General features: G+C 53.5%; 54 protein-coding genes and 1 pseudogene (1 of these 55 running past the window's edge). 29 read left to right on the top strand and 26 right to left on the bottom strand.

Features of this window, described 5'->3' with window-relative positions:
* Nucleotides 1-946, top strand: partial view of a putative glycoside hydrolase gene (locus tag Q4D85_RS08620; protein WP_303199717.1) — the 3' portion only. 50 nt of this gene lie to the left of the window's left edge; 946 of the gene's 996 nt are visible here — the last part of the coding sequence; its start codon lies off the left edge, out of view; its stop codon occupies nucleotides 944-946.
* A 205-nt stretch (nucleotides 947-1,151) separates the two neighbouring features.
* On the opposite strand, the gene Q4D85_RS08615 is transcribed toward Q4D85_RS08620, so the two are convergent.
* Nucleotides 1,152-2,141 (bottom strand): hypothetical protein, encoded by a 990-nt coding sequence (locus Q4D85_RS08615; RefSeq protein ID WP_303199715.1) that lies wholly within the window; start codon nucleotides 2,139-2,141, stop codon nucleotides 1,152-1,154.
* A 304-nt stretch (nucleotides 2,142-2,445) separates the two neighbouring features.
* Between Q4D85_RS08615 and Q4D85_RS08610 the strand changes: the two genes are divergently transcribed.
* Nucleotides 2,446-3,372, top strand: a complete 927-nt coding sequence (locus Q4D85_RS08610; RefSeq protein ID WP_303199713.1) for a rhodanese-related sulfurtransferase — start codon at nucleotides 2,446-2,448, stop codon at nucleotides 3,370-3,372.
* Between the two features lie 32 nt (nucleotides 3,373-3,404).
* Here Q4D85_RS08610 and Q4D85_RS08605 read toward each other — a convergent pair whose 3' ends face one another.
* A complete protein-coding gene (locus Q4D85_RS08605; RefSeq protein WP_303199710.1) occupies nucleotides 3,405-3,722 on the bottom strand; it encodes a hypothetical protein in 318 nt (105 codons plus the stop codon).
* Nucleotides 3,723-3,803: 81 nt separating this feature from the next.
* Between Q4D85_RS08605 and Q4D85_RS08600 the strand changes: the two genes are divergently transcribed.
* Nucleotides 3,804-4,181, top strand: coding sequence for a hypothetical protein (locus Q4D85_RS08600; RefSeq protein ID WP_303199708.1), 378 nt, complete (start codon nucleotides 3,804-3,806; stop codon nucleotides 4,179-4,181).
* A 65-nt stretch (nucleotides 4,182-4,246) separates the two neighbouring features.
* Here Q4D85_RS08600 and Q4D85_RS08595 read toward each other — a convergent pair whose 3' ends face one another.
* From Q4D85_RS08595 to Q4D85_RS08555, 9 genes are all read right to left on the bottom strand, one after another.
* Nucleotides 4,247-5,671, bottom strand: a complete 1,425-nt coding sequence (locus Q4D85_RS08595) for an MFS transporter (RefSeq protein ID WP_303199706.1) — start codon at nucleotides 5,669-5,671, stop codon at nucleotides 4,247-4,249.
* A 236-nt stretch (nucleotides 5,672-5,907) separates the two neighbouring features.
* Entirely contained in the window at nucleotides 5,908-6,324 is a 417-nt protein-coding gene (locus Q4D85_RS08590; protein ID WP_303199704.1) for a PaaI family thioesterase, read from the bottom strand.
* Nucleotides 6,321-6,641 (bottom strand): hypothetical protein, encoded by a 321-nt coding sequence (locus tag Q4D85_RS08585; RefSeq protein WP_303199703.1) that lies wholly within the window; start codon nucleotides 6,639-6,641, stop codon nucleotides 6,321-6,323. The genes Q4D85_RS08590 and Q4D85_RS08585 overlap by 4 nt, the downstream gene beginning before the upstream one ends.
* On the bottom strand, nucleotides 6,641-8,242 hold the full coding sequence (locus tag Q4D85_RS08580; protein ID WP_303199701.1) for a long-chain fatty acid--CoA ligase: 1,602 nt from the start codon (nucleotides 8,240-8,242) through the stop codon (nucleotides 6,641-6,643). The genes Q4D85_RS08585 and Q4D85_RS08580 overlap by 1 nt, the downstream gene beginning before the upstream one ends.
* Complete coding sequence (locus Q4D85_RS08575) at nucleotides 8,239-9,054, bottom strand: SDR family NAD(P)-dependent oxidoreductase (protein ID WP_303199699.1); 816 nt, start codon at nucleotides 9,052-9,054, stop codon at nucleotides 8,239-8,241. Before Q4D85_RS08575 ends, Q4D85_RS08580 begins: the two co-directional genes overlap by 4 nt.
* Before the next feature lie 12 nt (nucleotides 9,055-9,066).
* Complete coding sequence (locus Q4D85_RS08570; protein ID WP_303199697.1) at nucleotides 9,067-9,627, bottom strand: 3-phenylpropionate/cinnamic acid dioxygenase subunit beta; 561 nt, start codon at nucleotides 9,625-9,627, stop codon at nucleotides 9,067-9,069.
* 17 nt (nucleotides 9,628-9,644) lie between these two features.
* Nucleotides 9,645-10,853 carry an NAD(P)/FAD-dependent oxidoreductase gene (locus Q4D85_RS08565; RefSeq protein ID WP_303199695.1) on the bottom strand — a complete coding sequence of 403 codons (1,209 nt, stop codon included), beginning with the start codon at nucleotides 10,851-10,853 and terminating at the stop codon, nucleotides 9,645-9,647.
* The gene (locus tag Q4D85_RS08560; protein WP_303199693.1) at nucleotides 10,846-11,196 is read right to left on the bottom strand and encodes a non-heme iron oxygenase ferredoxin subunit; all 351 of its coding nucleotides are present in this window, start codon (nucleotides 11,194-11,196) and stop codon (nucleotides 10,846-10,848) included. The genes Q4D85_RS08565 and Q4D85_RS08560 overlap by 8 nt, the downstream gene beginning before the upstream one ends.
* The gene (locus Q4D85_RS08555) at nucleotides 11,189-12,556 is read right to left on the bottom strand and encodes an aromatic ring-hydroxylating dioxygenase subunit alpha (RefSeq protein WP_303199738.1); all 1,368 of its coding nucleotides are present in this window, start codon (nucleotides 12,554-12,556) and stop codon (nucleotides 11,189-11,191) included. Before Q4D85_RS08555 ends, Q4D85_RS08560 begins: the two co-directional genes overlap by 8 nt.
* Before the next feature lie 418 nt (nucleotides 12,557-12,974).
* Here Q4D85_RS08555 and Q4D85_RS08550 point away from each other — a divergent pair, with 418 nt between their 5' ends.
* On the top strand, nucleotides 12,975-13,793 hold the full coding sequence (locus Q4D85_RS08550; protein ID WP_303199691.1) for an IclR family transcriptional regulator: 819 nt from the start codon (nucleotides 12,975-12,977) through the stop codon (nucleotides 13,791-13,793).
* Nucleotides 13,794-13,818: 25 nt separating this feature from the next.
* Here the strand turns inward: Q4D85_RS08550 and dmpG are convergent, their stop codons facing one another.
* From dmpG to Q4D85_RS08525, 5 genes are all read right to left on the bottom strand, one after another.
* Nucleotides 13,819-14,820 (bottom strand): 4-hydroxy-2-oxovalerate aldolase, encoded by a 1,002-nt coding sequence (dmpG, locus tag Q4D85_RS08545; protein ID WP_303199690.1) that lies wholly within the window; start codon nucleotides 14,818-14,820, stop codon nucleotides 13,819-13,821.
* Between the two features lie 14 nt (nucleotides 14,821-14,834).
* The gene (locus tag Q4D85_RS08540) at nucleotides 14,835-15,764 is read right to left on the bottom strand and encodes an acetaldehyde dehydrogenase (acetylating) (RefSeq protein ID WP_303199689.1); all 930 of its coding nucleotides are present in this window, start codon (nucleotides 15,762-15,764) and stop codon (nucleotides 14,835-14,837) included.
* 42 nt (nucleotides 15,765-15,806) lie between these two features.
* Entirely contained in the window at nucleotides 15,807-16,589 is a 783-nt protein-coding gene (locus Q4D85_RS08535; protein ID WP_303199687.1) for a 2-keto-4-pentenoate hydratase, read from the bottom strand.
* A gap of 72 nt (nucleotides 16,590-16,661) precedes the next feature.
* A complete protein-coding gene (locus Q4D85_RS08530; RefSeq protein WP_303199686.1) occupies nucleotides 16,662-17,606 on the bottom strand; it encodes a 3-carboxyethylcatechol 2,3-dioxygenase in 945 nt (314 codons plus the stop codon).
* Between the two features lie 129 nt (nucleotides 17,607-17,735).
* Nucleotides 17,736-18,605 carry an alpha/beta fold hydrolase gene (locus Q4D85_RS08525; protein WP_303199685.1) on the bottom strand — a complete coding sequence of 290 codons (870 nt, stop codon included), beginning with the start codon at nucleotides 18,603-18,605 and terminating at the stop codon, nucleotides 17,736-17,738.
* An 823-nt stretch (nucleotides 18,606-19,428) separates the two neighbouring features.
* On the opposite strand from Q4D85_RS08525, the gene Q4D85_RS08520 reads away from it, so the two are divergent.
* From Q4D85_RS08520 to Q4D85_RS08475, 10 genes are all read left to right on the top strand, one after another.
* Nucleotides 19,429-19,599: a lichenicidin alpha family lanthipeptide gene (locus tag Q4D85_RS08520; protein WP_303199684.1), complete on the top strand. Its 171-nt coding sequence runs from the start codon at nucleotides 19,429-19,431 to the stop codon at nucleotides 19,597-19,599.
* Between the two features lie 42 nt (nucleotides 19,600-19,641).
* A complete protein-coding gene (locus Q4D85_RS08515) occupies nucleotides 19,642-19,803 on the top strand; it encodes a class II lanthipeptide, LchA2/BrtA2 family (protein WP_303199682.1) in 162 nt (53 codons plus the stop codon).
* Nucleotides 19,804-19,855: 52 nt separating this feature from the next.
* Entirely contained in the window at nucleotides 19,856-20,035 is a 180-nt protein-coding gene (locus Q4D85_RS08510; RefSeq protein ID WP_303199681.1) for a hypothetical protein, read from the top strand.
* Between the two features lie 138 nt (nucleotides 20,036-20,173).
* On the top strand, nucleotides 20,174-22,816 hold the full coding sequence (locus Q4D85_RS08505) for a DUF4135 domain-containing protein (protein ID WP_303199680.1): 2,643 nt from the start codon (nucleotides 20,174-20,176) through the stop codon (nucleotides 22,814-22,816).
* A gap of 22 nt (nucleotides 22,817-22,838) precedes the next feature.
* Nucleotides 22,839-24,962 carry a peptidase domain-containing ABC transporter gene (locus Q4D85_RS08500; protein ID WP_303199677.1) on the top strand — a complete coding sequence of 708 codons (2,124 nt, stop codon included), beginning with the start codon at nucleotides 22,839-22,841 and terminating at the stop codon, nucleotides 24,960-24,962.
* A complete protein-coding gene (locus Q4D85_RS08495) occupies nucleotides 24,959-25,867 on the top strand; it encodes an ATP-binding cassette domain-containing protein (protein ID WP_303199676.1) in 909 nt (302 codons plus the stop codon). Before Q4D85_RS08500 ends, Q4D85_RS08495 begins: the two co-directional genes overlap by 4 nt.
* A complete protein-coding gene (locus tag Q4D85_RS08490) occupies nucleotides 25,864-26,688 on the top strand; it encodes an ABC transporter permease (RefSeq protein ID WP_303199674.1) in 825 nt (274 codons plus the stop codon). Before Q4D85_RS08495 ends, Q4D85_RS08490 begins: the two co-directional genes overlap by 4 nt.
* A 176-nt stretch (nucleotides 26,689-26,864) precedes the next feature.
* Nucleotides 26,865-29,522 (top strand): DUF4135 domain-containing protein, encoded by a 2,658-nt coding sequence (locus Q4D85_RS08485; RefSeq protein WP_303199673.1) that lies wholly within the window; start codon nucleotides 26,865-26,867, stop codon nucleotides 29,520-29,522.
* Between the two features lie 320 nt (nucleotides 29,523-29,842).
* Nucleotides 29,843-30,934 (top strand): sensor histidine kinase, encoded by a 1,092-nt coding sequence (locus Q4D85_RS08480; RefSeq protein WP_303199672.1) that lies wholly within the window; start codon nucleotides 29,843-29,845, stop codon nucleotides 30,932-30,934.
* A 303-nt stretch (nucleotides 30,935-31,237) separates the two neighbouring features.
* The gene (locus Q4D85_RS08475) at nucleotides 31,238-31,921 is read left to right on the top strand and encodes a response regulator transcription factor (RefSeq protein ID WP_303199670.1); all 684 of its coding nucleotides are present in this window, start codon (nucleotides 31,238-31,240) and stop codon (nucleotides 31,919-31,921) included.
* A gap of 291 nt (nucleotides 31,922-32,212) precedes the next feature.
* On the opposite strand, the gene Q4D85_RS08470 is transcribed toward Q4D85_RS08475, so the two are convergent.
* From Q4D85_RS08470 to Q4D85_RS08455, 4 genes are all read right to left on the bottom strand, one after another.
* Complete coding sequence (locus Q4D85_RS08470) at nucleotides 32,213-32,674, bottom strand: hypothetical protein (RefSeq protein ID WP_303199669.1); 462 nt, start codon at nucleotides 32,672-32,674, stop codon at nucleotides 32,213-32,215.
* Between the two features lie 5 nt (nucleotides 32,675-32,679).
* Nucleotides 32,680-33,339, bottom strand: coding sequence for an SDR family oxidoreductase (locus Q4D85_RS08465; RefSeq protein ID WP_303199737.1), 660 nt, complete (start codon nucleotides 33,337-33,339; stop codon nucleotides 32,680-32,682).
* The gene (locus Q4D85_RS08460) at nucleotides 33,336-34,295 is read right to left on the bottom strand and encodes a universal stress protein (protein WP_303199668.1); all 960 of its coding nucleotides are present in this window, start codon (nucleotides 34,293-34,295) and stop codon (nucleotides 33,336-33,338) included. The genes Q4D85_RS08465 and Q4D85_RS08460 overlap by 4 nt, the downstream gene beginning before the upstream one ends.
* Before the next feature lie 86 nt (nucleotides 34,296-34,381).
* Nucleotides 34,382-34,849: a MarR family winged helix-turn-helix transcriptional regulator gene (locus Q4D85_RS08455; protein ID WP_303199666.1), complete on the bottom strand. Its 468-nt coding sequence runs from the start codon at nucleotides 34,847-34,849 to the stop codon at nucleotides 34,382-34,384.
* Nucleotides 34,850-35,047: 198 nt separating this feature from the next.
* Between Q4D85_RS08455 and Q4D85_RS08450 the strand changes: the two are divergent.
* The 10 genes and pseudogenes from Q4D85_RS08450 to Q4D85_RS08405 all read left to right on the top strand — a co-directional run.
* A pseudogene (locus Q4D85_RS08450) lies at nucleotides 35,048-35,389 on the top strand (DUF5318 family protein); the annotation flags it as partial.
* A 282-nt stretch (nucleotides 35,390-35,671) separates the two neighbouring features.
* On the top strand, nucleotides 35,672-37,669 hold the full coding sequence (locus Q4D85_RS08445; protein ID WP_303199736.1) for a transglycosylase domain-containing protein: 1,998 nt from the start codon (nucleotides 35,672-35,674) through the stop codon (nucleotides 37,667-37,669).
* Nucleotides 37,670-37,932: 263 nt separating this feature from the next.
* On the top strand, nucleotides 37,933-38,121 hold the full coding sequence (locus tag Q4D85_RS08440; protein ID WP_303199665.1) for a hypothetical protein: 189 nt from the start codon (nucleotides 37,933-37,935) through the stop codon (nucleotides 38,119-38,121).
* Nucleotides 38,122-38,260: 139 nt separating this feature from the next.
* Nucleotides 38,261-38,548, top strand: a complete 288-nt coding sequence (gene rpsF / locus Q4D85_RS08435) for a 30S ribosomal protein S6 (protein ID WP_201779253.1) — start codon at nucleotides 38,261-38,263, stop codon at nucleotides 38,546-38,548.
* 183 nt (nucleotides 38,549-38,731) lie between these two features.
* Nucleotides 38,732-39,337, top strand: coding sequence for a single-stranded DNA-binding protein (locus Q4D85_RS08430; protein ID WP_303199663.1), 606 nt, complete (start codon nucleotides 38,732-38,734; stop codon nucleotides 39,335-39,337).
* Between the two features lie 97 nt (nucleotides 39,338-39,434).
* Nucleotides 39,435-39,887 (top strand): 50S ribosomal protein L9, encoded by a 453-nt coding sequence (gene rplI, locus Q4D85_RS08425; RefSeq protein ID WP_303199661.1) that lies wholly within the window; start codon nucleotides 39,435-39,437, stop codon nucleotides 39,885-39,887.
* A 661-nt stretch (nucleotides 39,888-40,548) separates the two neighbouring features.
* A complete protein-coding gene (locus tag Q4D85_RS08420; protein ID WP_303199659.1) occupies nucleotides 40,549-42,450 on the top strand; it encodes a glycoside hydrolase family 15 protein in 1,902 nt (633 codons plus the stop codon).
* Nucleotides 42,451-42,542: 92 nt separating this feature from the next.
* Nucleotides 42,543-42,821, top strand: coding sequence for a hypothetical protein (locus tag Q4D85_RS08415; RefSeq protein ID WP_303199658.1), 279 nt, complete (start codon nucleotides 42,543-42,545; stop codon nucleotides 42,819-42,821).
* A 163-nt stretch (nucleotides 42,822-42,984) separates the two neighbouring features.
* Nucleotides 42,985-44,535: a replicative DNA helicase gene (gene dnaB / locus Q4D85_RS08410; RefSeq protein WP_368502286.1), complete on the top strand. Its 1,551-nt coding sequence runs from the start codon at nucleotides 42,985-42,987 to the stop codon at nucleotides 44,533-44,535.
* A gap of 237 nt (nucleotides 44,536-44,772) precedes the next feature.
* Entirely contained in the window at nucleotides 44,773-45,405 is a 633-nt protein-coding gene (locus tag Q4D85_RS08405) for a hypothetical protein (protein ID WP_303199657.1), read from the top strand.
* On the opposite strand, the gene Q4D85_RS08400 is transcribed toward Q4D85_RS08405, so the two are convergent.
* From Q4D85_RS08400 to Q4D85_RS08390, 3 genes are all read right to left on the bottom strand, one after another.
* Entirely contained in the window at nucleotides 45,402-46,745 is a 1,344-nt protein-coding gene (locus Q4D85_RS08400; protein ID WP_303199656.1) for an MFS transporter, read from the bottom strand. The two genes, Q4D85_RS08405 and Q4D85_RS08400, sit on opposite strands and share 4 nt — an antisense overlap.
* A 191-nt stretch (nucleotides 46,746-46,936) precedes the next feature.
* Nucleotides 46,937-49,252 (bottom strand): cation-translocating P-type ATPase, encoded by a 2,316-nt coding sequence (locus tag Q4D85_RS08395; RefSeq protein ID WP_303199655.1) that lies wholly within the window; start codon nucleotides 49,250-49,252, stop codon nucleotides 46,937-46,939.
* 90 nt (nucleotides 49,253-49,342) lie between these two features.
* Nucleotides 49,343-49,540 (bottom strand): heavy-metal-associated domain-containing protein, encoded by a 198-nt coding sequence (locus tag Q4D85_RS08390; RefSeq protein WP_303199654.1) that lies wholly within the window; start codon nucleotides 49,538-49,540, stop codon nucleotides 49,343-49,345.
* Nucleotides 49,541-49,754: 214 nt separating this feature from the next.
* On the opposite strand from Q4D85_RS08390, the gene Q4D85_RS08385 reads away from it, so the two are divergent.
* The gene (locus tag Q4D85_RS08385) at nucleotides 49,755-50,123 is read left to right on the top strand and encodes a co-chaperone YbbN (protein ID WP_303199653.1); all 369 of its coding nucleotides are present in this window, start codon (nucleotides 49,755-49,757) and stop codon (nucleotides 50,121-50,123) included.
* Nucleotides 50,124-50,295: 172 nt separating this feature from the next.
* Here the strand turns inward: Q4D85_RS08385 and Q4D85_RS08380 are convergent, their stop codons facing one another.
* Nucleotides 50,296-50,577 (bottom strand): hypothetical protein, encoded by a 282-nt coding sequence (locus Q4D85_RS08380; protein ID WP_303199651.1) that lies wholly within the window; start codon nucleotides 50,575-50,577, stop codon nucleotides 50,296-50,298.
* Between the two features lie 80 nt (nucleotides 50,578-50,657).
* Entirely contained in the window at nucleotides 50,658-51,134 is a 477-nt protein-coding gene (locus Q4D85_RS08375) for a hypothetical protein (RefSeq protein ID WP_303199650.1), read from the bottom strand.
* Between the two features lie 574 nt (nucleotides 51,135-51,708).
* Here Q4D85_RS08375 and Q4D85_RS08370 point away from each other — a divergent pair.
* On the top strand, nucleotides 51,709-52,722 hold the full coding sequence (locus tag Q4D85_RS08370; protein WP_303199649.1) for a PspA/IM30 family protein: 1,014 nt from the start codon (nucleotides 51,709-51,711) through the stop codon (nucleotides 52,720-52,722).
* Between the two features lie 143 nt (nucleotides 52,723-52,865).
* Here the strand turns inward: Q4D85_RS08370 and Q4D85_RS08365 are convergent, their stop codons facing one another.
* Nucleotides 52,866-54,248, bottom strand: coding sequence for an NYN domain-containing protein (locus Q4D85_RS08365; RefSeq protein ID WP_303199648.1), 1,383 nt, complete (start codon nucleotides 54,246-54,248; stop codon nucleotides 52,866-52,868).
* Between the two features lie 267 nt (nucleotides 54,249-54,515).
* Here Q4D85_RS08365 and Q4D85_RS08360 point away from each other — a divergent pair, with 267 nt between their 5' ends.
* The 3 genes from Q4D85_RS08360 to Q4D85_RS08350 are packed head-to-tail and all read left to right on the top strand — an operon-like array spanning nucleotide 54,516 to nucleotide 57,030.
* A complete protein-coding gene (locus Q4D85_RS08360) occupies nucleotides 54,516-54,890 on the top strand; it encodes a GntR family transcriptional regulator (RefSeq protein WP_303199647.1) in 375 nt (124 codons plus the stop codon).
* Nucleotides 54,891-54,932: 42 nt separating this feature from the next.
* Nucleotides 54,933-55,847 (top strand): AAA family ATPase, encoded by a 915-nt coding sequence (locus tag Q4D85_RS08355; RefSeq protein WP_303199646.1) that lies wholly within the window; start codon nucleotides 54,933-54,935, stop codon nucleotides 55,845-55,847.
* Nucleotides 55,848-55,857: 10 nt separating this feature from the next.
* Nucleotides 55,858-57,030, top strand: coding sequence for a hypothetical protein (locus Q4D85_RS08350; RefSeq protein WP_303199645.1), 1,173 nt, complete (start codon nucleotides 55,858-55,860; stop codon nucleotides 57,028-57,030).
* The last annotated feature ends 320 nt before the right edge of the window (nucleotides 57,031-57,350 follow it).

Genomic DNA, 57,350 nt, shown 5'->3' with positions numbered 1-57,350 from the left:
CGGATTTCCCATTTCCGACTGGCAACTCAAACGCGCAGTCGGAAACTTCCGGGTTGCCATACTTCAACCCTGGGAAACGCAGATCGCCGAGAAGCTTAAACAAGCCGATCCGGCGATGACCGTGCTCGCCTACAAGTGCCTCTCCTCTGTCCGCGACTACGAACCAGGCCCGGTGTATTCCTCCGGAATCAGCCCTGCGCAAGCCACCGAACTAGGCACTACTGCCGGTGTCGCCGACTGGGAAGGCTACGGCGGCCATAACCAGCAACAGGTATGGAACCCCACCTACCAACAAGCATGGGTCGACAGCGTCGTAACGGAGATAGCCGCAAGCCCCTTCGATGGCGTCATGGCGGATAACGACGTATGGGAAGACTACTACGGGCACGGCCTCGACATGGACCAAACCCGCGCCGGGCTAGAAACCATCATCAACCAGGCGGGAACCGCGCTCAATGAGCAGGGAAAAATACTCGTGCCCAATATTGCGGAATCCCGGATGCAAGAAGGTCGCTGGCACCGACACTCCCGATACGGCGGCGGCTATGAGGAATGCTGGCTGGGATGGGGCAGCTCCGGCGACGGCTGGCTCAGCGTGGACCACTGCCTGGACCAAGTAGCCGCCATGGATGACGACGGGCTGATCATCGCCCGTGTTCCCGGCTCCACCAAGAATTACACCCACCACCTGCGGCTTGCTTTCGCCGCCGCATGGGTATTCCTCCCCCATCGCGACATAGCTGTCAGCGCCACCGGTCACGATAAATACAACGGAATTCCGCTATTTCCCGACATTGATTTGGGGGAAATCGAAAGCGACATTCAGCGCGAGGGTGACACCTTCATGCGGAAATTCCAGAACGGCGAAGCCTTTGTCAATCTAGGCGATGAAATGAACGAACACGGAATGCCGCCGAAGACCGGAAAGCTTGTTACGTGGGGATAACTCAGCTCTGAAATTCAACCCGGGAGTCAGCCTATCAATGCCGAATTGGCTATAAGGAAGAAATATGGACGACGTGTAGCGTTTTTGAATATAATTATCCCCATTTGGTCGCTTTTGCTACACGCTGCATGTCGTCATGCAAATTTCCTTTTGTTTTTGCTGTATGTGTCATCAGCTTTCTCGCTCGGCAAAGGGGGCCCTGGTTTTAGGCGGCTTCGTTTCTAACTGGGGTGGAGGTTGGTTGGGATCTACGTTCCAGGTTTGCGATTATCTCACGCACCATTCCTGCTCCGATTTCTGTGGGTCGAAACCGTAAAAATGTAAACCCTTGTCGTTGTAACAGCCGTTCCCTCCGGCGTTCTGCCATGAGGGTATGTTGGGTTTTGTAGATGTACTTTGAGTCTCCATCGATTTCGACAATGCACCAACCGTTAATGAGAATGTCTGGGTATTTCGGACCCTCGGAAGTGTTGATCCGCTTTTGGATCTCGATGCTCTTTATTTGAGGGGCTTCACCTCGAATTTTGGCTTGAACTAATAGCCAGCGTGCGTGTGTTTCGTGCACACTTTGCGCACCAACCTCTAGATGTTCCAATGCTAAATGCGCTGTTGGGATTCCTCGCAGCCGTGGCATGTCGGCAGTGGCTAGTCGAAAGTAGTCCGCAGAAATCCCTCGTGTAGATAATAACTGGGACTGGATAGCTGCCTCGGCGAAGGCTAGCCCTTCTGCGGGGCCATAAAAACGGCATAGATCCACAAAGGTGCGAGCGGGTGCTGTAATTGCGATTCCGTCGCAAAACATGATGTTTTTCTCTGGCAGAATGCCCGACCTCATGGTTGTGCCCAATGGCCAACGGCTGCGTGCGGTAGGGCGGGTGGCACCACGCAGAAAAATGTCAAACTTTTCCATCCCCTTTGCTTTGCCTAGGAACGGGATGCCAAGTATAGCTGCTGCCCCGTGAGTTCCCATTACGGCTGTTTTGCGGGATGAGGCGATTAGGAGTGCACGTAGTCTAAGTCGTTCCCATGGAGGTATATCGGCGAATGCTTCTTGGTCAATGATATGTGTTGCGCTTAATCGTACGTAATTGACGTTATCTGGCAGTTTTTTAATAGCGTCAGCATTACTGCGTGCGAGGGATCTTAAGTCAATTATCGGGTAGGTAGAGCTGAGGGATTTAGCGGGATGGTTCATGTATTAATTATGCTTTCTGCAGCAAAGATTTGCATGCGTGGGGGTGGTGTGGAGATCCTGCTATTCCCTATTAATTGGCCTAAAATTATTCGGATTCAATATGGACGACATGTAGCGTTTGTAAATATATTTATTTGCAGGTGGTCATGTTTGCTACTGGCTACATGTCGTCATGCAAAAATATTTATATACCGATAAGGGGTGAGCCCGTCTTGATTTTGTATTCATGGCTACCTGCTCCCTATCAAATGGGGTGCAATCCGCCGGTTAGGCACTTTAATATCAGCGCACTAGGCTAACAATCATGACCGTTGGCAAAATCCTCCTCTATTACAAGTTCACTCCTATTTCTGACCCCAAGGCAGTCATGCTCTGGCAGCGTGAATTGTGCGAACTCTTGGGGCTAAAGGGCCGTATCCTCATCTCGGAACACGGCATCAACGGCACCGTCGGCGGCTCCATGGAAGCCTGTAAAAAATACATCCGGAAATTCCGGGAATACCCAGGGTTTAGGGGCACCGAGTTCAAGTGGTCGGAAGGCGGAGCTGAGGACTTCCCCAAACTCAGCGTCAAAGTCCGCGACGAGATCGTGGCGTTCGGCGCGCCGGGGGAGCTGAAGGTCGACGAAAAAGGCGTGATTGGCGGCGGCGTTCACCTCAAGCCGGAAGATGTGAACAAGCTGGTTGAGGAGCGCGGCGATGAGGTTGTATTCTTCGACGGGCGCAACGCGATGGAAGCGCAGATTGGCAAGTTTAAGAATGCCGTCGTACCTGATGTTCGTACCACCCACGACTTCATCAAGGAGCTGGAATCAGGCAAGTACGACTGGATGAAAGATAAGCCCGTCGTGTCGTACTGCACGGGCGGAATTCGGTGTGAGATTCTATCGTCGCTCATGCTTAATCGGGGTTTTAAAGAGGTCTACCAGATCGACGGCGGCATTGTTCGTTACGGCGAAAAATATGGCAACGATGGGCTATGGGAAGGCTCGCTGTATGTGTTCGACCGTCGGATGCACATGGAATTCGGCGCCGGCGTCGACGACCCAGGTTTCATCCAATTAGGGCACTGCAAATGCGGTCAACCGACCAATAAATTCGAGCATTGCATCAACGAGGATCACTGCCGGGAATTGGTGTTGATGTGCCCAGAGTGCTACGAGAACGTCGCAACCCGTCACTGCGGGCGTGAAGAATGCATCGCGGTGGCGCAGGCGGCAGCCGCCGTGTAGCCGATTGCTTGTCGACGCCGACCCGGTGCGTTCTACTTCGCGTGGATCTCAACCTCCCCGGTGGTGGCGTCGTCAAGCATAACCTGCACGGATAAGTACATATCCGGCAGGAACGTGGGCGAGAGGATAATAAAAACAACATCCTCCGGCCACGCCTCGATCTTCTCAACCCGCAGGTCTGCTGCTAATTCGTCGTGGTCTTTTTCCGTCGGCACGTAATCGGACTGGCAATAACAGGCCTCGTTGACCTCCACTGCCACTGAACGCATAAATCCGTTCAGGTTCATTCCCGCCAGAAACCGCTCAACGGTGGCATCATTTTGCCCCTCATGACAAATAATCGGTGCCATCGACTTTTTCTCCCGCTCATTCAGCTTTTTGCTTGGATACTGGGAACAATACACAATTGATAGTTGGGCACGAAGGGAAACATGAAAATCATCATTTCGGAATGCACTGACACGAAACGATACCTCCTGGCGCGGAAAGACTTCCCGAGAATCAGCCGACGTGTTCGCCGCACACTCGCGGCTGCAAAACGCGGAACCTCGTGTGCGGAAATGGAATTGCGAGTGGAACCAGGCGGGGAAGTGGCAGTGGCTTTCGATGGCTGCCCGATAGCTACGCTGGCGCACCGACCCGCCGAGGCGTGGTGGCGGCTTATCAACGAAATGGCACGTAGAAAGGTCACACTCTGTGCCACTGTTGTCATGGCCGAACATACATGGTGGGTGGAATTGCCCAGCATAGAAGCGGCGATTGAGACGATTAACCACACCAACGTGCAGATTAGTTATGAGGATTTCTAACGCTTTTCGACGCTGGCAGGGTGGAATGGCCTGCGGCATAAGGCGTCGAAAAGCGTGAACATAACCTATGCCTTGAATACGGACGTTTCTTGGAAACGTTCCTCATGTGTTTCAACGTGCGCTGTTTCTTTCGATAACCAAATTGCGGCGGAGGAAATGACAAACAGCACGGTGGCATAAATTGCGACAGGGGTGAGCCCTGACGTTTCAGAAACGAGGCGATTAGCAATTAACGGGGCGGTGCCAGCACCCAGAATCGAAGCAACCTGGAAGGAAATTCCGGCACCGGTGTACCTGTGCGCGGCGTCGAATTTCTCGGAAAGGAACGCGCCGATGGGGCCGTATTGCGCAGGTTGGACGACACACACCATCAAAATGAGGCCGGGCCAGATCAAAGTCGGATTTCCCGATTCGATCATGTTAATAACAATCCACAGTCCCGCCACAGAAATAATGCCACCGGCGAGCATGACGCGCCGTCGTCCGAATTTATCGGATAAAAAGGCCAGGTATGGCATGACGAAGATGGCTATGAAGGAGCCGATGGTGACCATCATCAAACCATCTGCCCGTGAAATAGGTGCAGCAGAGTTTTCGGTTGCTTTCACGATATACGGCACCATAAACGAAGCTTGAAGTCCCTGGATAAACAGACCAGCCATTCCTGCAAGAGAACCCAGTACCAGTTCTTTCGGTGAATCCTTCAACATTTTGACAAGGGGAACGCCAGTATGCACCTCGCCGCGTTGACGTGCAGCTTCAAATTCGGGAGATTCAGTGACGCGGGAGCGCAGGTAGAGGCCGAAGATAACGATGCCAGCGGAGAACAGGAATGGTACCCGCCAACCCCAGTCGGTTATGAAATACTGCTCCGGATTGGCGAAATTGTCACCGGAAATAATGGAGAATACGGAAAGCACCAGGGTAGAGAGAACCGCGCCAGCTGGGCCACCGGCGATGGCTAAAGAAGCACCAAAACCCTTGTTTTCTTCCTTGGAATGTTCCATCGCCATCAGCGTTGCGCCAGCCCATTCGCCGCCCACGGCGAGACCTTGCACGGTCCTTAGCACCACCAGCATGATGGGGGCGGCGATGCCAATTGATTGGGCAGAAGGCATTAATCCGATAGCTACAGAGACGATCCCCATGGTGAGCAGGGTGATGACCAAGACATTCTTGCGACCATACTTGTCGCCGAAGTGCCCGAAGGCCATCGAACCGATTGGGCGTGAGATATAGCCGATCAAAAGGATGGCGAAGGACAAAGTGGTGCCCATGGTGGGAGAGAGATTACCGAAGAAAAGCTGCGGAAACACCAATCCCGCGGCGGCAGCGTAGAGCAAGAAATCGTAGTATTCGACAGTGGAACCGAGGAAGCTTGATAAGACCGCACGACGGCGTTCTTTGGGGTCATCGCTACCGACGATGACGGTAGACCCACTGGCGGGACCGTGGGGATTGAGTTCTAAATCTTGCGATTGGGCAGACATAACACATCCTTAAAGTGTGATCTGGACTACATAATTAATGTGAGGGTAATGCCTGTTTCCCTGCGAACAGAAAAGTCGTTCCGCCCAATGGCACAAGGGTAAAAATGCGATGTGAAATGCGGGTTTATTGCAGGTCAACTGGGGGAGTGGTGCGATAGTGAGGAGTTGTCAACGGGAACAAAAATCCGCCTCAGATGGCAGTGGCGATCTGAGGCGGAGAATGAATAAGAGAAGTTTTACGTCTTGCGAGGCGGGACCGTATATGTCGTAACGACTTTCGCCAACACTGAATCGTCTTCTGAGGACACAACTGTTGTATCAGTCACGATGATGGTTCTCCCGGCGCGAACGATTGTTGCAGTGGCAATCGCATCGCCGGATTTTTTATTGGAGACAACGTTAACCGAGGAGCTCACCGCCAACGGGAAGGTTCCTGGTTCTACTTGTTGCATCGCCAACCATGTTCCAGTGATGTCGGCGAGTCCAAAAAGTGAGGGAGCGGAGAACATTCCGGCAGGTTGGGTTATTGCCTTATGCAGGGGCATTCCTACTGTGACGTGGTCTTTGTCGCCTGAGATTGGGTATAGCTTCAACGTAATGGCGACGTCGTCGACGCGGGAATAGAAGTTTTCCCATTGCTCTTTAAAATTCATGTCAGTTTCAGTCCTTCGATGTCTTCACTCATTTCGGTTACCCAATCAGGTTCAGCAACCATGAGCGATAGATCTTTACCGTCACGTAGCTGGACATCAAGGACGTACCGGAGTCCAGCTTTTTCGCATTCACGGATCGCTTCAATGTCGCCCTCTTCAACGGCGACGACGATGCGACGGCACTCTGGTTGGCGTGCGAAAATCTCCGCGACGTCTCCTTTCATTTCACTGGCTGTGCCAAAGGGGAGTTCCAGGTCGTTTTTCCCGTAGGGGTAGGTATGCCGTAGGGGAGAAGACTCAATGGGAATCGCGTGCATTAGCAAACCTCCTCTTCCAACATCTCTCGTACCATCTGCTTGATGGCTAGTTTGTCTATCTTTCCGGCTGAATTTCGAGTTATTTCGTCAACAACAACCAATTTCTTGGGGAGCTTATAGCGTGCCAGGTGGCGTTCGCAGTGTTCCCTCAGCAGATCAATGGTGATCTCGGCTCCCGGATCGGGTTGAATGACAGAAACGACGATTTCGCCCCATTTTTCGTCTGGTAGGCCGATGACCGCGTTTCCGCGCACACCGTCAAATTCGGCAATGACTCGTTCGACTTCAGCGGGGTACACGTTCTCCCCACCAGTGATGATAAGATCTTTGAGCCGGTCGACGATGTAATAGTAGCCGTCATCGTCGCGGTGCCCTAGATCGCCGGAGTGGAACCAGCCAGCGGTATAGGACTTTTGAGTTATTTCGGGATTATTCCAATAACCAGTGGCAACATTTGGGCCCCGTACCCACAACTCGCCGGTCACCCCGGACTCTTTTACCTCTTCTCCTGAGTCTGGGTCGATGAGTCTCACTTCGGTGTACGGCATGGGGATGCCGCAGGAGCCAGCTTTTTCAGCCGTCATGTGTGGCGGTAGGTAGGTGGCAAATGGGGCTGTTTCCGTAAGCCCCCACGCTTGTTGAACGTTGATTCCTTTTTCCATGTATCGCCGAATCAATACTGGTGGTACTGGTGCCCCAGCGCAGATGGTGGCTCGCATGGAGTCGAGCTTCGCCGTGGTGAAGTGCGGGTGGCTGTAAAGCGCCTCCAACTGGGCGGGAACCATGAACGTTGAACCGATCTGATGCTGTTCAATATCAGCCAGCACTCGTTCCGGATCGAAGTGGCGGTGGATTAACAACGTGTTGGCCCGAACCAACGCCCGAATTGCGAAGGAATTAAGTGCACCGACGTGAAATAGCGGTGCGGTTGCCAAGGTTACGTCGCCTGGACGAGTATCGACCATCGTGTCCACATTGATGGAATTCCACCACAGATTTCCGAAGGTTAACTGCACTCCCTTGGGCAGTCCAGTCGTGCCAGAGGTGAATAGCAGCAGTGCCAGATCCGTCATGGACATGGGCCGTGGTTTTAATTGAGCATCACCAAGTGGGGCGATATTCGACGTTGCTTGCCAGTAGAGTGGTACTCGCCCGTCGACAGGAGCATGCTGATCATCGTCAACAACAACGACGTGGTGCCGTTCAATTCCGTAAATATGCTTGGCCTGGGGTAAGTAGGGGCCTTCGACAACGATGGTGTGTGGTGTGCCCTGCATAAGTAATTGGGAGATCTCCGGAGCCGATAACCGGAAATTAAAGGGCATGAACGTCGCGCCGAGCCACCAGGCAGCCAGCATGGTGAAAATGAATGACTGCGAATTCATTCCTAAATAAGCAACCCGATCACCTTGGCGGACACCAGCTTCGTCGAGGTGCTGCGCCCACTGCATGATGATGTCTTTGAGCTCAGCGTAGGTAATTTCGTCGCCTTCGTAATTCAATGCGACGAGATTGGGTTGATATTTCGCATGCCGCGCAATCTGCGAGCACGGATTAATGTCCACTTTATCGGCAGTGTGTGAAACGCCTTGAACAATCACAATTCATCACCTCCAGCGGCAGTTCGGAATCCACGAGCGGCGATTCCGCCATCTGCGTTAATAATGGTGCCGGTGATATTTCCGGCATTGGTAGGACTAGCAAGCATCACGAACGGACCAGTAAAAGCAGCAGGGTCTGTAGAAATATCGTGAAGCGGGATATATGGGTTGGATGCTGACCATCGGTCAAGCGAATCAGCGAAACTACGGGTTTCCAGTCCGATGGCTGCCGGACCACGTAAATCGGTGCGCATGCCGCCAACCGCGACTCCATTCACCCGGACTTTGGGTGCGAGTTCGTAGGCGAATTCCAACATCAGGCCACGGTCCGCGAATTTGCTGGCGGTGTAGATTGGCCCGCCGCCAGCTGCGTAAAACGCTGCGTTAGACAAGGTCATGATGATGGAACCACGGGTTTTTACCAGTTCCCGCCATGTTGCTTCAACGGTAAGCAGGTAGCCTTTGACGTTGATGGAAAAGATTTCGTCAAAGATGTGAGATAGCTCATCGCCGTTGTGGCGGGTAACCGAGCGGTTGTAATCCCAGATACCCGCATTGGGAATGACCGTATCTAGCTGATGGAACTTTTTTAACGTCGCAGTAACGGCAGCATGGAGTGCGGTTGAGTCGCGGACATCTGCACCAAGAGCGAGTACTTTGTCGGGATCGAATTCCTGCGCAATGGCTTGTGCGCGATCCTGGTCCACATCGACCAGGGCAACGTTGGCTCCTTCCGAAATGAACCGACGGCTGAGTGCAGCGCCGAGACCAGATCCGGCTCCCGTGATGAAAACAGTTTGTCCTGCAATCATGTCGGGCACCTCCTAAAAGAATGTTGAGATGTTTTTGGAGGGGAGAACATTGATATCGAGCAAGATGCGGCGATCGAAGATCTTGTATCCGGCTTCCGTTTTGCGCAGCAGGTCGGTGCGGGTACCAGCGAAAATATCGCGTTCGTTTTCCAGTCGGGTGCGCCACACAAGGAAGTTCGAACGAACTTCAAGAAGCTGATTTCCGTCTGGGTCTTCGGCGTGACGCACCGAAATATTGGTAATGAGATGGCGAGTTCGCGAGGGGGGATCTTCGGCCCATGCCATTCCAGAATCGAACCGTCGGATCCGCCATGCCAACGAGTCTTTTGTCTCGTCGTAAAATGCGGCTTCGTCTGGGGCGGCAATAGCAAGTGCTTGCTGCCTGCGTAGCCGGTTGGTTCGGGTGGGGGACCAGTAGTAGAGGTCGTCGTCAAACCGTTCCAGCCAGTCAACGTAGCGGCCTTCGTCTAAGAGATCCGCCTCATCGTAGTAGAGGTTTTGAATCTCATAATAAGTTTCACTGTCGACACGTTCGCCAACCGTGATGTCTTCACGTCGTAAGTAGTCGGTCATTTTCTCTCACCCCTTATCTAACGGGCTAGCTTTTTTAGATTGACGGTTGGATCGGCTAGTTGGTCATGGTCGACCACGATTTTCCGATCAATGATTCGACGGGCCGCCCGGACAGCCATTCCAGCGTCTATCGCGGCACAGCCAGCCATGGTTCCGTCGTCGTTCATGCGGAACGCAATCTGCGGCTGACCTTCAGCATCAGGCCGAATGATGGTGGTGCCGTCAGATGACATGGAGCCCACGCCTTCAACATGGACGTTGTAGCGATCGGTCCAGAACCATGACGAGCTACGGTCAGGAAGTTCGGAAAGATTAATCGCGGCTGCTGCGACTTGGGCATCAAAAACAGCAGATTCCCAGTGTTCATGGCGGCGTTCCAATGAACCATCGGGATTGCGGTGCCGGGCGCAGTCACCGATTGCCCAAATATGCGGATTGGAGGTTCGCTGGGAAGCATCAACCAAAACCCCATTGTCGCAATCGAGCCCGGCACTGGAAGCCAAGTTTTCCTCCGGTACGATCCCAACCGCGATCAACACGTGATCCGCGGATACCGTGTCGTGTCCATCAACGTGCACGATGAAACCAGCACCATCACGGTTAATGCTTGTCACGATGCCATTTATGAATTCGACGTTGTTTTCTGCATGCAATGAATGCAGACGGTGCGCGATCTCTTCACCAACGGCGGGAATTAATGCCACCGGTTGGGGGTCAATCAACGTCACTTCGGCACCGCGCTCGCGGGCGGAGGATGCAACTTCAGCGCCAATCAACCCAGCGCCAATGATGGCAAGCCTCGTTTGGGGCGTCAGGGATTCCTTGAGCTTCAGGGAATCCGCTGCGGTGCGTAGAACCCATACGTCTGGGTCATCAAACCCCGGTGTTGGGAGGCTGCGAGGTACACCACCGGTTGCGAGAACGAGATTTTCGTATTCGATGGTCCGACCATTGCTAAGATGCACTACCTTGGCCTGAGCGTCAATACTTCTGGCGCGGCCGGTGATGATTTCAATGTTGTTTTCTTCGTAAAATTCCGCAGGTGCCAGCAGAATTTGCTCGGTGGTTTTCGTCCCATTAAGAATTTCTTTACTTAACGGTGGCCGGTCGTATGGCAGCCCCTCTGGATCAATGATGGCGATGGAAACGCCATCATTTAACGAACGCAGTTCGCGCGCTAAGGTAAATCCACCAATTCCGCCACCAATGATAACGGTATTAATCATCGACGGCCTCCAATGGGGTGCCTGGATACAGCCAAACCTCATCGCCACGAACCTCAATCTTGTGGGTATTGGTATCCTCAACCGCTGGCATGCACAATACCTTTCCGGACTTTAAGCAGAACTTTCCGGAGTGCAACGGGCATTCAACTTCTGTGCCTTCTACCCAGCCATCTGCAAGCGACGCATTACCATGGGTGCAGATATCATCAAGCGCAAAGAATTCGTCGTCTTCGGTTCGGAACACGGCGATGGGGGCGTCATAGCCAGTGACATCTGATTCGAAGACAGCGCCTTCTTCCTGCTCGATGTCATCAACATGGGCAACTTTTACTGGGTCAATCATGAGTGCATCCTCCGTTACAATCAGCATTCGAATGTGTTGAGTCTCCATCTGCGTTGCGCAACTCGTGCCAGGCTGGGGTGCCCATCAGCTCGCGCCACCGGCGATACACGGCACGACCTGCGGCGTCGGAATACAAGCTGGAGGTTTGACCCGGGAAACCAGGTTCCTCCCGTAAGTCTCCAAGCCCCATTTGGTAATTCAGTGCCGTGTTTCCGACCATGAATGCGTGAGCATTGGCCTGGCATTCCGACCAGTTTTCGCCGTCGTCCTGTTCGAAAATGCCAGACGGGCCGAAGGTGCGAAGATTATAGAGACGCTGTGCATGGCGAACGTCTTCCGGCATTGATTTGTCCAACACCGTCCAGCTCCACACCTCCATCTTGTTTGGCCCCTTTGGGTGCCATACCCGGATGGAACCGTTTACCGGCAGGTAAGAGAAATTAGGGAAGACGGTCGCGTGGCCATTGGTTAGCGGCCCCATCACTTGCTCCGGTGACAGCCGTTGCCTCAGGAAGTCATAGTCGTAGTATTCGTGAACTGGCTGGGCATCAAACCTATTACGCGGGTGGACTGGAAAGCCTGCACCATTGCCGTATTCGTCAGAGTACTGCCGACCGGTGCGCATAGCGATTTCTTTCTTCGGACCCCTACCGGTCGGCGACATCACCATCAGGGCGGAAGCGTGAGACATGTTCACGTGATACCAGTCCGTGGCGAACTGTTCCGCTGCGAGTTTCCAGTTACCCTCCAAAACCCACTTCGTTACGCCACCGACAACGCAGGTGCCTTCCGGGTCCCGATCCATAAACGCATCGATGTACCACCGCATATCGCCAAGGGTGTCTTCCAATGGCTCCGCGTTTTCGTCCCAGTTGGCGAAGATCAGTCCTTTGTAGCTTTCAACACGAGGGGCAGAAACCAGCCCCCAATCTGCTGGGTTGAAATTTTCGCCGTAGGCTTCTTGGGCGGGAACATTCGCCAGATTTCCATCAAGGTCAAATGACCAGCCATGGTACGTGCAGGTGAAGTTTTTGGTCGAACCCATATCTGCCCGACAGACACGTGCCCCGCGATGGCGGCAGTTGTTTAACAGGACGCGGATTTCGCGTTTCTTGTTTAAAACCGCAATGACTGGATCTTCGCCCATATACGTTTGGAAGAAATCGCCTGGCTTTTTGAATTGATCTTCATGGGCGATGAACAGCCAGCTCCGAGCGAAGATGCGGCGCATTTCCTGTCGGTACACCTGGTTATCCGAGAAGATTCGACGATCGACGAGGCCGCCATCTGGATCGACCATGCCGCTGACATCTAGGTTGACGTCGAGGTTGGGTGGCCGGGTCAGTCCGCCACGTGGCATTGGGTTGTCAGGGGTAGACACTGAACTCTCCTAAAGTTGAAATAAAGATGAGGGTGCCTGAGAGGTAGCGGTTTGGGTGGTACGCGCAACCCCTTTTTGTAGGCTGGTTCACATTTAGTTTCTCTATACTGTGCCGTCACACCTGAAAAGGTTCTAATCGTTGTTCCGTTGAGTGGAACGAAAATATTAAAGCAAAGGTGGTATGCGGTTATCGTGGGCAGTAACACCGAGAACCCGGAGTAATATTCAACCCATTACTCGCAGGTGAAACCGATGGGTGAATCTCATTGTTTACTACAGGTTCACCATTTTGATTGATGGGTCAACTAATTTCGCTGCACGTTTTCTTTTAGCAACCACACGACACATCGAAATGCTAAATGTGGATTTTCGACCAGAAGGAGAGGAGTATCCACCGATGACTGACAAACTGAAGGTTCCAGGGGCAGAAAAACCAATCGACAATCGCGGTGCCGTGGACAAAGCTTTTAGCCTTTTGCGTTGTTTTGGCGATCACGATGTCAATGGAATTGGGGTCAGTGAACTGGCGCGCCGGGCGCAGATGTCGAAAACAACATGTCATCGTATCCTCGCAATTTTGGTTGCAAATGGGGCGATTGAGCGAGCCGGCGACGTATATCGTCTTGGACCCCTATGTTTCGAGCTAACCCATACGACGGGCTCGTTGAAGAAAGAAGTCGTGGGCGAAGTGCTTACGCCTTATCTAGCGGCGCTTTTTGAGCAGACGCGGCAAACGGTTCATTTGGCCTTCTTGCAGGGAACCCAGGTGGTGTACGTGAACAAGTTGTTTTCGGTCAAACGCATTCCGGCACCTTCGCGAATCGGTGGCAGTGCACCGGCCTATTGCACAGGCGTGGGTAAAGCGATGTTGGCTTGGGATTATGAACGCACGGAATCCGTAATTAAGGCAGGTTTGACATCCTGGACCGAGAACACGATTGTCGATCCGGATAAACTGCGGGAAGAATTGGTCCGGGTCCGGGTAGAAGGGGTCGCCTACGATCGGGAAGAAATTACGCCCGGCTTAACGTGCGTTGCCGCGCCAATTTTTGGTCGAAACAACGTGCCGATTGCGGCAATGAGCGTTAGCGGGCCGACTGCGACTTTTAATCCAGAAATGTACATTCAAGCTTTGCGACGAACCTGCAAAGCGGCTGGAAAGGCAGCTGTGACGTTCCAACGGGCGCAGGAAGAACGTCGAAAAGTGGGGCAGTAACACCCCACTTAGCTCGAAGATGTGACTAGCCGCGTAACGCAACCGCCACGTCGATAATCATGTCTTCCTGACCACCGACGTAACCGCGCCGACCAATCTCGCGCAGAATCTCGGCGGTCGGGACATCGTAACGCTTCGCGGCCCGCTCGGCGTGCAACAGGAAGGAATTATAAACCCCCATCTGGCCTTGCACGATTGAACCGCGATCCATCATCGGAAGACGATCAACCATGGGCTTGAGCACGTCTTCGGCAGCGCTCAAGATTGCGGCCACATCTACTCCATGCCTGATGCCGAGCCGATCAAACGCGACCGTTAACACCTCTGTGGGAGAATTGCCAGCGCCAGCCCCAAGACCAGCCAATGAACCATCAATCTGACGAGCACCAGCGCGAACGGCTAAAACTGAATTGGTAACGCCGAACGACAAATTCTGGTGGCCGTGGAACCCTACCTGGGCTTCGTCGCCAATTTCATCTATTAGGGCCGTGACCCGATCGCTGGCTTCTTCCATGATGAGCGATCCTGCTGAGTCGACAACAAAAACGCATTGACAGCCAGCATCAACCATGATCCGAGCCTGCGCCGCTAACTCAGCAGGCGAAATCCGGTGGGAAAGCATGAGAAAACCACCAGTCTCCATACCCATTTCCCGGGCGGCCTCGAAATGCTTGATGGAAACGTCCGCTTCCGTGCAGTGGGTGGCAATACGAACCATAGCTGCGCCGCGCTTGTGGGCTTCGGCAAGATCCGCGACGGTGCCCAGGCCAGGCAGAAGCAAACAGGCGATTTTCGCGTTTTTAGCCTCGTCAACGGCTGCTTCAATGAGCTGTAAATCGCTTACTTTAGAGAACCCGTAGTTAAACGACGAACCACCAAGACCGTCGCCATGGGTGACTTCAATCATTTCAACATTGGCGTCATCGAGGGCACGTACCACCGCGCGCACTTGGTCTTCAGTGTATTGATGGCGAATAGCATGGGAGCCATCACGTAACGTGGTGTCATTGATCCGAATGTTAGTCATAATTATTCCTTGGGTTAGTCACTGCCCGAATTCGAACGCAGTAAGTCAACGTATTTATCAGCTGTGGCAACCGCTGCGGCGGTGATGATGTCGAGATTTCCGGCGTACTCTGGCAAATAATCAGCTGCTCCTCGAACCTCAATTAGAACCGTTACGCGACCCCAGCCGTTCCATTCAGGACGGGCGGTATCAAACTGCGGCGCCGCTGTCAGGTGGTATCCCGGTACGTATGCCTGCACAGTTTCCACCATGTGCATGATTGAATGAGTGATCTGATCCTGAAGTTCCCCAGGCTCGGCTGCCTCTGGCGGAAGCGAACAATACACTGTATTGCGCATGAGCATCGGCGGCTCAACCGGGTTTAGAATCAGGATGGCTTTTCCGGACGTGGCTCCGCCGACCTTTTCCAAAGCTGCTGACGTTGTCTGCATGAACTCATCAATATTGGCGCGGGTACCTGGACCTGCGGAGCGGGAGGAAATGGAAGCGACGATTTCGGCATATTCGACCGGAACGATCCGCGAAACCGCAGCCACAATCGGCGTGGTCGCCTGGCCACCGCAGGTAATCATGTTGACATTCTTCACTGTGGTGAGGGCGTCAAGATTCACCGAGGGACACACATAAGGGCCAACGGCGGCGGGGGTGAGGTCGATGGCTCGAATACCAGCGGCTTCAAATCGCGGTGCGTTGACTTTATGCGCATAGGCGGAGGTGGCCTCAAAGACGAAATCCGGCAGGTCTGTCTGTGCTAACAGCCAATCGACGCCGCCCGCCGAAGCGGTCACCCCGAGTTTTTCGGCACGCCGAAGACCATCGGATTCGGGATCGACCCCAATCATGTATACAGGTTCAATATTGCGGGAGTTTTTCAGCAGCTTCATCAGCAAGTCAGTGCCGATGTTGCCGGGGCCAATAATGGCGGCGGTGAGTTTAGAAGTCATGGGTGTTCCTTATTAAGGCAATGGGAAAGCAAAATGGTGAGATTAAACAAATCGAACGTTGAGGGATCCGAGAGCACCGTAGTCCACGGATAATGATTGGCCCTGAATGACCGGCGCGGCAGCGCAGAAACTGCCAGACAAAATAATGTCCCCAGCTTTCAACTGAACTCCTTGTTCGGCAAGGGTGTGTGCCAACCACACAATCGGAGTGACCGGATGCCCCATCACTGCGGAACCTGTACCTTCACCTGCGTCTATGCCGTCGATGGTCATCCGCGCGCCAACGTTCGGCAATTCGGTAAAAGCGATATCGACCGGCTGCGCCGATAAGATAATTGCGCCGCAGGAGGCATTATCGGCGATGGTATCCACGAGCCGGATATCCCAATCGCGTACCCGCGAATCGATGATTTCGACCGCGAGATAAACGGAATCGATAGCGGCTTCGACATCAGCCAGCGTGGCCTCTGCCTGGAGGTCAGAACCTAGCCGAAAACCCAATTCTGGTTCTACCTTGGGGGAAATGAATCGCGACACTGGTATGTCGGAATCTGCCTCAAAAAGCATGTTTTCCGTGAAGAACCCGAAGTCAGGACTATCGACTCCCAATTGTTGTTGCATCGCCACCGAGGTCAAACCAATTTTGCGGCCAATAACCTGGTGGCCCTCTGCGATAAACGCTTCTTCCTGCAATTGCTGGATACGGTACGCGCCTGCAACGTCTAAATCGTCGACAAGCAACCGCGGCGGCGAAACTGGCTGTCTGGTTACATACGCACCTTTAAGCTGGTCGGCAATCGTTTGGTAGGAAATGGTTTTGCTCATGCGGAGGATACTTTCTTGGCTTTTGGGTGGATAAGAAAACGCGATACTATCCACCGCAGTGATGCTACATACTTAGTTCGGAGTGGCGATCATGATGCCAAACCCAGCAATGTACTCCCGGATGGGTTTGTAATATTCAAAATCCACTGAATACGCGCCCGCCGCACTATGCAGCGCGGAAAACGCCGCCACCCAGGACCGCACTTCGTGGGAAGAATGGCCAGCCTGCTCATCCATGTCATCGGCGTGATATGCATCGAACCTGGTGGGGTCATTGGAAGCGCAATCATCCATGAATTTCCGGTCCCACTCCGGGTTCAGATCAAGAATTTCTGCCTCTCCGCGAGCGAATGCTTTAGCGGTGTTGATGACATTCATTTGCCGATTATTGCGCGCTTCTTCCGTAGGATGACGTCCGTTGAGCAGAAGTTGTCGCTGCTCATCGGTGGCGGTAGCCCATTGCGGCACAGGCGGATCATGCGAAAGCCCACCGGAGGCAATCAAGAGGATGCGTTCATCTCGTCCAGCTAAGTACTCACCGATTGCCTGCCCCATCTTTCGAACTCGCTCCATGGGGACAAACGGGCGGGCAACGCCATTAACGTATACCGGTACCGTGGGTTTTGCGGTCAAAGATTCGTATAGCAATTCAATGGGCTGCACTGCTCCGTGATCGATTTCCATACGACGGGAAATGGCGATATCTATCCCCTTGTCAATGACAAACTGTGCCATTTCCTCGCTGATCTCGGTTGGAACGGAAAGCGGCCCCTCAATTGAGTCGTAATCGCCGACGCTCAAAGCTTCGTATCCGATGCAATAGGGTGGCATCAGATCATAAAAGAATCCGTTGTAGTGATCCGGGGCGATCGTGACAATCAGTTCGGGGTCGAAATCGTTAACGAAAGAACGAACGTGTGAAAACGCGTCGTTTAAGCTGGCTGTGACCTCATCACCCGGATCATTGATCCCAAGTAAGGGGCTATGGGACATAGCCAAAAGCGCAAATTGAGCCATGATGTTTTCCTTGAAAATTAAAGCTTCCATCGTCGTAGACGAAGCAAAATGATAGGGGTAAGACCGAATCATCAGGTTCAGGCGAAAACACTGATGATCCGGAAAATACAGATAAGAAACAGGTGGAAACTATCGGTCCAGGAGGAAGTCGAGGTGAATCTTGTTGAACGTCTCGGTGTCCTCATATTGCGGCCAGTGACCACAATTCTCCATGACCGCCAATTGCCCGTTTGGTATCAACTCGGAAATACGGCGGCCTTCATCTACCGGACCAGATGGATCCTTGGTTGTCCACAGCACTAACGCTGGTGCTTGGATGGCGCGCAGGTCGTCGTCGGAAAGCATGTTGCGTTTACGGATCTCAAGATTCTGCAACGCCATATTCATCTCGCATGCCATAGGCCAATCAGGCTGTTCAAAAATCCGCTGCCGAGTGCGGATGAGGTCCGGGGTAACCATCGTTGGATCTGCCATGAGCCATTCCAACCGGGCTTTGACCCGCTCCCAAGAAGGATCCTTCGCAGCCTCCATAGAAAGGGTATACAGACGCTCCATGACCTGCGGGTTCGCCATCGTCCCGCCCATTGTGTTGAGCACAATGCGTTCCACCCGCTCGGGATAAAGCTGCGCCACACGCGCGGTCGTCCAGCCGCCAAGGGATTCACCGGAGAAATATGCCTTCTCAACCCCAAGCTCATCCATGATCGCGAGAACTTGATCCACATAATGCTTGATCTCTAGCGGATGCTCAGGTTTCGTGGAATACCCATGCCCGATGAAATCAATGGCATACACATTGAAATGTTCAGCATGCGCAGCAAGGTTACGCACATAAGCTTCGGCGTGACCGGTGACACCGTGAAGCATAAACAACGTTGGTTTATCAGGAGTGCCGGCATGAAGATAACGGGTCCGGTATCCCCCTGCCTCGATATATCCTTGGCTGAACTCGACCTCAGCCAGATCATCCCAGACGCTGGTGTATTGTTTATCGGACATTTTCCTCCTTCATGAACCGCGAAGAACTGGGCGGCTAAAACCCCAGAAAACAAGATTGGTTGTTTAAATCATGATGGTAAGGTGCTACACCTTGGCTTACTATCACGTGTTCCGCTGGTCGGAACACGTGACCGTGGGAAGAACGAATACAGCGCAAACGTCACTCGTGCACTTTGCTTTACGACGCCCCACCAGCCGCGCAGTGTTATATAAACAAACAAAATATGCCAATCCAACCGGGGCGGTAAAAACCCTCTCACCTGCATGTTTAGTGTTAACGTCTGTCAAATAGGTTGAACCGTATCTTTATCGGTCACGACGACATGTGCACAGTCACAACCCACAACAACCGCTAACGAAAGTTAGGCCACGGGGCCTAGTAGTCCCGCTGCGGACCGTATCGCAAACCCGGGATACCGGTACTCAAAACCTGTGTCTGGTAGGTAACTAAAGTAGATCAGTAGGTAAGAGTAGCATAAGTGATTTGCCTGGAAATGAAGATGATTATGGTTGCCATTTGGTGACTTTGGATTGTTTGAGCGGGCGCCCTAAAGCCGCATTTATGGCCTTGTACAGTGCGGTTGTGAATTTTTTACATCAACAGGATCCCTATTTTGTTTTTATAGATTTCCTATTTAAATCTAAGCATTTTCTTTGCTGTGGAGAGGGTTCGAAAGTTCCTTGAATCGCTAGTTTTCCCGTTGTTACGCTCGAAAACGTGAACATCCACGGAGCAAGTAGCGCCGCAACCTCATGAGAATTGTTCTTTGAATTTTCACAAGTCCATCTATCCGATTTTGCAGTGAGTAGACAGGAGAACTAGATGTCAACTGCAAGCAATGTTTCCGACAATCAGATCCTGGACGAGTTGGACCAGGAACTCGACCTTCAGATGACCGAATCCTACGAAGCCGACATGTGGCTGAGCCGCCTCCTTGGTAATCGAGGTGGATTCTGCACTATTACCAAGGAATGCATGCCAAGCTGCAACTAAGCAACCTAATCAATATCGATTCTTTACTGAAAGGAACTCAAAATGGCTAAGAAAGACTTCGGATTTGTCGAGGGGTACGCACGTGAGGATCTGCGCGAAATGATCGACAACGAGCAAGCCCAACATGGCGGTACCTGGACCACCATAGTCCCAGTTTCCCTTGCACTGTGCCCTACCACCAAGTGCTCGAAACGCTGCAGCTAAGCCTTCAGGCTTTGTCCCAGTGTAACTAGTAGAAAATGAAAGGTGAACCTCCATGTCTCAGTTTACTAAAGAGACCATTTACACCCTGATTGGTGTCGCGATAGGAATTGCCAGTGGCCTTGGCGTGGCGGCTACCGGGATCACGGGTTCTGACAGCTATCTGACTACTGCTGCCGTTGTGTCCTTCTTCACCGGCTTGGCTGGTTACGCAGTCGCACGACGGCAAGCATAGCAGTTACCAACGCGAAAAATTAGTTTCGCGTCTTAATTTAAACCTCGAAGTTCGGCCGCTCAGATTCTGAGGGGCCGAACTTGTACTTACTCAAATCCTAAAACCACCCCGATAAATGCACACTTACTAAGGAGAAAAATGAATTGCGAATTCCCGAATTACCTTGACGCTAAACTTACGGCTTTTGAGCAGGATTTACGCAGAGCATTTGTTCGCGAAAGGTTCCACCCGTCGGATAGCGTAATTGCAGATGTTAAGAGCTGGTTCGCGTCGAGGGCAACACAAATCTCGCAACGGGCACTCATTGCGGTTTTCCATCAATGGCGGGAGAAGCAAGGAATAGAACCCTTTGCTAGTTCTACGCAAGCACACGAGGAGTTTGATCGACTTCTCCAATTTGAAGACCAACGAGAAAAACTAGTTGAAGCACAATACCCGCGATTAAAGCCGCTTATTGATGCCGTTTATTCCAACAGCCTAGAGTATACGCTCCAGGTCTTTTCCGATTTTGAAAAAGACCGCCAGATCCTGCAGGAACTGGGCGTGGGGGAGACTGACGTAATCCACTCCTTGCGGTTTCACCATGAAGAGACTCATAACCAAGGGAAGACCACAGTTCTCGTTACTACCAACAACGGCAAAGTTATGTATAAGCCACGTAGTGGCAAGGGCGAAGTACTCATTGATCAAGTATGTCGTTTTTTAGGAACTGATCCTTTTGAGCTTGTGGCCCACACAATCGACGTAGACGACCACTGCTGGCAACAATATATTCCCTCCGCTAGCGAGAAGAACGTTGACGTTGACATGAAAAATTATATGACTGCCGCAGGAACCTTACTTGCAGCGTGTCATATCCTAGGAGCGACCGACCTCCACGCAGATAATGTGGTTTGCTCGGTCACAGGAAAACCCGTGGTTATTGACGGCGAAACCGCGATTCAATTTCGGATTCCAGATGAACTACCCGCAGATGCCTCTGATATCCTGACGTCTGGACTCGTGCCATCGGCTCTCTCTGATAACTCCTTCTGGAGGTATTTCAGCGGGTTGTTGATTGAATCTGAACGAGACTCGCCCGAATTCGACACGTTTGATGTAGTTAATGGTGGGCATGACAATGTTGCCTTCCGCAGGGTGGTGAAGCCTCACCTGAAGAAGATGCCACCGAATGGGCTGCACGACATTGATCTAACAGACGCATTCCAGATCCTGATCGATTCTTTCGCTTCCGCACGCAGCGTAGCTCGCAGTAGTGAGCTAGCAGAGTTTCTGGCTATAGCAGAGCAAGAACATTTCTGGCGCCAAGTTCTAAGGAGCACAGGAGTATATGCATCAATATTGGATGCGACTTTGATGCCAGCAGCCCTCGCAGGGTTGGATCGTCCAGAGGAACTTCTTGATTCTGGTCCACGCGGTACCGATGGGGCAGCAATTGGGGTAGCGGAGAGGAAACAAATCGCTGTCGCCGACGTCCCATACTTTGTTCTAGATTTCTTCGGCAACGTCTACGACGGAAATAAACATCATTGTGGGAAAGTACGATTCTCTGAACGGCTCTCCTTGCCAAGTAAACGTCATGCTGATTTCGTCGGCGAATACGGTTCCGCCTATATCGAAGTTCTCAAAGCTAACGCTCAGGCGCTGGCGGCGGCTACAGGTATTCGCTCTAGCCGTCCCATCTGCGTGGATGAGTTAGTGGATGAGGTAAAGGCACGCCGTACCAACCTGGATGAATCAATGGATAATCGTTGGTTGTCTAGCGATATCCAGGAAGAAGGACTATTCCTAGGCGCGTTTTCCTGTTCGTTTCTGATGGGCGACGGCACCGATTGGTTGATGCACGACACCCTCGGATTCTCGAATCGGGCACCCGAGGAACGTTGGTCTGTACATATTGGACAAAACCTGGAAGAGCCCATGAACTTTCACGGCTTCGGACCAGGGACGGCGCTTCTTGTTACGCATAAGACCCGTCCTTCTACATCAGCTGAATCGGAACGAATGCACCAGGTAGTTGAAGCCCTCACAGGTGCCCTCGGAAAGGAATCGGTCACCTCGGATTTCATCGGCGGTGTTGAATCCGCAGTAGCGGCGTTGGGAAACCTCAACGTAATTATTGAATCTGAGACCGCCCGTTTGCTTTACCAGGAGGCACGTGAGTTTCTTCTCCCACGGATGCAAGCCTCTTTGAGCGCTGAAAATTATGGCCTGGCTCATGGTGCTGCGGGAACGTTACTTGCTGCTTATGGGTTTAGTAAATTTTGTCAGGCACAAGAATTCCTGCTGCCAGAGCAGGTTGAGCAGAAAATGAATTTACTAGCAGATAACCTAGTAGCTTATGCGCTAAAACTTGTCCAGGATGAACCGGTTGAGAAGCGTTTGGCATGGTGCAATGGTCTATCGGGCATCATTGGCACCTTAGCGATCGTAGGTGAACTTCGAGAAGACTCACACCTCGTTACGGCTTTTGTTGATTTGGCTTTCATGGAGTTGGCTAAGGCCCAGACTCATCGTCAGCCACTCGACGTTTCTCTCTGCCATGGGGTAGCAGGGATTCTTAGCGCTCTCTGGTTGCTCGAAGAATACGGTTTGATCGGAGAAGACGTGCCAGTCCGATACCGGGATTCCATTGTGAAGACCTTGGAGTCCTCCGAAATCTACTGCGGTTACCCGGGAAACATTTTTGACATGGGGTACCTCAACGGTATTGGCGGGTTAATTCATGCCCTCCAGTTGGTTGACGCCCCCACTCACCGACCCCTTTTTGCGGGATTCTAGAGAAGAGATAGGACAAACACCAGTGTCTTATAAATTGTTACTACAGTCTAGAGCTGCGGAGTGCGGACTCGTCTGCGCGGCTATGATCCTGCGGCGACTTGCTGTCGACGTTGACCTTAACCAACTACGTGAACTATACCCGGTTGGCCGTGATGGAATGTCAACGGCACATATCCGCCACCTGGTACTTGATTATGGAGTTCCATCAAAGGAAGGTACTGGTGGGTTAGATGAGATAGCAGCTGAATTGAGCGATGGTTCCCAAGTGATGGTGAACCTCGATTTCAGCCATTTTTGTCTTGTAGAAAGCGTCGATAACCGGTGGGTGAAGATCGTAGATCCCAGCCGGGGTCGGGTGAAATTGACGCGCTTTGAAGCAGAGCAAAAGATCAGCCGACAGTGGTGGATCTTCCCGGATCGTGGGGTCGAGTCAGCACTGAAACGTATCCAACTGAACCTTCGTGATATGTATCGCTCGCCAGCATTAGGGATTGTTCTTAGATCACTTAAGGCGAACCCTGCCTTACTTGTGGCAACAGTAGTTGTTGGCCTGCTGATGCTTGTAGGCTCTGGTGCCGCCCCGATAGCGATATCAGCGGTCGTGGATGCGGTTACCTCCGGGGAAGCATTATCTACGACGGTATTGGCTGTAGGGTTGGTTGCTGCCGTCGGTCTGTTTATGGCCGTTAGTTTGGCACGAACAGCCCTTGAAGCTTTCCTGTTGAAAGTTGCAGCGCGGGATCTCGGTACTGCTGGGGTCAAACGGAAGCTTGACTCGCGTCTGGATGTTTTTAGTACTTATGCACCAGGCGACATTGTCTATTCCCTCGCGGCCGTTAACTTCGTATCCACAACGATCTTTATCAATGGCTCATCAGTTGTGTTCAGCGCGCTTACCGTCCTAACCCTCCTAGGAGTGGTTTTTTATCTTTGGCCACTGATGGCTTTGATTCTTGTCGGTTTGCTTGCCGTACTGTGCCTGGTGTTTTTCGTAGCAGCTGAGCGCATCAATCAATACGCCAGCGAAGAGGCAGCCGCAGGTGGGGCATTGTCTAGTCAACAGTTAGAGACCATCATTACGATGGCAGCAATTAAAATGACAAATACCAAAGATCATTTCTTTGACCGGTGGGCGGAAACAAATGAGCGGCACTTGCACTCGACCACGCTGAAAACAGTGTGGACTGGGGTTATTACCGCTGTCACCACAGCACTAACTGTCTTTGGTCCGCTCATTCCCATCATCATTTCCCTCCTATTCCCAAATTCAGTAAGCGGTCTAGGAGCCGTGGTGGCGTCAAGTGGCCTCTTCTCGGTGTTTATTTCCTCGACGAGCCAACTTCTTAATGGGGTTACTTCCCTTACAGAAGCACGCGGACTGATGGCTAAGGTAGATGATCTGCTTCAAATCCCTCAGGAATATGAGGGTTCTCAACGAGTGGACTCTATTGAGCAGATAACTGCGGAGAATGTCTCCTATCGTTATCTTGGGTCTTCTGTGCAATCTTTGGACCAGGTGAACTTAAGAATTGATAGGTACAGTCATAATACCTTCGTCGGTTCCTCTGGTAGCGGAAAATCGACTTTTGCTCGGCTACTGACAGGTTTGCACCGCCCGTCACGTGGAAGAGTCCACATCAACGGGATTGATATTGCAGAGATCTCACCTGAATCCCGAGCACAGCTTTTCGGTTTTGTCCCGCAAGAAAACTATTTGATCTCCGGGAGTATTCGCGACAATATCGCTTTTGGTCGAGACGTCACGGATCAGGAAATCTGGGAGGCTCTTCGGGTTGCGCAGCTTGAAGAAGTTGTGAACGAACTACCTCTTGGCTTAGACACCCCGGTAGGGGAGATGGGAAATTCGTTCTCTGGTGGACAGCGTCAAAGGTTTGCGCTGAGCAGGGCAATTGTGACACGTCCATCTCTCTTAATCTTGGATGAGGCAACAAGCGCGATCGACGTTCCAACTGAGCGTGCCATAACCCAGGCGCTGCGGGAATTAGATATGACGTTGGTAAGTATTGCGCATCGTCCCACAGCGGTAGGTGATGAAGACAAGATTCTTCACTTCCTTGATTCAGGCAGGGTCGAGGTTGAAGAACCAGATTATCTCGATCAGTTGATGCGGAAAGGAATAGCATGAGTATTAGTAACGCCATTGAAATCCGTGGGATTTCTAAGACATACGGGAAGAAAAAGGTTATCGACGATGTTTCTTTCGACGTCGTAGCCGGGGAAATAACCCTTTTAGCCGGGCCCAACGGTGCTGGTAAGTCAACTCTCTTGCGGATGATCTGTGGTCTGGAAGAACCAGATACCGGTTCCGCTCTCATTCAAGGTGAACCTTATCGGGCTTTAAACGAACCGATCCAAATGGTGGGCTCCCTATTGGATGCCACGTGGCTCAACACGGATCTGACAGCAGCACAGAATCTACAAGTATTCGCTGAACTGGCGGGAATTGATACATCGCGTGTCGAGGTTTGTTTAGCGGAAAGCGGTTTGACCAGCGTTGCTGACCGGAAAGTCTCGCAATTCTCTCTAGGTATGCGCCAGCGTTGTGGTATTGCTGCTGCCATGCTTGGGAGCCCGAAAATTCTGATTCTTGATGAGCCAGTGAACGGTCTAGATCCTGACGGGATGGCCTGGTTGAATAAGCTCCTTAAACGACATTGCGCTTCCGGTGGAACGGTGCTGATCTCTAGCCACTTCCTCGCCGACTCGGAGCTTCTAGCGTCGCGGGTGGTAATCATTGGCCGAGGAAAGACCCTATGGCAGGGTTTCATGTCGGAACTCACTGCTGGGGCTCAAGCAGCTTCCTTCCAGTCCGAAAACAATGAACAAATCATCCAGCACCTGACTAAAACACACCCAGGCTTTGAAATGCTGGCGGAAGCGGACAACCAGGTACAGGTGAATGTGGCCCCTGAGCTGGTATCCCGGGCTTCTAGTGAAACTGGTGTGGATCTTTATTACCTAGAACAGGCGCGGCGAACCCTTGCCGAGGCCTACCAACAGATTTCTGAAAAAGAGGTGGAATTCCGGTGAAAGAAATAACGACAACAAAGCTGCCGCTGACACAGTCCATTCAACGTGCGGTGAAGGCTGAGTGGCTCCAGTTGAAATACGACAAAGTAGGCCACATCATATTGATGGTGACCGTTGTTGGCGCAGTGGCGTGGTCGGTGGGACTTAGCGCGCTTCTTGCCGGGTATTCCAGTGAGGACGCTAATCCCTCGGAGCGTGCCGCTGTTAGTGGTGTTTTCCAGCTGGCGATTCTGGGGTTGTTCTTCTGGGTAGCGCGCAACCTCTTACGTGAGGAGTCAACTAAGTTTGTGCAGCTCAAGCTACTCAGCCTGCCGAGCCGCCCAGTGATTTGGGCGGCAAAATGGTTGTGCTTGGTGGTGGTGGGAGCCTGCGTCATGTTAGCTGCTACGGTCCTCAGTTCCGGTGCCACACTTGGTACCGTGGCGCTTGTTGGACGTGACTGGCATCAGTTTGTTGGTGACAGTGCTGGGTCCTACGTCATTTTGGCTGGAAACACGATCTTAATATCTGTTGTGACTGTCTCCTTCGCGGTCGCTGTAAGCATCGTAGCCAACAACTTGTCTGCTGCCGTGACCGTGCTTGTTGCTTGGATTTTGGTTGTGGAAGGTATGATCGATGGCTCTGATCCATCCACTAAATTCTTCTATAGCCTCCTGCCTTTCAAGAATGCTACTCGCCTTTTTGAACAGGCTGATCCCGCTAAGTTCCTATGGGGCGAACCCGTAAGCATCCTGTATTCCCTCAGTGTGACTATTGCGCTGGCAGCGTTTGTTATCTTCTTCAACAAGGGGAAGATTGATCGAACAGGTCGGGTGAAGTAATCATGGTCACTGCGCAATTAACGAGCAATATCGCCAGTAAGTTGATGGGGAGACTGCAGGCAAGACAGAACGACGCAGGAGGCACCTTCAGTGGCTTCCACCCCCAGGAGATCGAACAGAGCGCAACGGATATGTTGGCCAGCATGCCAGCTGCCCTTCGTCTTGAAAGTTCTAAGGTGATTCGTTCATCGCTAGATGAACTTAGCTACGATACGCCGGTTGTTACCAGCTTTGCCGCTATTTTACATCGGCATTATCGGGAAATCGTCGAGCAGGAATGGCCCACCAGCGAGGCTATAGCTACAGCTGCAGCAGAGCAGTGGGAAAGAATTGTTGCAGATATCGCGGGACGGTGGCTTCACGACCGGGCGGTTTCCTCAGGGTACCAAGTGTCGGGATCCTCAGCCCTAGCAGTTCGTCTTTTACGGGCCCACCAAAGGGTTGGGGCAGCCAGCTGCCGTCTTGAAAGAGACTTACAGGCGGACAGTGACTATCTTGGGATTGCGCATCCGCCCACCCGAGTTACGTTTGGTCTTGGTGATCCTCATTTAGGTTTGCAGACTGTTGCTAGGCTAGATTTTCTTGATCGAACACTCATCTACCGGCCGCACTGTCCGGTCAGTGGGGACTTAATCAGCGAAGTCTGTTCTCTATTGGATATGGCACAACCACCTAGGGCGTGGGATCGACGTGATCACAGTTGGAGCGAGTTTCTTCAAGAAGATGGCGAAGTAACAGACCTGCAGAAGTTCTACTCCGCCGTGGGGCAGTGGACTGCGTTGGGGTACATTCTCAACGGAGTGGATTTTCATAATGAGAATTTCATCGTAGAAGGAAACGTTCCTCGTCTTATTGACTTGGAGACCCTCTTTAGACCCGGATTGCAAAGCACGAATTCAGAAAATGGCACCCGTTGGGCGGATTCTGTGCTGTCGGTGGGAACATTGCCGTTTAAGATCGGCAATGGCCCGAACTCTATTGAGGTGGGGCTTGTGCGAGCCCGCCCCTCCGAAGGCGGTATTCACCCCTTTCCGGCCCCTGTCGTGCGAACCCTGCCAGATGGAACGCGCTCTTTTGAAATTCAGAAAGCCATTCCAACGGATCCAGGAAACACCGTATTCCTGGAGGAAGAACCTCAGGCGTTAGAGAATGTGAAGAACATGATCACGGCGGCTTTCGCCACGACTTTAAAACGGGCGGCGGATAACCGTCACGCTATTCGGGATCTGATTCTCCACGCTTACGACAGTATCCGGACGAGGGTTATTGTCACTCCCACCTATCGGTACGCACAGGTGCAAGCAACGGCAAGTCATCCCGTTATCGCTGATGACCCCTACCTTTTTGCCCTAGCGTGTTCACAAATTGGGATTTGGGGTGACGAATTATTGTGGAAAGCGGAGTGGCAGCAACTTATGCAGGATGATATTCCCGCTTTTTCTGTTGCCATGGGCAGTCGAGATATTGTGCTTCTCGACGGACAGAAGCTGCCCATTCCAGCCTTAGGTGAGGTAATTGAAGTCACGGCGATTGATAATGTTCTTCAAAAGTTAAAGAGTCTCGATCGTGTCGAAGACGCGACGAAGGAACAATGTCATTGGATTGAAGCGTCGTTTGTGGGCAGATATTCGGATAATCGGATTCAGTCTGGGACGAATGTGCCTGCGAAAGCTTCAGTTCTGGAAATGCTGAGTTATGTCGTGGAAAATATTACCGAGCGGGTTGGGGAAAACCCGGATGCGCATTTTGGCCTAGACTTCCTTAGCGCCTCGGTGGGGGAGGACTTCGACCGAAACTGGCAAGTGTTGGCGAGTAACGATGATTTCTACGGCGGCACGGCGGGAACACTATACTTCCTAGCAACCTATTACAAGTTTTCTGCGGACGCAGCAGTGAAACCACTGCTGCGCAAGGCCGCTCTGAGTTTTCAAAGGGTGTTGCTGCGCAACCCCATCCAGGGAAAGAAACTTGGTGGACTTGCTACGGGAAACATTGGGTTGTTGTTGTCTGCGGTGGCATGCGCTCATGCACTTGAGTGGGATCGAATAGACCGTGATGTGTACAAGGATGCAGCGCACCGAGCAATGTTGACGCTGATCGAACAGATGACGAAGGAACGATTAGTTCCGGATGCAACCTTGAATATGGATGCAATTAACGGGTTGGCCAGCCAATACCGGGCGTTCGTTGAAATCGCTGGGATGCTCGCGGAGTTAGGTGAAGATTGCGGCCGACTAAGCACCCTGGTTCGCATTTTCACGGAGTCATGGCTGCTAAGGAATGACGAAGTTCCTGACGATGGTGGATTTGCTCATTCCTCCGCTGGCATCCTTGACGCGTATGTTGCGAGTGCGCGTTTATCCAGGCGGCGGGTGAGCGTCGAACTAGTGGAACACCAGATTAACGCGATCCTTCACGCGGCGCTTAGCCAAGATCAACCATCGTTGGGGTGGTGCCATGGAACTGCTGGTCTGGGAGCACTTGCACTCAACCTTATCCGCGAAGAATCGACGTTAACGCAAGCGAAGAAGCTACTTGAAGCTATCCACCCCTTCCTTATGGAAAACGTCGACAATATGGGGATGTCTGCTTGCCACGGGTACATCGGAGTACTTGAAGTTTTATATTATCTAGGGTACTTCGCGAAGGATGAAGAACTCCAAGGGAAAGCTGGTGCGATTGCTTCAGAGCTCCTTGTCGCTGATCTGTGCGGGGATGGCCTGACGAAGGAACACTACTCAACCAGCCTATACTGTGGACTTGCGGGTGTGGGGCAACTATTACTTTCGCTGGCAGGGCACCGTTCGGCTGTAGTCCGTGCACCCTGGCATTAAATACTAACCGCCGTTCTTGAGGCGACTGAGTCACTCTGCCTTAGTCGCCCTTTTCAGATTGAGGAAGCGGAACCAATTACGCTTGGCGGAAGGTGACACGTCAGGTGCTTTAGAAATCCTGAATGCCGCCAGGTTATCTTCCGTATCGCTTCGCCTATTTCATTCGGGCGCACACCTATGGGATGCCGAGAAACCGTGGGGCTGTCGTGTTTTCCTGGGTGACTCGAACCTTGAAGGAGAGTAAAATTAGCCGCTAGATAACTTCAATTCTGCTACCGGCATGATGTGCAGTGCGCGCCGGTAAGAGAGGATCGTGTCACGTGAATGTCCGCACCCCGCCCCATTTTGTCGCGCCTGCTGTTGTCTCTGTCTTTGCAGTTTTGTCTGTCGCCTTTATCCTCTGGGGAAAGGTGGATATCGCGTCCACATTAGTGGTGTTGGTGAGTATCGCTGGCATTTTCATGGTGCGTCGATATCCTCACTTCTCGTGCTGCCTATTTGTGTTTCTTTACCTGGTTCTTTCCTATGAACGGGAAGTACGCAACGTCATCACGATCCTCGGCGCGATAGCGGTGACGGGTTTTCTGGCGTACATGAGCCGAATCAGATGGGCTATTGCCTATGGGGTTGTGTTCTTCGCGATCTCCGTTACTGAGATATTTGAGGGTATCTTCGTCCCGGAATCCATCGAAAATGTGCTTTTTACCTTGATTATGTTCATTTCCACGATCGGGATTGGTTCCTATCTACACAAGGCGGAACGCAAGTCCCGTGAGGAAAAACTTAGGGCTGAAGAAGCTAAGAAACGACAGAGGAAAATCCTCATTAAGACCCTTCATGATTCTGTAGCGAGATCTTTGACCTCGGCTGTTATGCGTGCCGAGGGTATTAGCTTTGGTCCGGGCATTCCAGAGGACAAGAAAGAAGAGCTGGAACTCATCGCTGAGGAGAGCCGCAGGGCTATTGAGGAGGTTCGTACTCTGATCCGTTTGTTGGATGAAGATGAATTGGAACTTCCTGCGGTTAAAACCAACCTGGCGGACCAGATTGGGTATTTTGTGAATCTTCTTGAGAGCCATGGATTTAACGTCACCGTGGTAAAGGATGACTCTATTTTTGCGCGAGCGTACAAGCTGGAGCCGTTGTCTTTGCCGGTCATGCCTGAGCTTGCATCGAATGTACTGAAGTATGGTGCCTCGGATAGTGAGGTGCTGGTAAAGGTGGAGCGTTGCGATGAGGATATCGTAGTGACGGTTACCAACAAGATCGCCGCTACTCGTTCGACGAGCTACCTCAGCACAGGGATTGGGCTGGCTCAAATCCGGGAAGAAATAACGAGGGAAGGGGGCTCATTCGAGAGCGTATCAAAGGGGGAACTTTGGGTCACTACCTGGGAATTCCCAGTTAGATAGTGTACTAAAGTGCCTAGTTTGAGAAAAAGCGGGATTTTGCTTGGAAAACGAGAGATGCGTCGTGAAAATAGAGATGTCACTGTTTCTACTTACGAAAAGGAATCGACATTATGCAACGTGTCACTCGTGTTTTTCTGTCCGTAGCCATTGCTTCTACCTTGGTAGCGCAGGGCCCGATTATCGCAAATGCAAAGGAGCCTGCCGCTCGGTCAAATTCACCCCTCGGCTTTTTGTCTTGCGAGGATGTAAGCTGGTTGAAATGGTGCAAATAAGCCGATGACGAAATAAGCCTGAGGAGTGAGAATGAGCACCGAGCGTATCAAGATAGTAATCGTTGACGATGACCGTCTGGCACGTGAAACCCTGACGAAGTACTTCTCACCTTCCGAGGAGTTTGACCTTGTGGGGGTTGTGAAAACTGGTCATGAGGTTATCGAGATCATCGAAAACCAGAAAGTCGATGTCATCCTATCGGATATTTACATGCCAGCCATGAGCGGTCTCACCCTCCTTGAGAAAGTTCTTGCACTCAAGAATCCCCCCAGGTTTATTGCCATTACCTCTATCGACGACGATGACAACATGATACGCGTGTTGGGCCGGGGCGGCGCAGGATACATTCTGAAAAGCCAATCCCCTAAGTCCATTATCCAGGCGGTCAGGGATGCCGTTGATGGCGGAATGGTTGTCTCCCCGACTTCTGTTGAAAACCTCATCAGGGAGGTTCCTAAAGTCCAAAACTTTGAGGGATATCACCGCAATCTCTTGGACCAAGTGGTTGCTGATGATTCGCCTTTGAACCCTGAAGAGAAGAAAGTCCTCAAACTTCTATGTTCGGGTATGAGCAATGCTGAAATTGCCTCGCACATGCTGTACTCAGAGTCCTCGATCAAGAAACGAGTCTCGTCACTCATGCAAGATTTCGGAGCGAAATCACGTTTGGATCTAGTGGTGGCGTTGCTCAATAAGCCCGAAAATGTCTCCTGATCCTTAGGCTTGTCGTATCTTTGACAGACTAATATTGCACCTCCCAGGTATCCAGTTACGCTCGGTTGCCTGGGAGGTTTGCTTGTGGGATAACCGGAAGTGGTTGGCATAGAGAATGAGGACTGCAAAACAGATCATCGGAAGAGTGTAGTTATTGGTGTATTGCTTATTTCACAAGCTCGCAGGCGGCTGACGTAACGTAACTTTGAGAGCTCCCCGAATAATTTAGTAACGAAAATGTAAGCAATGGACCAAAGCGAGTTTGGGATGAAGGGCTATCGATGACCCGTTTTAATGACCCACAATGCTCATTTGAAACACGGTGACCATCCACAGCATCGCAAACGGTACGAGGAACCAAAACGTACCCATCCATGGGCGCCAGCGGGTGTAGTTGAGATATTTGCGGTACATGATCACGCCGCACCCGATGGTGGCGATGATAGGCACCATGCTGGTTGCGGCGGGCCACCAGATTTCCGCCTGCCGGGAGCAGATCCACGTGGCGTGCCCGTCGTCGCAAAGCGGGCCGCCTTGGATGCGGGCAACCCAGGCGAGAATGTAGGCAACAATCCCGGTGACAATGGGGGTCAATAACGCCCAGGTGATCGCCTGTTTCGTCGACTTCCTGTTCATCTCAGCTTCTTTGAGCGGGTCCGGGGTATCGGCCAACTCATCAAAGGTGGTGGGTTGCGGGCGGAACCGATTGGACTGGTCGGCGTCGGAGCTGAGGTCGTTTTCGGGGTGGTCCATGTGCGTTACCTTGGTCGGATGATGAGGTCGGGGATCTGGGCGTCGGCAGGAGTGTTCAATACGTTGAGTATGGTGCCAGCGATGGTATCAGCCGAGATGTAATCGTCGGGATTGTAGTCTTGGTTTTCCTGGTGACGGATGGCGCGCTGCATTTCGGTGGCGATTCGGCCGGGGTAAATACTGGTGACCCGGATCGCCGGTGTTTCCTGCCGCAGCGCTTCGCACCAGGCGCGGGCGGCGTGTTTGCTGGCTGAATACGCGCCCCACATGGGGTGAGTGTGGTGCCCGGCGCCGGAATTGATGTAGATGACCTGGCCGGAAGACTGGATAAGCTGCGGCAAAAGGTGTTGAGTCAGTTCAACCGGGGCGTGGAGATTAATGGCCATGTGGTGTTCCCAGTCGCGCCGGGGCTGGTCGTGGGTGCTGCCGAGCTGGGCGACGCCAGCGCAGTGGATCAGCGCGGTGATGCTTTGCGGCGCCACCTCGTCCGGTACCGTCACTGTGTCTGTGAAATCAGCGTGCCACCAGTGCAGATTGGGGTGGTCAAGGTCGGCGGGCGAGCTGCGGAACTGTGCGTAGACGGTGTAGCCGGCCTCTAAAAGGGCGCGGGTGGTGGCGAGTCCAACGCCTTGGCTTGCGCCAGTGACAACTGCGGTGGGCATTATTGCTCCTTTCCTCGGGTGGGGATCATGAGGACTGGGACCTGGACGTGCGGCAAGATTTCGGAGGTTTGGGAGCCGATGAAGACCCGTTCAAAGGCACCGAGCGGGGAGGAACCGAAGCAGAGTAGGTCGCCTTTTTTCCATTTGAGTACGTCGAGCGCGCCGTGCCACCCGTTGCCGGAGCCAACCTCACAGGTGATGTCGATGTGGGGGAATGCGGCGTGGGCGCTGCTGCGGAGCCGATCCAAAATCGCTAGCGCGTTTTCGCGCCATTCGTGGCTGAGGTCTGTGGAAGGTTTTATGGATTCCGAAACGGGAGGTGCCCCGAATCCGTCCGGCGAGAGGGCAAGAATCCTCAGCGGTACGCCCCACGCAGCGGCGAGTTCGGCGGCGGTGGTGGTGGCGGATTCGTCGGTGTCCTGCCCAATGAATGCGACATTGACGCGGGTGATGCCGCGTTTGGCGAGTTTAGGGGATCGGGGTGCCAGTAGGAGGGGGCGCGGCGAGGAGTGCAGCATGGAGTCGGCGGTGGTGCCGGGTAAAAATCGCCCTTTGGGGGCGGCGGCTTTGGATCCGAGCAGGATCATGTCGGCCCCGAAGTCGTGGGCGGCCTGGGTGAGCATGACGGATTCAGAGGTTCCGTCGGCGATGACGGCGACCGGGTTGGCCCATTGGGCGCGGTCGATGCCGACGTCGTTAAGCTTTGCGCTAACGGCTTTGGTGTAGCGTTCGGTTTCTTTTTTGAACCATTTCTTATGCTTGGAGCCGAGCTTGCTCATCGCTGGGGACGGCCAGGGACGCAGGAAAGTGGTGACGCACTGGACGGTCACGTCTGCGGTGCGCGCCAGCCAGGCGGCAACTTCGAGCGCTTCATCGCCGCTGGATTGGGGCTGCCACGCAACCAGGATGCGAAATTGTTGCATGTGGAGCCGTGGCGCGGGCTGGGTTTTCTTAGGCATAGGTAACGCGGGTGACAGATCGTTTCTATAGGTTATGTCGGTTTAAAGTTTAGCGCGGGAGTCGTTACCTATGGTGGCGACGGGGGTTAGCTAGTGGCCTCATGTTGTTGCATGAGTTCCGCAGTATAGGCCTCGGCGAGTTCGGTGATGATATCGGCGGCTTTTTCGGCTTCGCTGAGCTTTTCGACGGGCAACGTCGCGAGCATCTGCGCTAAATAATCGGTACGTTCGTTTCCCACCCGCTCCAGCTCTTGCTTGCCAAACGGTGTCAATTGCACTTTTACGCCGCGCCGGTCGGCTTCTTCCCGGATGCGTTCGACCATGCCGCGTTCTTCCAATTGGTGCAAAGCGTTTGACGCGGTAGGCATACGGATGCCTTCGACCTTGGCGATGTAGCTGATCCGGCAAGGGCCCTCCTCAGCCAGCCTGCTTAAAATTGTCAGCTGCGGCCCAGTAAGGTCCGATGCTTCCGCGATACGGAAGTAAAGCACATACAACCGAGTGAGTGCTGGCCGAATTCGGTTCGCCAATTCCCAATGGGCATTTGATTTCATGAGTTGAATTGTATCCATTCTGTGTGCAACCTAACGATTCACGCGTATGGCAGAGGTGCTTTTTGCAGTTTGCGTGCAGGTTTATATTTCCGTTTTGCTCAATGTGAACAGTTGTATTGTAACCGGTTGTGCCCGCGCGGCTGGACGGTGCGGCTTAAGGAGCTACGTATTAGATGTCTAAGCGGCTAAACTTGTGGAATGGTTGAATTCCATGGTCAGGTTTCGCACCGGCTGGCACGAGCCAAAACACTTTCCTTGGTACGCGCTGGCCGCAAGTCGCACGACGAAGTGTGTGACGCCGACTTTTTGCTGCTCACCGCAGCGAAATTCCATGGAGTTTCGGCTGCAAACCCATGCCCTATTTGCGAAGAAAAAACGTTGCGGAATGTGTTATGGGTATATGGTGAACAGCTTGGTCATGCATCAGGCAGCGCACGATCCATCGCAGAGATTCACGACTTTGTGGAATCGGGTCGGGAGTTTATTGTTCACACGGTGGAGGTATGCACCAATTGCAAGTGGAACCACTTGGTGCAGGCCGCCATTGCGGCGCCGTCGGCGAGAACACCTGTTGACGTCGAAAAGCTGGAACAGACGCTGTGGGACCTTCCCCACCAGCGGCAACCCCAGTCTGCGGTAGAAGAAGTACCAAGCTATACAGTTCCGTACTGTGTGGCCCGCTTTGAGGAAGAACTGTAAGTGGCAAATACAAATAGTAAAAAAGCCAAAGGCTCGCCTGCGCCTCGTCGCAAGCGTTCTTGGATTAAAGGCAGCATCATCGCTGTGGTGTTAGCCGTGTTTGTTGCACCCTTGCTGGCATTCATGGTGGCCTACATCGTCACCGACGTGCCAGAGCCAGAAGAACTGGTGACTAAACAGGTGTCCCACATCATGGCTGCTGACTCCACCACCGAATTAGCACGAATCGTGCCAGCGGAAGGCAACCGCCAAGAAGTGCCGCTGGATCAAATACCGGAAGATGTTCGCAACGCGGTTCTAGCCGCCGAGGACCGGCAGTTTTATACCAATAATGGCTTCTCGTTCACCGGCTTCGCCCGTGCCATCATCGGCCAGATCACCGGTAACACCTCCGCTGGTGGTGGTTCGACCATTACCCAGCAGTACGTGAAAAACATGGTGGTCGGTAACGACTATTCCTATAAACGTAAGGCGAAAGAACTGGTCTATTCGGTCAAAATGGCCAACGAATGGAGCAAGGAGCAGGTATTAGAGGCGTACCTCAATACCATTTACTTCGGCCGTAACGCCTACGGCATCGATGCCGCCGCCCGCGCCTACTTCGACGTCCCGGCACAGGAACTCAATGCGGCGCAGGCTGCCGTGCTGGCCGCATCAATCCAGCGGCCGTCCCAGCTGGACCCATGGGCTAACCCGGAGGAAGCCGAAGAGCGCTGGAACTACGTGCTTGACGGCATGGTTTCCGAAGGCTGGCTCGACGAGGGCACCCGGGCGGGACTTGTCTACCCAGAGACCACCGACCCGGCCCTAAACCGCGCCTACACCGAAGCCACCGGCCCTAATGGCCTGATTAAAAACCAGGTCATGGCGGAACTGGAAACCTTAGGCATTACCCAAGATGACGTGGAAACCCGCGGCCTGCGGGTGACCACCACCATCGACATGAAAGCCCAGAACGCCACCACCAAGTCGGTGACTGACAGCATGCGCAACCAGCAGGAAAACATCAGGGTTGCGGCTGTAAGCGTGGAGCCAAGTACTGGTGCGGTTCGTGCCTATTACGGCGGCGAGGAAGCAACCGGTTGGGACTACGCCAACGCACCACTGCAGACCGGTTCCACTTTTAAGGTCTTCGGCGTCGCCGCCGCAGTTCAGCAGGGTATTCCGACCACCCAGACGATCTCCACCGCGCCATACCAGCTACCAGGTGTTACGGTTCCCGGCGGTGGCTGCAACGGTGCCTGCACCATGAAAGAAGCGCTCAAGCAATCCCTGAACACCCCGTTCCTGCGGTTGCAGGATGAGCTTGCCAACACCACCCAAGACACCGCCGATATGGCGCATGCCCTGGGTATGGCGCGCTCGTTGCCAGGCATTGAGGAAACCCTGACCGAAAACGGTGAGCAGCCGTTCGAGGGCATCATCTTGGGTCAGTATCAGTCCCGGCCGATCGATATGGCACATGCGCTGGCAACCTTGGCAAACGAGGGGGTCTGGCATGATACCTATTTCGTCGAGAAGGTCGAAACCGCGGATGGTCAGGTGCTTTATCAGCACGGCGCAACCGAAGGTGAGCGTCGGGTCGCGGCCAATGTCGCCAATACCGTGTTGGAAGCAATGCTGCCAATTGCAGGTTGGTCTGGCTACAAGGACCTCGCTGGCGGGCGCGAATCCGCCGCCAAGACCGGCACCACCCAGTTAGGCGATACGGGGTTGAATAAGGATGCATGGATGATTGGCGCGACTCCGCAACTGGCAACCGCAGTGTGGGTCGGCACCCATGACAATTCCCCGTTGCTGAACCAGTGGGGTGCCAATATGTACGGTGCGGATCTACCAGCCACCATTTGGAAAGGCGTGCTCGACGGCGCGCTGGAGGGGCGGGATCTCGAAGAATTTCCTGCACCTAAGCCATTTGGCTTCAGTAAGGGGCGCGGCTCGATCGGCCCGGTGATTGCTACCCAAGCACCTGCGGTCGATAACTTCCAGCCGGATGCGCCTCCGGTGGAGGCACCAATCGAACCGGCGTTGCCGCAGCCACCAGCGGTCACCGTTCCAGAAGAAGGAGTGGAAATTCTGCCGGGAGTTGTGATTCCGGGAGAACTACTTACTGAGGAATAACCGCAGCCGCGAGCAGTATTAGCGGCTGGTTGTTGGGGAACGTGACGACCCACATGCAACGGTGTGCCGATAGTCCGAGACACTATTGGCACACCGTTGTATGTGTTTGGATGTGTATGTGTCTGGATGCCATCATCTGTTAGGTCTGCGCATATGGATAGCGCTGGCTGGGGGTGGCTGGTGCAGGATCGAAAGGCGTGGCCGGGCAGCGGGGTTACACTGATAGAAAACTCGGAGAACCTTTCTAGGAGAGCTACCGGCAAATGGATGCCACAACGATTCTCACCATGGCGAGCGTATTCGCTGGATTCCTATGTTTTGGCGGTTCCTTCGCCAGCTTCATGTACAAGAAATCGCCGAAATTAATCTGGGGCCTGTTTAGTGTAGCCATCCTGCTCATCACCGTTATTCCGGTGGTATTGGCGGTATTTGTTTCCGTCGAACCCCGCTAAGGACGGTCAAGAATCGACTTTCGGCAGCAGATGGGGTATGTTTGACAGGTTGCTGACGCAACGACCCTCCTGCCACAACCAGTTCCGGGTGTGGCCGAAACGAGATTTATATACAAGACCATAGGAGGTGATGAGGTCCGTGCGTCACTACGAAGTCATGATCATTCTGGATCCTTCCCAGGATGAACGCACTGTTGCCCCGTCCCTGGACAAGTTCCTGGAGATCGTCCGCAAGGAAAACGGCACCGTGGAAAAGGTTGACATCTGGCCAAAGCGCCGGTTGGCCTACCCAATCAACAAGAAAGACGAAGGCATCTACGCCGTCGTCAATCTGCACTGTGAGCCAGCCACCGTTCAGGAACTCGACCGCGTTCTTAACCTGAACGACAATGTTCTGCGCACCAAGGTTCAGCGGGACGACAAGTAATCTACGTCAATAAGCGCACTGTGCAGGAAAAATACCGGGAGCTTAAGCAAAGGGTATTTTCATGTCGGTGTCAATGACTAAGGTTGCTAGTTGAAACCACAAACCTTCAAGCGTTATAAGAATCCACCGATTCTTGTTGCGCCGAATACCTAAAACCAGAGCAGAGATGAAAGGCTAACGAACATGGCACAAGGAGACGTCAATATCACGATCGTCGGCAACGTAGTTGCTGACCCAGAGCTTCGCTTCACCCAAACAGGTGCAGCGGTAGCTACATTCCGTGTGGCTTCTACCCCACGTCGCTACGATTCCCAGTCCGGCCAATGGGTCGATGGTGAAGCAATGTTCCTTTCCTGCAACATCTGGCGTCAAGCCGCCGAAAACGTCGCCGAAACCCTGACCAAGGGTATGCGCGTGATCGTTACCGGCCGGTTGCGGCAGCGTTCGTATGAATCCCGTGAAGGGGAAAAGCGGACGGTCATGGAGCTAGAGGTCGAAGAAGTCGGCCCATCCCTGCGCTACGCAACCGCACAGGTTAACCGCAATCCTCGTGAAGGCGGCTACCAAGGCGGCGGCAGTGGTAACTTCGGCGGCGGAAACGCTGGCGGTAACTTTGGCGGCAATTCCGGCGGGTTTAATAACAGCCAAGGCGGATTTGGCGGCGGCCAACCAGCAAACCAAGGTGGGTTTGGTGGCGGCCAGCAGCAGTCTGCCCCTGCGAACGATCCGTGGAGCAGCGCCCCACCAGCAGGTGGATTTGGTGGTGCCGACGACGAACCTCCGTTCTGATTCGCGTCGCGTACCTGACATAACCAATAACACAGATGTAAAACTTTCCCGAGGTACTAGTTAGCTCGGGTGCTAAAGACCACGAAAGGCAGGGATCATGAAGCTGATCCTCACCGCCGCCGTTGAAAACCTCGGTGTCGCAGGCGACATCGTTGAGGTTAAAGACGGCTACGGACGTAACTACCTGCTTCCGCGCGGCCTGGCCATCGTAGCCACCCGCGGCGCTGAGAAGCAGATCGAGGGCATCAAGCGTGCCCAGGAGGCTCGCGCTATCCGCGACCTCGACCACGCGCGTGAAGTAAAAGCACAGCTGGAAGCACTGGAAGGTGTAAAGGTTTCTGTGCGCACCTCTGAGAAGGGCAAGATCTTCGGCTCTGTATCCGCAGATGACATCGCCGCAGCCGTTAAGGCAGCAGGTGGCCCGAACCTGGACAAGCGTTCCATTGAATTGCCCAAGTCTTTGGTAAAGACTACTGGTGCATACAAGGTAAACGTTAAGCTGCACTCCACCATCGCAGCAACGGTGAACTTCGAGGTCGTTGCTGCCTAATTACAGGCACTAAGCAGCGACGGTCGCCATAGTGGGTGACCCAACGACAACAGCATTGAACGGACCGGCCCGCCTGGCTTTCCTACCAGGCAGCGGCTGGTCCGTTCGTTTCTTTACTCATTAAGATATTTTTCAGATTTCTCGGTGGGGTTTCCGCTATTTTCGGTTCCTGAAAGTGACATCGCTGAACCGATTCACCCCCGATTGTGATTTATCCCAAGCCGGTTGTGGATAACTTGTGGGAAAACTCACGCGGTGCGGGTTTTCCACACCGAAAAACTACCTCAAGCACCATTGTCAAACGCACTGCTTGAAGCGGTTTTCCACTGAAGCGATGAAAGTTATCCACAGGGGTGAAATTAGGTTTGACATGGGGTTTTGGGATAAAACTGGGGGATTTTTGGCGTTGGGTGGGAAGTTATCCACAGCCTTCCACAGTATTCCACTGTCCATAAACAGGTTTATTCACAGCGCCTGTGGATAACTTTGCAATTTTAGAATTGTTTAAGCCGAAAATCTGTGGTAGAGAATGTGATGGCAGGTGGCGGCCTGGGCGTTGAAACTGATGTGAAAACAGATAAAGATGTTTTCGTCTCAGTAAGTCTGGGGAAAAATCCTTAGCAACTATTTATGTCCGATGTTTTCAGGTAAAAAAGAATACATGAATCCCGTACTGGATGGCGTAGCCCGATACTACGAACAAGGGGAAAGCGTTCCCCTTGAGGACTACGGTCTACTCAGCAATCACCGTACCGTGGCCTTGTGCTCGCGGTACGGCAGCATTGATTGGCTTTGCCCACAGGTTGATGGCGAAGCCATCTTTGCGGCACTGGTGGGGACGAGTAATCACGGTTGCTGGCGCATCAGCCTAACAGAGCCGACAGATATTCAGTGGGAGTATGAAGAACCTACTTCTCACTATCCGGTGCTGAGAACCACGTGGACCACCGCGACTGGGGTTGCGGTGGTACGGGATAGGTTGGCTGTCGCCGAAACAGGCGCAAGCATTATCAGCCGCGAACTTAGCTGCACCGAAGGAGAGGTGACAGTGCAGCATGATCTGCGGCCCCGCATTAATTACGGCCTCCAGTGTCCGGCCTGGCAACGTCACGAAAATGCGATTGATGTCTACGAGTTCTTTAACGAGGCCGGTGAGTTGGAAACCACGTTTTTCGGTCGACTGCCGATCCTCGTCTCCGATATTGCCAGCGACTTTTATGAGGAATTTACGCTCTCAGCTGGGGAGGAAGAACGGTGGGAGTTGTTGCTGAATGCCACCGAAACAGACAATAATAACCTCGCAGCGGGTTTTAACGAAGCGGCGCCGAAACCCACAACTACCGCATCGATTCCCCAGGGGATAGCTCAGTGGGAGACGCTTCTACAACAATCGGTGACCGCCCTTGAGGCGCTCTGCTTAGCCAACGGTGCGGTTTTGGCTGCCCCCACCGCGTCGCTACCGGAGGATTTCGGCGGCGAACGTAACTGGGACTATCGCTACTGCTGGTTGCGTGATTCGGCGTTTAGCATTGAGGCGCTGCTCATCGCCCAGACTATGGGGCTTGTCGACGCCACCGGGTATGCGCGGCGCTGGCGGGATTGGTTGTGCGCCGTCATCGGTGAGGACGTCGACAAGCTTCGGATCATGTACGGTGTGCGCGGTGAAACGAACTTAGATGAGCGAATTCTTGCGCACCTACCTGGCTACGAACGGTCACTGCCCGTGCGGATCGGAAATGGCGCGGTTGAGCAGTACCAAGCCGACGTCGCGGGTGAGTTGATGCTTGTGCTGGCCAAACTGCGTGAATTCGGGATTGCGGAAACCCCGCAGTCTTGGGAGCTGCAAAAGAAGCTGCTGGATTATTGCGATGCGAATTTTGAGCGTCGGGATCACGGCATTTGGGAAATGCGCGGCGAATTGCACTATTTCACCCACGGCCGCGTGATGATGTGGGCGGCGTTCAACGCGGGCATTACTGCGGTGGAAAGCGACCCGCAGCTGGCGAACGGCGCCGATATTGCTATGTGGCGGCAACGCCGGATTGAATTGCGGGAGGAGATTATTTCGCGCGGATTCGACGAGAAAACCGGTACGTTTCTGCAAACCTACGAAGGATACCCACGTGCCGTGGATGCTTCGTTATTGCAAATACCGCAAACCGGGTTCATCGCAGCGGACGACCTGCTGATGAAACGAACCGTCACCGCAATCGAACGGGACCTGAAGGACATTCACGGCGACAGCCACGGCTTGATCTACCGGTACCGAACCGACCCGACTGGCACCGGTAATCTCGCGGTGGATGGGCTTAGCGGCCATGAATACCCATTCCTCATCTGTAATTTCTGGCTCGTTGAGCAGTATGCCGCTGCCGGACGGATCGACGATGCCGAGAAATTGATGAATCAGTTGGCAAGCTACGCTACCGAATTGGGGTTCCTCGCCGAGGAATACGACCCGGAACACGGCCGACTGGCTGGAAACTTTCCCCAAGCGTTTTCGCATATTGGCGTAATCAGGGCAGCTGCGGCGATTAGCGCCGCTAAAGCTGCGCGGAAATAAGCCCCTCGCCATCCTTGAAACGATACAAGACAGAATTGGAGACAACGGCAGTGACGAAAACACCAACGAGTCGAATCCGCATCATAAAGGCAATGGAATGGATAGGGTGGGCTGGCTTCGTTTCTGTCGGGATCGCCGCCGTTATAATGGGCAATTATCTAGCAGCTTCGATAGCGTTCTTTGCCCTCGTCTTTTCATGGTTGCACAGGCTCGAAACCTCGCTACAAAAGCTTGATGGGGTGGAGATTACCCAGCCGATCGACCCGGCTGAGGTACGTCGATACCGCGTTGAGAACCCAGGGACGTCCGTGGTGGACGCAATTAAGGCCATTGCGAGTAAAAACTCCACCGACGGCGAGAAGAATATCTAGTACCCAGCTTTTCTGGTTGGCGGGATCGATCGCCTAGGCCGAGCCTAGGCAGTACTCTTGACAATGCCTTCTTCGATAGACTGGTGCGCTAGAATCCTAGGTTGCATATGTGGCACTGAGTTCATTACTTTTTGGTGGGCTATAGGGGAGAGGAACGCGAGAGATGAGCAGCGATTATTCGTCGCAAAGCTTCGACGATGCACCTGATGTGGGAACCGCTACCCACAGCGTCTCTTTCGACGGATCCGCAGCGATCGCGCCGGTGGAAGCGGACTTTTCCAGCCTCGATCTTCCAGAGCCGCCCGAAGGCCCGGCCGAACCGCCAGCGCGCCGTCCGCGATACCCACAACAACGGGATCGCTACGATTCGACGCGGCGGGCGTATGACGAATATCGACAACCGCCACACGATAACGAAGCGGAACAAGGCGTGCTGGGGGCGATGCTGCTGAGCCCCAATACCGTCGTCGATATCATCGAAACTCTGTCGCCGGAAGACTTCTTTAGGCCAGCCCACCAGCTGATTTACACGGCCATCATTGACCTGTTTTCCGATAATAAAGAGATCGACTCGGTGATCGTGGCCGGTCGGCTCGACCGGAATAACGATCTAGAACGCGTTGGCGGCGCGCCGTATCTGCATACGCTTATTTCTTCCGTGCCCACGGCGGCCAACGCCCGATACTACGCCGAGATTGTTGCGGAGAAAGCGATCCTACGGCGGCTTGTCGACGCCGGCACGCGCGTCGTCCAGCTTGGCTACGAAGGTACCGAAGGTGCGGAGCTCGATGCCGTTATCGATATGGCGCAGCAGCAGGTTTTCGCCATCGCCCAGAAAAATACGGCCGAGGACTACGCTGTACTGCGGGACCTGATTCAACCCACCATGGATGAATTGGATGCCATTGCGCTCCACGGCGGGTTGGCACAAGGTGTGCCGACCGGTTTCCAGGACCTCGATAATCTCACCAACGGCCTGCACGGTGGACAGATGATCATCGTGGCGGCGCGTCCCGGTGTGGGTAAATCGACCTTGGCGTTGGATTTCGTTCGTTCCTGCGCGATTGTCCACAACAAGGCGGCGGTGATTTTCTCTCTGGAAATGTCGAAGAGCGAAATCGTCATGCGTATGCTGTCGGCAGAAACGGACATCAAACTTTCCGATATGCGGGCCGGGCGCCTTACCGATGAAGACTGGGCCAAGCTTGCCACCCGGGTGGGGCAGATCGAACAGGCCCCTATCTTCATTGACGACTCGGCGAACTTGACTATGATGGAGATTCGCTCCAAAGCGCGCAAGCTGAAACAAAAACACGACCTGTCGATGATCGTGGTGGACTACCTGCAGCTTATGAGCTCTGGTAAGAAGACCGAATCCCGGCAACAGGAAGTCTCGGAATTTTCCCGCCAGCTAAAGCTATTGGCTAAGGAACTCGATGTTCCGTTGATCGCCATTTCGCAGCTCAACCGTGGCCCGGAATCGCGTACAGATAAACGACCCCAGATCGCCGACCTTCGTGAATCTGGTTCCTTGGAGCAGGACGCCGACATGGTTATGCTGTTGTACCGGCCCGATAGCCAGGACAAGGACGATACCCGCGCTGGCGAAGCGGACATCATTTTGGCGAAACACCGTGGTGGCCCCATTGATACGGTGCAAGTGGCCCACCAATTGCACTTCTCCCGCTTCAAAGACATGGCGCGCCAGCTGTAAGGCGGTGGCTGCCAGCGTCACGCCACGCCGATGTAGGTTTCATGCGCAAGCCGTGGCGGACGCGCTCGGATAAAAGACCCACCGGATCCAAGTTATTCGTGACGTTTTGCTAATCGCGCAGCTAGCCAGCCTGCTGCAGTTTCGTTTTTGTCTTCGATACTAAAATATGTAACGAAAGCCTTCGTTAGTGTCACTAACAAGTAGCGGCCATCGTGAGTATCGAAAGGAGTGATAACGATGATGACCCAAACGCTTGCTGCGGTTCTTGCCACGATACTTCACTTGGTAGGCACAGTCACGGGCCCAGTGCCGGAAGTCATCCCTAATGCATCTTCTGAAAGTACTGCTTTCCCAGGCGATTTAAGCCACAGTTATCTTCCCGACATACCACCTATCGCAAGTCCCATGCCGAATGATCCACAACCAATCGAATTAGCTACCACCCTGCCGAATGATGCGACCCCCGCATCACCTGAACAGCTTCGGCAAATCCGAACGGGAACCTGGGTTGCGGTCAAAGAACCACGATCGACGAAGATCGTGTTCCGAGAATACGTGGCCGATAACCCGAGTGAATTGCACTACCTCATGGAGGAATTCCCACCAGGTGCGGTTCCCGCTGATCTGCAAGAATTCTATGGTGGTGCGAGCTGCAACCATCGAAACCAAGGCCTGTGGTTTGAAGTCAATGTGCTCAAGACGACTGAGGCCGGAATAACCACGCTTATGGGGTGTTCCCCACAGCAGGATGCCCAAGATGCGGAGGCCTTGCAGTATATCGATTCCGATCCAAAAGTCTATCTAGATAAAGCCGGATACGTATATCTGGTGCGCCCCGACGGAGTGGCTTCTGCCTGGAAACGCCCCTAGTTTATGGCCACGCCGCGTTGTTCCGGCAGCGTTAAGGTCGCGAGAGCTGCGATGGCAAAAGCTGCCCCGAACACGCCGAACAGCGTTCCTGTCCCGCCGATGCTGATGATCGGTGGGACAATTAGCGGCGCGATGATGGAAGCAATTCTGCCAAAACCAGCTGCTGCGCCAGTGCCGCGCCCGCGAATCGAGGTGGGGTAGAGTTCTGGCCCAATGGCATAAAGCGCTCCCCACGCGCCCAGATTAAAAAAGGATAGCAGGCAGCCTGCGAGGATGATCGTTGCCTCCGAGCCTGCGAAGCCGTAGCCAGCGGCGGCTAGGGCAGAACCCGCCAAGAAAGTTGCTAGGGTGGCGCGGCGCCCCCAAACCTCAATGAGCCATGCCGCCACGGCGTAACCAGGCAGTTGAGCAAGAGTGATGATGAGCGTGAACTGGAAGCTTTTCACCAGGGTGAAACCATCAGCGACTAGTAACGATGGAATCCAAATGAATGCGCCGTAGTAACTGAGGTTGATACAAAACCACACGATCCACAATGCGGCAGTCCGACGGCGTAGTGGCGCTGCCCACAACGAGGTTTGGGCACCAATATTATCGGTTTTGGGGGTATCAGTTATGTCGGTCTTGACCTCGCCGCGGTTATGGGTAGGAGGTGCCTCTGCTTCAAAACTGGCGACGATCTCTTCTGCTTCTGAATGCCGTCCCTGTGCTTCCAAAAAACGCACGGATTCGGGCAGTTTCAACCGGACGAACAAGGCATAAAGCGCAGGGACGCAACCTAAGGCCAGCGCCCAGCGCCAGCCATTATCGCCGCTAGACACGACAAAGCGGCCGATGATGGCGGCCATGATCCACCCCAGCGCCCAGAACGCTTCCAGGGCGACTACCATGCGGCCCCGGATTGTGCGCGGCGAAAATTCCGAGATGAGTGTTGAGGCCACGGGCAATTCCGCGCCTAAACCTAGCCCGACGATAAACCGTAATACCATCAGGGTTGCCAAGCCGCCTGCCAGCGCGGACGCGCCGGTGGCTAGGCCATACACCAATAGGGTGGCGGCGAAAATTTGGCGTCGACCGAATTTATCGGCCAGTAACCCACCGAAGGTCGCTCCCACCGCCATGCCGACGAAACCGATGGCTGCCAGCCACGAGGTCTCCGTTGTGCTGAGCCCCCAATGCGCGACCAATGCGGCCATGATGAACGAGATCAGCCCCACATCCATGGCATCAAGAGCCCAGCCGATGCCGGATCCGATAAGCATTCGCTTATGTTTACCGGTCAGTGGCAATTGGTCCAGGCGTTGATTGCGGCTTAGTTCGATTCCCGGGTTGGTATGCATGGCGGAAAATCCTCTCGTTGGGCAGTTGCGTGGCGCAGCTCACCTTGTGGTGCACATGATAGGTGCTTGACCGAGGGGGCGGCCAATGCCGGGCCGAATGGGGGTGTAAAAATTACACTAACTACAGTCGCAGCTGCGGCGACTACGGCTATTTTCCCTGTTCATCAGCTACAACGGTGAGAGCGGCACCGCTACCGGGCGGGGGTGCTTGGTTGAAAAGACTTCAGCCGAAGCGAATTAGAAACCACAAAAACTGAGGAAAATGCCATGGCCGCGCCAGCCAACATCGGATTGAGCAACCCCCAGGCGGCCACGGGTATCAAAATGACGTTGTAAGCGAACGCCCAGAATAAATTGCCTTTAATTATCGCGAGTGTTCGACGCGAAAGCCGAATGGCGTCGACCGCGCCCACCGGATCGTTGTGCATGAGCGTGATATCCGATGCCTCAATCGCCACATCCGTGCCCGCGCCCATAGCGATGCCCAAATCCGCCTGGGCTAGTGCCGCAGCGTCGTTAATTCCGTCACCAACCATCGCCACAACTTCACCGCGTTGTTGCAGGTCGGCAATAGCATCGACTTTTCCTTCGGGGAGGACACCAGCGATCACATTGTCAGAATGAATCCCCACTTCGCCTGCTACTCGCGCGGCCGCGCCTGCGTTGTCTCCGGTCAACACGATGGGGGTTAACCCTAATTCCTTCATCGTGGCAATCGCTGTGGCGCTGCTCGGTTTCGGTTGATCGGTAACGGCTATGATTCCGGCGAGCTGATCGTTGATGCGTACCGCGACCGCCGTGGCACCAGTTGCCTCAGCTTCGGCGAAAACGTCGCGGGCTTCTTCCGGTGCCTCGGCACTTAGCTTGCCGACGCTCACCCGGTCGCCCGCCACAATGCCGCTGACGCCAATGCCGGGTTCGTTTCGGAAATCGGAAACCGTATCCACCGGGAGTTTCTTGTCCTTTGCCGCGCCCACTATCGCCTGCGCGATCGGGTGCTCCGATGCGTTTTCTACAGCCGCTGCCGCAGCTAGCACCGCGGACTCCGAGAACCCGGGCAGCGGTTGCACATGAGAGACCTGCATGACGCCGGTGGTCAACGTACCGGTTTTATCCAGCACGATCGTGGTAATTCTCCGGGTGCTTTCCAAAACCTCGGGCCCATTGATTAACAACCCCAGCTGGGCACCGCGACCCGTTCCCACCAGCAGCGCTGTCGGCGTCGCCAAGCCTAAGGCGCACGGACAGGCGATGATGAGCACGGCCACCGCGGCGGTGAAAGCATCCGTGACGGAGCTGCCCAATACCCACAGATGAACCGCGAGGGTGATGATCGCAATCAGGATCACCGCTGGGACAAAAACCTGGGAGATCCGGTCGGCCAGTTTTTGCACCGGGGCTTTTCGCGCCTGGGCATCGCTGACCAGCTTCCCTAATTGCGCCAACGTGGTATCCGCCCCAACCCGGGTGGCACGCACCACCAACCGACCCGACATATTGATCGTGGCACCAGTGACCATGTCGTCGACGCCGACCTCTACCGGCACTGATTCACCAGTAAGCATCGACTCATCCACAGCGGAATGACCCGAAACAACAACACCGTCCGTTGCAATTTTCTCCCCGGGTCGAACCACAAAAACATCGCCCACCTGCAACCGCGAGATCGGGACGCGTTGTTCCTTCGGGTGCGTATCGGCGTCGACAAGCACAACCGCCTCCGCCGCGCCCAAGTTCAGCAGGGTACGCAATGCCTCGGAACTGCGCCCCTTCGCGCGGGTCTCGAACCACCGTCCCAGCAATAAAAACACCGTGACCATCGCGACCGATTCCAGGTAAATCTGATCGGAACCGTGATGCGAATGTGCGGAGAAACTCATATGCATCCGCATGGCGTTATCCCCGGCGTCGCCGAAGAAGAGCGCCCATACACTCCACGCATACGCAGCGCCCGTGCCCAGCGAAATCAAGGTGTCCATCGTGAACGAACCATGCTTGAGATTCGTCCACGCAGCATTGTGAAATGGCTTCCCGCCATAGAAGAAAACCGCACTGGTTAGGGCAAAACACAACCACTGCCAATTATCGAATTGCAGCTGATGCACCATCGAAAGCAGAAAAACCGGCAATGCAAGAATCGCCGAGATAATCAACCGTTTCTTTAAATCAGCAGCATGGACGGCGCGTTGAATCTCCGGATCTGTCGCCTGCGCGGCGGAAGACTGCGGTTCCGCAGAGGATTCCTCGGTCTGCGCCGCCGCGCCTGAATCCCCCATGATTTCAAAAGCATCGAACCCCGCGTCCCGGATCACCTGAATAATTTCTGCTGAGCTGACCTGCTCGGGGTCGTATGCCACCGAAGCTGTTTCCGTGGCGAAATTCACGGTTGCGGAAACACCGGCGACCTTATTGAGCTTTCGTTGCACTCGACCCGAACACGACGTGCAGGTCATTCCAGTAACGCCGAAGGTGCTCTCTAACGGGTGCGCCGGTATTTTAGTGCTCATGGCTAGCTGACTTTACAAACAAGCCCGGACAAATTCAATAGTGCCGAATTTTTTGCGAACGAAGAAGCAGCTGCCATGACTACACAAGCATTATTGGAGGGCGAATCCAGCTTCAGTTACAGCGGCGGAAACGCTTGAGTCGGAAAAATCTTCACCAGTGATCGTTACTCGACCTGATTCCAGGTCGACGTCAACCCCCTGCACACCAGGAATCTCACTGATTTCTTCAGTTACTGACATCACGCAGTGCTGGCACGTCATTCCAGTGACGACATAGTTCTTTATCATGAGGCTTCGGGGTGTCCTTTCCACGTTGTACAGCCGTGGCCACGATCAAAACGGGTGACCGGTTTCAAACGTAGTGCCAACCTGCTGCAAATGCGATCCGGCGGGGCAAAAAATGACGAACACCACAAAATGGGAATAAGGTGGGAGATGGCGTTGTTTAAATTAAAGACACGAAAATCCGTGTTTTTTAGAAATTTAGTTAGGAGAAAACACCATGGCTTTGATTGACGTAACCAAGGAAAACTTTGAAGCGACGGTAACCCAACCGGGTTTAACCATCGTTGACTGTTGGTCGCCTACCTGCCGTCCGTGCATGCAGTTCATGCCGGTCTTTGAAAAGGCAGCCGAAAACCACCCCGACGCCACCTTCGCTAAGCTCAATACCGCTGAGCAAATGGAATTAGGGGCAGCACTGCAGATCATGGCAGTGCCAACCATCATGGTTTTCCGCGATGGCGTCTTGGTATACCGCGACACGGGCGCTCTGCCTGCTCATGCGTTTGAAGACCTCATTAGTCAGGCGAATGCTCTCGATATGGACGAGGTCCGCCGCCAGATCGCGGAACAAGAAAACCAGGAATAGTGCACAAGCACGAGTGATGTAACTACCGGCGAGGTTGCGTAAAGCCATGCGGTAGCTACATCACACTAATAATCGGTGACGCTCGCTTGTGCGCGTCACCGATTTTTTGTGCCTGCTTCGGGGTGCTTGGAGGGCGTCTGGATTTCGCAGCACCACGTACCCTTGGCGCGATTTAATCGATAGCAACACCGTTTATGTACTGGGAATCCTCGATGCATGCACTGGAGAAACTCTGGATAAACTCAGGCGTTCGGTGTTCCTCACGTCGTGGGGTGAAAAAATTGGCGGCGATGCTCCACTCGTAAACGGGTATATCCACTGGATACTTCGATAACATGCCGCTTAACCGGTGGCGTGCTATCCAATCAATGGCTGTTTCCTTGGATGAAAATACGGCCGAGGGGAATCTAGCCCGTTCCCCTTGGAACACCCAGACGAAATCTTCGGCACCCATGCAACCTCCATTGCTAACGAGAATCTGTTTGGTGGTTTTCATCATGCAGCACTGTGACCTTTGTGGGCAGTAAATCGCCGTCAGGTTTTTGATTCCGGCTCCTGCGAAAAATTCATGATCGTTAATGCCACCACAGGAATGAATACTAAGACCACGACAAAGACGACAACGGTAGCGGTCCGCAGTGATGGGGCGACATGAAATACGCTGACGAGGTTGACGGCGCTACACACACTGGAAAGCAGAAAGATGCAGACGGGCAGGAATGCTTTTAGCGTGGATATAAGGGTCGCGTTAGCAAAAATGTTTGGGACTCGGGTTGCGCCCCATACCAACAGCAGGATCAGTTCCAGGGAAAGCGCCACGATGCTGAAATAGAAAACAGACGCAATGCTTTTGGGCTCATATAGATCGGGACCGCCCAGCCCGTAATGGGTTACCACCGTCGCGGGTAGATTCTGCCAGTATGCGGAAATGATGAAAAAGACCAATGCGTGAATGCTTATCGACGACACAAGCAAACCGCGCTGCACAGTAGGTTTCGTCAGGCTGTTCACTCATTCTCCTGGTCATGTCAGTGTGGTTGAATCGTGAGCATAACGGCTAGCATGGTTTTCGTTACCAGCGCCAATGCTCGGTTGCGTCCTGTTGGTGGAGGCAAAATCCCGGCTATCAATGCCGCGTATGGGGTCATTATAAAGAAGCCATATAAGGCGTTTAGGTGGTGTTGGGGTGTGGGATTGTGCGCAGTCCTGGGGTTTTGGGGCGTGTGAAATAAAATTATCCAAGCTGCGTAGCACAAAAGCGAAGGCGGGGTTAGCGAGGAGTTTTTATCTAATGCTTATCCTGAACCCGGTGGCCGCATATCTGCTTTTTTGATAACGCTTAGGTTTTGCTCACGCTGTTGCTAAGGCCAAATCGTTAGAATGGGAGACACCTCCGTCCTTGGTGGCTCACGCTTAAGCCGTTTCCCCTCGGGGTGTCGCCCGTAAGGTCTCTAGTGTTATGAGTGTCTATGAGTTCCGAATCGAAGATAAGCGTGGATAACTTGGGGCGGAATGGAGTTGGGATTGCTGCCGTAATCCCGGCCGGGTTAATGAGACTACAGAAGAAAGCGAAGGTCTAACCACTATGTCGAAGAATCCGTTTATCAAAGGCTGGAAGTATCTCACAGCATCGGTAGATCAAGCTATCGACGAAAACGCTGACCCTAAAGTCCAAATTAATCAGGCGGTTCAGGCAGCAAAGCAGCAGCACCAAGAGATTTCTCAGCAGGCGGCGGCCGTGATCGGCAATAAGAACCAGTTGGAGATGAAGCTCGATCGCCTGGTCAAGGAGCAGGCGGGCTTGCAGGAAAAGGCGCGGCAAGCCATCCAACTTGCGGATAAGGCTGCGGCCGAAGGCGATCAAACGAAATCCCAGGAATTTACATCCACTGCGGAAATCTATGCCACCCAGTTGGTAAGTGTTGAACAGCAGCTGGAAGAGACCAAGGCGCTGCACGTGCAGGCGGCGCAGAACGCGGAAGCTGCGAAGTCCCAAGTGCAGCAGTCCGAAGCGCGGTTGACCCAGCAATTGGCTGAGGCGGAGCAGTTATTGCGTCAGGCGAATCAGGCGCAAATGCAGGAAACTGCAACCAAGGCCATGGATGAAATGGCTGAGATCGACCCGGATCGCAATGTCCCAACGTTGGATGATGTCCGGGCGAAGATCGAATCGCGTTACGCTAACGCGTTGGGTGCCCAGGAGTTGATGGAGAATTCCATGGGTGAGCGGATGACTGAGATCGAAATGTCTGGCACCGACATGAAAGCTTCCGCACGGTTGGAGGAGATTCGGGCGCAGATGCGTGGCGATAACATGTTGGAACAGAAGCAGGAATCGGCTGGTGAGCTGCCGACAACTGCGGAATCGTCAACCGAGGCGGTGACACCGGAGGCGGAGGAAGCGTCGCAAAGCGAAGCTGTGGCCAAAGAATCAGAAACGGCGGTGACACCGGAGGCGGAGGAAGTCGCAAGCGATGTCCTCGATGAGGCTGACGTGGCTGACGATAGTGAAACCTCGGCGGCCGACGCGGTTGATGCTGAGGTTGAAGACGCCGATGTGGTCGAAGACGACGTCACTGGCGGCAAAACGAGCAATTAAACCTGGTTTAGGTTTACGGCCATTGCCGCTTACGGCTCTCGGTAGCCGCGCGTGTGGAACGTGATTTCCGTATGCGCGGCTTGGCGTAACAAAACCGCCGCTGTTGTGGAGATTCACGGCAGCGGCGGTTTTAGGTATCAGGATTAGTCGAATTGATTATTGACTAAAATGCCCCGGATTCCGGAGTGGAAACCGTCACGCAAGTTCACCCGCTGGGTTTCAGTCAGGGTGTATTCATGGAGGGTTTCGCAGGCGAATTGCAAAAGCGGGCGATCGATCTCGGGGGGAAGTCCGCCGCCGGAAAGTAGGTGGGCGGAGTCGCGTTGTTCGGCGGTGGCGGCGTTTTCGTACCACCAGATGGCGTACTGCTGCCCGACGTCAAACGGGGTGAGGAACCCGGCGGAGGTCCAGACTTCGTTGGGAAGCGGCACGTAGCGCGACCGCAGTTTGCGTCGCGGCGCCATCATCGATGGATTTGGTGCTGGTCGCTTCGCGGGGGCATCGGCCGGGGAGGGGCGGGACGCAGCGGCAGGTGTCGTGTCCTGGTCGGAATCGGACGGGGCGGCCTGCGAGGTCCCATTTGTCGTGGTAGTTACCGAAATGCGGTCGGTCTGTTGGTAGGAATGACCGTTTTTGGTCACCTCTTCGATCGCGGTGGTGCTTACTTCGATGGTGCTTATCGACGCCGGTTCGGTCGGCTGTGGCTCGGGCTGCGCCCCGGGTTGCACACGCCGAGCGCTCGGGGTTGGATGTGGGGTTTCCACCTCGTGGTCGTCGTCGGAAAGCGCTGGCTCCCCCGGCCGTACCCGCCGGACTGGGCTGTTTGATTGCGCCTTCGACTGCTCACAGCATTCCACAGCTGTGGCCAGTTCGGCGGATACGATCTCGGAGCAGGTTTCGGCGGTCTTTTCGTCAGTCTCGCATGAGTTGTTATCGGGGCAATCGTCGTCATGCAGCCTCACGGTTGGCGGCAATGGCCCTTCAAGCACTTGAAGTTGCATGCAATCTTCAAAGTCTTCCCGTGGGTCGAGGATGACGGTGGTGTCGCAGGCATGACGCAGCGCCGATGACATGGAATCCCACCCGAATCCGTACAGGTGCACACGGATGCCGTGGTTAACTGCCTCCTGGACGCCGGGGATCATATCGGCGTCGCCGGAAACCAGCACGATATCAGTGACTTCGCGGCGCACAGAACTGAGAACCATATCGGCAACTAGGCGGGTATCAACAGCTTTCTGGGTGCGGCGTTCGCCCCATTCGATGAGCGTGCCTGCCCGTAATTGAACCCCGTCACAGGTGCGCAGTGCGCGCTGGTAGCGATGCGGCCCGGTTTCCGGGATTCCGTCGTACCAGTATTGGCGGTGAACCGGCTGGTGAAGCTGGTTTTGGACCATTGATCCAAGCACCCGAACAACCTCGGGTAAGTCGATTTCTAATTGCGCCCGTGCCCCGATTTCCCACGAATTATAGAAACTCGCAAGCAGATAAGAGGTGTCGACGTAAATATGTGTGCGTTCAAGCATGGCTCCTGTTTTAACTTTCGCTACTAATTTTCTAAATAAGTTACTTAATCCAAGCATGCCTTATTGCGTCGCGTAAGTCGATACGCGATTAAAAACCGCAGGTCAATGCGGGTTCTATGGTGCTTACTTTTCCGTTGGCTGAAATTTCTTGGTTGCAAAAGCTTGACCTTCACCACAGGGTAGTTATATGGTTGGTTACATCAGTAACTAACCAATGAAGTTTGTGTGGCTGAACGGTTCGGTCGAAATGAGGAGGTTTTTCCGGAGATGGATGACACAACAGCACCGTTGTTTCGGCAGATCGCAACGTTGGTGGAGGATGCCATCGTCGACGGTTCGCTCAAGGCCGGGGATCGCGCGCCCAGCACCAACGAATTGGCGGCGTTTCACTCGATTAACCCGGCGACCGCCCGCAAAGGCTTAACCATTTTGGTGGAAGCAGGAATCTTGGAAAAACGAAGGGGATTAGGAATGTTTGTAACCGAGGTCGCCCGCGACATCATTATCAACCGCCGTCGGGAAGACTTCGCCGCCGCTTACTTGGCGCCACTTATCGATGAAGCCGTGAAGCTGGATGTCAGTAGGGCAGATCTGCATACCCTTATCGACCGCGTTGCCGAGAGTCGCGGTTTGTATAGCTAAGCGCCGGCCATATCTATCAATCAAGGATTTATGAGGAACAACATGTCGACTGCTCTGGTTAACGCCACCAATCTTTCCGTGGCGTATAAAAATAACGAAATAGTTTTATCCGATCTCAATTTCACGATCCCAGCCGGGCCGGGAATCCTCGGACTTATCGGAGCCAACGGTGCCGGAAAAACCACATTGCTGAGGGTTATTGCAGGCCAATTAGCCTTTCGTGGGGAGTGTTTAGTTGGTAGTGCTTCACCGTTTGATAATCAGCACCACATGGATCACACGATCCTTACGGGGATTGATTCACCGTTTCCTGGCGATTGGCGCGTGAAACACATCTTTAAAGCCGGAGGCTATCGGTGGGTCACGTGGGACCAGGACGCCGCGGAAACCTTGGCGCTTCGCTTCGGTGTCGACGTCGAAAAGCGATACCGTGAGCTTTCCCGTGGCCAACGCTCCGCCGTGGGAGTCATCGTCGCGCTCGCCTCTGGCTGCTCGTTAGTACTGCTTGACGAGCCGTACCTGGGATTAGATGTCAGTAAACGCGGTGAGTTCTACCGAGTACTTACCGAATACGCGGAGATCGGGGACCGTACCTTTATTATCTCCACCCACCACCTGAACGAAATATCGGCGCTGCTTGATCGCGTCATGCTTATCGGCGCCGGACGGGTCGTCCTCAACGGCGTTATCGACGACATTGTGGAACAGGTCTTAGAAATTACCGGAACAACCGAAGCTGTCGATCGCCTTATTAGTCAACTAGGGGTCACGGGTGCTGTGCGGCACCGCAGCGACCAAGCAGGGGCGACGAAACTCGTCCTCGACTTGCGGCAGTTTCCGAAACTTGTCGACGAACTGTATACCTGCGCCGGCCGTCTCAATGTTCGGGTTGCCGAATGCACCCTGGAAAAGGCAGTGCTGGCGATAACCGAACCGCAATACGAAGAGCTGACTTAGGAGTGAAACCATGACTAAAGTTGCGCACCCGATCCAGCTGTTTTTTCGCCTTGCTTTTCGACGCCGAGACGCATTGGCGTTTGTGTTCCTATGGTTTGTTGCTGCGGTACTGACTGACCCGGAATTCAACCGGTTCGTCACCGTGATTTATGCAGGCATTACCGTGCTTTTCTCAAGTAACTTCTTCCCCAGTAAAAGCGTCTATGTCAGCTACGGGCTCAGCGCACGAACCTATGTGGCGCACATGGTAACAAAAACTGTTTGTGTGATGACATTATGGACAGCGGTATGGTTACCTATTCACGTTTTCTTTGTTATCCCTGGAAGATATGCCCCAAGTTGGATTTTTGTAGCTGCAATCGCCTGCCTGACACAAATCGGATACGGACTTTCGGTACTTCTCGGAAGAAACCGTTGGCGACAACTAGCTAAAACAGACATCGACTTGCAAAAACAAGGACCGCGAATACGAAAAATCCTGGAGTTCTACCTACCAGGTGAATCACGTCTTACTCAGAAAAACCTGGCAAACTCCGTTATCTACGTATTGCATTTACACGTAACCATTATGGTTGGTTTGCTAATAGTGCTGATGCTGACTGGGTCGTTATTGCTCTTTACATTCTATCCCGCACAATATGAACAGGCGTTCTTTAGCGGCTTTATCGGAATGGTTGTCGTCTACCCTGTTGTTGCGCACCTGGCAGCAAGTCAGCAGGACACGCTCTTTACCTGGCTGCAATTTGGAAAAACGCGAAAGTCCTGGGCTCAGGCAACAGTACTGGCTAACCTCATGTTTCCAATAGTGGCCACAATCATTTTCGGTGCGGGCATTGCTTGGTTATCTGGAAACGGCTTGGTGCAGCAAACATTGACCGAACAACAGAAAGTAATCAGATTGATGTACGTAGCAATCGTGATTGCTTGGCTAACAGTCCCGTTGCGTTATGTAGTGACAAACTTCAGCCTTAGCCAACCCAAAAGCTGGCTAACCCCAGTGCTTCTCATCGCGATATGTGTGGTTCTTGGTGTGCTTGCCGGCACTGGAATCGTCACCGGCGTTGGTCAAGTTGCGCTGGCCATGGCTATATATGCGCTGTGGGCGTGGTATCTCATGCGGGATGTTCGAAATCTCCAAGCACGCCGAAAGGAATGGGAAAAGACTTGGCTGGGTGTTTCCTAATAACGAGAAAATACTCTGATGCAATATGAAGCCGTCCCCGTTGCGCACATTTGAATAAACGGCTCAGTGCGCAGCGGGGACTTAACAAAAATATAGCATTAACCTGCGGATTTGTTTTGTTCCGCGTTAATGTGTAACTTTATGTGAGTCGCCGCGACCGACACTGCCCCTCACAAGGTGAGAGTATGGCAGGAGGAAAACAAGCGGGACGAACAGGAATTACTTTTCACATCACTCTCCAATCAAGAGTTTTGTTTAAGTATGTTCATGTTGTTTGAGAACTCAATAGTGTGCCAATGTACTTTTGTTTTTTTGGTTGT

This window comes from Corynebacterium sp. (assembly GCF_030532965.1).
Lineage (GTDB): Bacteria > Actinomycetota > Actinomycetes > Mycobacteriales > Mycobacteriaceae > Corynebacterium.
This window is presented reverse-complemented; position numbering and strand designations above follow the sequence as displayed.

What these genes read in the sequence shown, in the direction of transcription:
- Q4D85_RS08415 (WP_303199658.1), top strand. Translation starts at nt 42,543, where the DNA reads ATGGAATGGATAGGGTGGGCTGGCTTCGTTTCTGTCGGGATCGCCGCC.
- Q4D85_RS08395 (WP_303199655.1), bottom strand. Translation starts at nt 49,252, where the DNA reads ATGAGCACTAAAATACCGGCGCACCCGTTAGAGAGCACCTTCGGCGTT.
- Q4D85_RS08530 (WP_303199686.1), bottom strand. Translation starts at nt 17,606, where the DNA reads ATGGCTCAATTTGCGCTTTTGGCTATGTCCCATAGCCCCTTACTTGGG.
- rplI (WP_303199661.1), top strand. Translation starts at nt 39,435, where the DNA reads ATGAAGCTGATCCTCACCGCCGCCGTTGAAAACCTCGGTGTCGCAGGC.
- Q4D85_RS08475 (WP_303199670.1), top strand. Translation starts at nt 31,238, where the DNA reads ATGAGCACCGAGCGTATCAAGATAGTAATCGTTGACGATGACCGTCTG.
- Q4D85_RS08430 (WP_303199663.1), top strand. Translation starts at nt 38,732, where the DNA reads ATGGCACAAGGAGACGTCAATATCACGATCGTCGGCAACGTAGTTGCT.
- Q4D85_RS08400 (WP_303199656.1), bottom strand. Translation starts at nt 46,745, where the DNA reads ATGCATACCAACCCGGGAATCGAACTAAGCCGCAATCAACGCCTGGAC.
- Q4D85_RS08440 (WP_303199665.1), top strand. Translation starts at nt 37,933, where the DNA reads ATGGATGCCACAACGATTCTCACCATGGCGAGCGTATTCGCTGGATTC.
- Q4D85_RS08600 (WP_303199708.1), top strand. Translation starts at nt 3,804, where the DNA reads ATGAAAATCATCATTTCGGAATGCACTGACACGAAACGATACCTCCTG.
- Q4D85_RS08570 (WP_303199697.1), bottom strand. Translation starts at nt 9,627, where the DNA reads ATGACCGACTACTTACGACGTGAAGACATCACGGTTGGCGAACGTGTC.
- Q4D85_RS08560 (WP_303199693.1), bottom strand. Translation starts at nt 11,196, where the DNA reads ATGATTGACCCAGTAAAAGTTGCCCATGTTGATGACATCGAGCAGGAA.
- Q4D85_RS08535 (WP_303199687.1), bottom strand. Translation starts at nt 16,589, where the DNA reads ATGAGCAAAACCATTTCCTACCAAACGATTGCCGACCAGCTTAAAGGT.
- Q4D85_RS08515 (WP_303199682.1), top strand. Translation starts at nt 19,642, where the DNA reads ATGGCTAAGAAAGACTTCGGATTTGTCGAGGGGTACGCACGTGAGGAT.
- Q4D85_RS08525 (WP_303199685.1), bottom strand. Translation starts at nt 18,605, where the DNA reads ATGTCCGATAAACAATACACCAGCGTCTGGGATGATCTGGCTGAGGTC.
- Q4D85_RS08565 (WP_303199695.1), bottom strand. Translation starts at nt 10,853, where the DNA reads ATGATTAATACCGTTATCATTGGTGGCGGAATTGGTGGATTTACCTTA.
- Q4D85_RS08520 (WP_303199684.1), top strand. Translation starts at nt 19,429, where the DNA reads ATGTCAACTGCAAGCAATGTTTCCGACAATCAGATCCTGGACGAGTTG.
- Q4D85_RS08555 (WP_303199738.1), bottom strand. Translation starts at nt 12,556, where the DNA reads ATGCCACGTGGCGGACTGACCCGGCCACCCAACCTCGACGTCAACCTA.
- Q4D85_RS08385 (WP_303199653.1), top strand. Translation starts at nt 49,755, where the DNA reads ATGGCTTTGATTGACGTAACCAAGGAAAACTTTGAAGCGACGGTAACC.
- Q4D85_RS08495 (WP_303199676.1), top strand. Translation starts at nt 24,959, where the DNA reads ATGAGTATTAGTAACGCCATTGAAATCCGTGGGATTTCTAAGACATAC.
- Q4D85_RS08590 (WP_303199704.1), bottom strand. Translation starts at nt 6,324, where the DNA reads ATGAATTTTAAAGAGCAATGGGAAAACTTCTATTCCCGCGTCGACGAC.
- Q4D85_RS08455 (WP_303199666.1), bottom strand. Translation starts at nt 34,849, where the DNA reads ATGAAATCAAATGCCCATTGGGAATTGGCGAACCGAATTCGGCCAGCA.
- Q4D85_RS08420 (WP_303199659.1), top strand. Translation starts at nt 40,549, where the DNA reads ATGAATCCCGTACTGGATGGCGTAGCCCGATACTACGAACAAGGGGAA.
- Q4D85_RS08605 (WP_303199710.1), bottom strand. Translation starts at nt 3,722, where the DNA reads ATGGCACCGATTATTTGTCATGAGGGGCAAAATGATGCCACCGTTGAG.
- Q4D85_RS08540 (WP_303199689.1), bottom strand. Translation starts at nt 15,764, where the DNA reads ATGACTTCTAAACTCACCGCCGCCATTATTGGCCCCGGCAACATCGGC.
- Q4D85_RS08370 (WP_303199649.1), top strand. Translation starts at nt 51,709, where the DNA reads ATGTCGAAGAATCCGTTTATCAAAGGCTGGAAGTATCTCACAGCATCG.
- Q4D85_RS08350 (WP_303199645.1), top strand. Translation starts at nt 55,858, where the DNA reads ATGACTAAAGTTGCGCACCCGATCCAGCTGTTTTTTCGCCTTGCTTTT.
- Q4D85_RS08470 (WP_303199669.1), bottom strand. Translation starts at nt 32,674, where the DNA reads ATGGACCACCCCGAAAACGACCTCAGCTCCGACGCCGACCAGTCCAAT.
- Q4D85_RS08380 (WP_303199651.1), bottom strand. Translation starts at nt 50,577, where the DNA reads ATGGGTGCCGAAGATTTCGTCTGGGTGTTCCAAGGGGAACGGGCTAGA.
- Q4D85_RS08550 (WP_303199691.1), top strand. Translation starts at nt 12,975, where the DNA reads ATGACTGACAAACTGAAGGTTCCAGGGGCAGAAAAACCAATCGACAAT.
- Q4D85_RS08360 (WP_303199647.1), top strand. Translation starts at nt 54,516, where the DNA reads ATGGATGACACAACAGCACCGTTGTTTCGGCAGATCGCAACGTTGGTG.
- Q4D85_RS08365 (WP_303199648.1), bottom strand. Translation starts at nt 54,248, where the DNA reads ATGCTTGAACGCACACATATTTACGTCGACACCTCTTATCTGCTTGCG.
- Q4D85_RS08615 (WP_303199715.1), bottom strand. Translation starts at nt 2,141, where the DNA reads ATGAACCATCCCGCTAAATCCCTCAGCTCTACCTACCCGATAATTGAC.
- Q4D85_RS08595 (WP_303199706.1), bottom strand. Translation starts at nt 5,671, where the DNA reads ATGTCTGCCCAATCGCAAGATTTAGAACTCAATCCCCACGGTCCCGCC.
- Q4D85_RS08610 (WP_303199713.1), top strand. Translation starts at nt 2,446, where the DNA reads ATGACCGTTGGCAAAATCCTCCTCTATTACAAGTTCACTCCTATTTCT.
- dnaB (WP_368502286.1), top strand. Translation starts at nt 42,985, where the DNA reads ATGAGCAGCGATTATTCGTCGCAAAGCTTCGACGATGCACCTGATGTG.
- Q4D85_RS08390 (WP_303199654.1), bottom strand. Translation starts at nt 49,540, where the DNA reads ATGATAAAGAACTATGTCGTCACTGGAATGACGTGCCAGCACTGCGTG.
- Q4D85_RS08575 (WP_303199699.1), bottom strand. Translation starts at nt 9,054, where the DNA reads ATGATTGCAGGACAAACTGTTTTCATCACGGGAGCCGGATCTGGTCTC.
- Q4D85_RS08585 (WP_303199703.1), bottom strand. Translation starts at nt 6,641, where the DNA reads ATGCACGCGATTCCCATTGAGTCTTCTCCCCTACGGCATACCTACCCC.
- dmpG (WP_303199690.1), bottom strand. Translation starts at nt 14,820, where the DNA reads ATGACTAACATTCGGATCAATGACACCACGTTACGTGATGGCTCCCAT.
- Q4D85_RS08460 (WP_303199668.1), bottom strand. Translation starts at nt 34,295, where the DNA reads ATGCCTAAGAAAACCCAGCCCGCGCCACGGCTCCACATGCAACAATTT.
- Q4D85_RS08355 (WP_303199646.1), top strand. Translation starts at nt 54,933, where the DNA reads ATGTCGACTGCTCTGGTTAACGCCACCAATCTTTCCGTGGCGTATAAA.
- Q4D85_RS08405 (WP_303199657.1), top strand. Translation starts at nt 44,773, where the DNA reads ATGATGACCCAAACGCTTGCTGCGGTTCTTGCCACGATACTTCACTTG.
- Q4D85_RS08445 (WP_303199736.1), top strand. Translation starts at nt 35,672, where the DNA reads ATGGTGGCCTACATCGTCACCGACGTGCCAGAGCCAGAAGAACTGGTG.
- Q4D85_RS08505 (WP_303199680.1), top strand. Translation starts at nt 20,174, where the DNA reads ATGAATTGCGAATTCCCGAATTACCTTGACGCTAAACTTACGGCTTTT.
- Q4D85_RS08510 (WP_303199681.1), top strand. Translation starts at nt 19,856, where the DNA reads ATGTCTCAGTTTACTAAAGAGACCATTTACACCCTGATTGGTGTCGCG.